The organism is Leptospirales bacterium (assembly GCA_019694655.1).
Taxonomy (GTDB): Bacteria; Spirochaetota; Leptospiria; order Leptospirales; family Leptonemataceae; genus SSF53.
Genome location: JAIBBN010000005.1, coordinates 112695 through 169801, shown reverse-complemented (window position 1 = coordinate 169801; position 57107 = coordinate 112695). Strand labels below are relative to the sequence as shown.

At 59.9% G+C, this 57107-nt stretch carries 53 protein-coding genes and 1 tRNA gene (2 of these 54 cut by a window edge); 33 read left to right on the top strand and 21 right to left on the bottom strand.

Translation table 11 applies throughout. The features are described from left to right. A protein-coding gene (locus K1X75_10355) for a GAF domain-containing protein (GenBank protein ID MBX7058454.1) crosses the window boundary here: on the bottom strand, positions 1–540 show its beginning. It extends 1449 nt beyond the left edge of the window; only the first 540 of its 1989 coding nucleotides appear in the window; it begins with the start codon at positions 538–540; the stop codon falls past the left edge of the window. Positions 541–633: 93 nt separating this feature from the next. Here K1X75_10355 and K1X75_10350 point away from each other — a divergent pair, with 93 nt between their 5' ends. After that, the gene (locus tag K1X75_10350) at positions 634–1329 is read left to right on the top strand and encodes a histidine kinase (protein ID MBX7058453.1); all 696 of its coding nucleotides are present in this window, start codon (positions 634–636) and stop codon (positions 1327–1329) included. Positions 1330–1520: 191 nt separating this feature from the next. Continuing rightward, positions 1521–1901 (top strand): aspartate 1-decarboxylase, encoded by a 381-nt coding sequence (locus tag K1X75_10345; protein ID MBX7058452.1) that lies wholly within the window; start codon positions 1521–1523, stop codon positions 1899–1901. 1 nt (position 1902) lies between these two features. On the opposite strand, the gene K1X75_10340 is transcribed toward K1X75_10345, so the two are convergent. After that, on the bottom strand, positions 1903–2421 hold the full coding sequence (locus K1X75_10340; protein MBX7058451.1) for a WbuC family cupin fold metalloprotein: 519 nt from the start codon (positions 2419–2421) through the stop codon (positions 1903–1905). Positions 2422–2519: 98 nt separating this feature from the next. On the opposite strand from K1X75_10340, the gene K1X75_10335 reads away from it, so the two are divergent. Beyond that, complete coding sequence (locus tag K1X75_10335; GenBank protein ID MBX7058450.1) at positions 2520–3545, top strand: suppressor of fused domain protein; 1026 nt, start codon at positions 2520–2522, stop codon at positions 3543–3545. On the opposite strand, the gene K1X75_10330 is transcribed toward K1X75_10335, so the two are convergent. From K1X75_10330 to K1X75_10305, 6 genes are read right to left on the bottom strand one after another with little or no spacing between them, the layout of a single operon-like run. Further along, positions 3533–4726, bottom strand: coding sequence for a type II restriction endonuclease (locus K1X75_10330; protein MBX7058449.1), 1194 nt, complete (start codon positions 4724–4726; stop codon positions 3533–3535). The two genes, K1X75_10335 and K1X75_10330, sit on opposite strands and share 13 nt — an antisense overlap. Then, positions 4726–5637 (bottom strand): energy transducer TonB, encoded by a 912-nt coding sequence (locus K1X75_10325; protein ID MBX7058448.1) that lies wholly within the window; start codon positions 5635–5637, stop codon positions 4726–4728. Before K1X75_10325 ends, K1X75_10330 begins: the two co-directional genes overlap by 1 nt. Beyond that, positions 5618–6655, bottom strand: a complete 1038-nt coding sequence (gene ruvB / locus K1X75_10320; GenBank protein MBX7058447.1) for a Holliday junction branch migration DNA helicase RuvB — start codon at positions 6653–6655, stop codon at positions 5618–5620. Before ruvB ends, K1X75_10325 begins: the two co-directional genes overlap by 20 nt. Before the next feature lie 3 nt (positions 6656–6658). Then, on the bottom strand, positions 6659–7999 hold the full coding sequence (locus K1X75_10315) for a hypothetical protein (GenBank protein MBX7058446.1): 1341 nt from the start codon (positions 7997–7999) through the stop codon (positions 6659–6661). Between the two features lie 20 nt (positions 8000–8019). Then, positions 8020–8913: a hypothetical protein gene (locus K1X75_10310; GenBank protein ID MBX7058445.1), complete on the bottom strand. Its 894-nt coding sequence runs from the start codon at positions 8911–8913 to the stop codon at positions 8020–8022. An 11-nt stretch (positions 8914–8924) separates the two neighbouring features. Next, positions 8925–9782: a LysM peptidoglycan-binding domain-containing M23 family metallopeptidase gene (locus K1X75_10305; protein MBX7058444.1), complete on the bottom strand. Its 858-nt coding sequence runs from the start codon at positions 9780–9782 to the stop codon at positions 8925–8927. Between the two features lie 142 nt (positions 9783–9924). On the opposite strand from K1X75_10305, the gene K1X75_10300 reads away from it, so the two are divergent. Both K1X75_10300 and K1X75_10295 read left to right on the top strand, forming a co-directional pair. Further along, entirely contained in the window at positions 9925–10506 is a 582-nt protein-coding gene (locus tag K1X75_10300; GenBank protein ID MBX7058443.1) for a rhodanese-like domain-containing protein, read from the top strand. After that, complete coding sequence (locus tag K1X75_10295) at positions 10487–11659, top strand: aminotransferase class V-fold PLP-dependent enzyme (GenBank protein MBX7058442.1); 1173 nt, start codon at positions 10487–10489, stop codon at positions 11657–11659. The genes K1X75_10300 and K1X75_10295 overlap by 20 nt, the downstream gene beginning before the upstream one ends. A gap of 22 nt (positions 11660–11681) precedes the next feature. Here K1X75_10295 and K1X75_10290 read toward each other — a convergent pair whose 3' ends face one another. Beyond that, positions 11682–13292: an ankyrin repeat domain-containing protein gene (locus K1X75_10290; protein MBX7058441.1), complete on the bottom strand. Its 1611-nt coding sequence runs from the start codon at positions 13290–13292 to the stop codon at positions 11682–11684. A 105-nt stretch (positions 13293–13397) separates the two neighbouring features. After that, positions 13398–14243, bottom strand: a complete 846-nt coding sequence (locus K1X75_10285; GenBank protein ID MBX7058440.1) for a M23 family metallopeptidase — start codon at positions 14241–14243, stop codon at positions 13398–13400. Positions 14244–14410: 167 nt separating this feature from the next. Between K1X75_10285 and K1X75_10280 the strand changes: the two genes are divergently transcribed. The 6 genes from K1X75_10280 (at position 14411) to K1X75_10255 (ending at position 19357) form a co-directional block, all read left to right on the top strand. Next, positions 14411–15133: a CPBP family intramembrane metalloprotease gene (locus K1X75_10280; protein MBX7058439.1), complete on the top strand. Its 723-nt coding sequence runs from the start codon at positions 14411–14413 to the stop codon at positions 15131–15133. Then, positions 15130–15846, top strand: a complete 717-nt coding sequence (locus K1X75_10275) for a hypothetical protein (GenBank protein MBX7058438.1) — start codon at positions 15130–15132, stop codon at positions 15844–15846. The genes K1X75_10280 and K1X75_10275 overlap by 4 nt, the downstream gene beginning before the upstream one ends. A 12-nt stretch (positions 15847–15858) precedes the next feature. Next, positions 15859–16311, top strand: a complete 453-nt coding sequence (locus K1X75_10270; GenBank protein ID MBX7058437.1) for an energy transducer TonB — start codon at positions 15859–15861, stop codon at positions 16309–16311. Continuing rightward, positions 16308–17036 carry an RluA family pseudouridine synthase gene (locus K1X75_10265; GenBank protein MBX7058436.1) on the top strand — a complete coding sequence of 243 codons (729 nt, stop codon included), beginning with the start codon at positions 16308–16310 and terminating at the stop codon, positions 17034–17036. Before K1X75_10270 ends, K1X75_10265 begins: the two co-directional genes overlap by 4 nt. Before the next feature lie 91 nt (positions 17037–17127). After that, complete coding sequence (locus K1X75_10260; protein ID MBX7058435.1) at positions 17128–18411, top strand: 1-acyl-sn-glycerol-3-phosphate acyltransferase; 1284 nt, start codon at positions 17128–17130, stop codon at positions 18409–18411. Then, the gene (locus tag K1X75_10255) at positions 18386–19357 is read left to right on the top strand and encodes a haloacid dehalogenase-like hydrolase (GenBank protein ID MBX7058434.1); all 972 of its coding nucleotides are present in this window, start codon (positions 18386–18388) and stop codon (positions 19355–19357) included. Before K1X75_10260 ends, K1X75_10255 begins: the two co-directional genes overlap by 26 nt. Before the next feature lie 75 nt (positions 19358–19432). Here K1X75_10255 and K1X75_10250 read toward each other — a convergent pair whose 3' ends face one another. Both K1X75_10250 and K1X75_10245 read right to left on the bottom strand, forming a co-directional pair. Continuing rightward, complete coding sequence (locus K1X75_10250; protein MBX7058433.1) at positions 19433–20593, bottom strand: acyl-CoA dehydrogenase family protein; 1161 nt, start codon at positions 20591–20593, stop codon at positions 19433–19435. Positions 20594–20778: 185 nt separating this feature from the next. Next, positions 20779–22134 carry a hemolysin family protein gene (locus K1X75_10245; protein ID MBX7058432.1) on the bottom strand — a complete coding sequence of 452 codons (1356 nt, stop codon included), beginning with the start codon at positions 22132–22134 and terminating at the stop codon, positions 20779–20781. Between the two features lie 361 nt (positions 22135–22495). Between K1X75_10245 and map the strand changes: the two genes are divergently transcribed. The 4 genes from map to K1X75_10225 all read left to right on the top strand — a co-directional run bounded on the left by map (position 22496) and on the right by K1X75_10225 (position 24433). Beyond that, positions 22496–23254: a type I methionyl aminopeptidase gene (map, locus tag K1X75_10240; protein ID MBX7058431.1), complete on the top strand. Its 759-nt coding sequence runs from the start codon at positions 22496–22498 to the stop codon at positions 23252–23254. After that, positions 23251–23796: a hypothetical protein gene (locus K1X75_10235; protein ID MBX7058430.1), complete on the top strand. Its 546-nt coding sequence runs from the start codon at positions 23251–23253 to the stop codon at positions 23794–23796. Before map ends, K1X75_10235 begins: the two co-directional genes overlap by 4 nt. 61 nt (positions 23797–23857) lie before the next feature. Further along, positions 23858–23929, top strand: a tRNA-Arg gene (locus K1X75_10230). A gap of 99 nt (positions 23930–24028) precedes the next feature. Continuing rightward, positions 24029–24433 carry a hypothetical protein gene (locus K1X75_10225; protein ID MBX7058429.1) on the top strand — a complete coding sequence of 135 codons (405 nt, stop codon included), beginning with the start codon at positions 24029–24031 and terminating at the stop codon, positions 24431–24433. 105 nt (positions 24434–24538) lie between these two features. Here the strand turns inward: K1X75_10225 and K1X75_10220 are convergent, their stop codons facing one another. The 5 genes from K1X75_10220 to K1X75_10200 all read right to left on the bottom strand — a co-directional run bounded on the left by K1X75_10220 (position 24539) and on the right by K1X75_10200 (position 30363). Further along, positions 24539–25981, bottom strand: a complete 1443-nt coding sequence (locus tag K1X75_10220) for a hypothetical protein (protein MBX7058428.1) — start codon at positions 25979–25981, stop codon at positions 24539–24541. 170 nt (positions 25982–26151) lie between these two features. After that, positions 26152–26487, bottom strand: a complete 336-nt coding sequence (locus tag K1X75_10215) for an STAS domain-containing protein (protein MBX7058427.1) — start codon at positions 26485–26487, stop codon at positions 26152–26154. A gap of 96 nt (positions 26488–26583) precedes the next feature. Beyond that, positions 26584–27729, bottom strand: coding sequence for a tRNA guanosine(34) transglycosylase Tgt (gene tgt / locus K1X75_10210; protein MBX7058426.1), 1146 nt, complete (start codon positions 27727–27729; stop codon positions 26584–26586). A 16-nt stretch (positions 27730–27745) separates the two neighbouring features. Then, positions 27746–28954 (bottom strand): tetratricopeptide repeat protein, encoded by a 1209-nt coding sequence (locus K1X75_10205; protein MBX7058425.1) that lies wholly within the window; start codon positions 28952–28954, stop codon positions 27746–27748. Positions 28955–29064: 110 nt separating this feature from the next. Further along, a complete protein-coding gene (locus tag K1X75_10200; GenBank protein ID MBX7058424.1) occupies positions 29065–30363 on the bottom strand; it encodes a 1-acyl-sn-glycerol-3-phosphate acyltransferase in 1299 nt (432 codons plus the stop codon). A gap of 147 nt (positions 30364–30510) precedes the next feature. Here K1X75_10200 and leuS point away from each other — a divergent pair, with 147 nt between their 5' ends. The 7 genes from leuS (at position 30511) to K1X75_10165 (ending at position 40080) form a co-directional block, all read left to right on the top strand. Further along, positions 30511–33204 carry a leucine--tRNA ligase gene (gene leuS, locus K1X75_10195; protein ID MBX7058423.1) on the top strand — a complete coding sequence of 898 codons (2694 nt, stop codon included), beginning with the start codon at positions 30511–30513 and terminating at the stop codon, positions 33202–33204. Next, on the top strand, positions 33205–34494 hold the full coding sequence (locus tag K1X75_10190; GenBank protein MBX7058422.1) for an adenylate/guanylate cyclase domain-containing protein: 1290 nt from the start codon (positions 33205–33207) through the stop codon (positions 34492–34494). Further along, positions 34491–34904 carry a ribonuclease HI family protein gene (locus tag K1X75_10185; GenBank protein MBX7058421.1) on the top strand — a complete coding sequence of 138 codons (414 nt, stop codon included), beginning with the start codon at positions 34491–34493 and terminating at the stop codon, positions 34902–34904. The genes K1X75_10190 and K1X75_10185 overlap by 4 nt, the downstream gene beginning before the upstream one ends. 2 nt (positions 34905–34906) lie before the next feature. Next, entirely contained in the window at positions 34907–36358 is a 1452-nt protein-coding gene (locus K1X75_10180) for a hypothetical protein (protein ID MBX7058420.1), read from the top strand. Positions 36359–36579: 221 nt separating this feature from the next. Next, complete coding sequence (locus tag K1X75_10175) at positions 36580–37500, top strand: porin OmpL1 (protein MBX7058419.1); 921 nt, start codon at positions 36580–36582, stop codon at positions 37498–37500. Between the two features lie 163 nt (positions 37501–37663). Further along, positions 37664–37951, top strand: a complete 288-nt coding sequence (locus tag K1X75_10170) for a hypothetical protein (protein MBX7058418.1) — start codon at positions 37664–37666, stop codon at positions 37949–37951. A 44-nt stretch (positions 37952–37995) separates the two neighbouring features. Further along, a complete protein-coding gene (locus K1X75_10165) occupies positions 37996–40080 on the top strand; it encodes a hypothetical protein (protein MBX7058417.1) in 2085 nt (694 codons plus the stop codon). 1034 nt (positions 40081–41114) lie between these two features. Here the strand turns inward: K1X75_10165 and K1X75_10160 are convergent. Next, positions 41115–42683, bottom strand: coding sequence for a hypothetical protein (locus K1X75_10160; protein MBX7058416.1), 1569 nt, complete (start codon positions 42681–42683; stop codon positions 41115–41117). Between the two features lie 211 nt (positions 42684–42894). On the opposite strand from K1X75_10160, the gene K1X75_10155 reads away from it, so the two are divergent. Genes K1X75_10155 through K1X75_10140 form a run of 4 tightly spaced genes read left to right on the top strand, consistent with a single transcriptional unit; the run spans position 42895 to position 47497 of the window. Beyond that, on the top strand, positions 42895–44712 hold the full coding sequence (locus K1X75_10155) for a DUF2079 domain-containing protein (GenBank protein ID MBX7058415.1): 1818 nt from the start codon (positions 42895–42897) through the stop codon (positions 44710–44712). Continuing rightward, entirely contained in the window at positions 44709–46832 is a 2124-nt protein-coding gene (locus K1X75_10150) for a winged helix-turn-helix domain-containing protein (protein MBX7058414.1), read from the top strand. The genes K1X75_10155 and K1X75_10150 overlap by 4 nt, the downstream gene beginning before the upstream one ends. Before the next feature lie 48 nt (positions 46833–46880). Next, on the top strand, positions 46881–47228 hold the full coding sequence (locus tag K1X75_10145) for a hypothetical protein (protein ID MBX7058413.1): 348 nt from the start codon (positions 46881–46883) through the stop codon (positions 47226–47228). Next, positions 47225–47497, top strand: coding sequence for a hypothetical protein (locus tag K1X75_10140; GenBank protein ID MBX7058412.1), 273 nt, complete (start codon positions 47225–47227; stop codon positions 47495–47497). Before K1X75_10145 ends, K1X75_10140 begins: the two co-directional genes overlap by 4 nt. A 15-nt stretch (positions 47498–47512) precedes the next feature. Here the strand turns inward: K1X75_10140 and K1X75_10135 are convergent, their stop codons facing one another. Then, the gene (locus K1X75_10135) at positions 47513–47974 is read right to left on the bottom strand and encodes a hypothetical protein (GenBank protein MBX7058411.1); all 462 of its coding nucleotides are present in this window, start codon (positions 47972–47974) and stop codon (positions 47513–47515) included. 39 nt (positions 47975–48013) lie between these two features. Here K1X75_10135 and K1X75_10130 point away from each other — a divergent pair, with 39 nt between their 5' ends. Beyond that, positions 48014–49093 carry an RluA family pseudouridine synthase gene (locus tag K1X75_10130; GenBank protein MBX7058410.1) on the top strand — a complete coding sequence of 360 codons (1080 nt, stop codon included), beginning with the start codon at positions 48014–48016 and terminating at the stop codon, positions 49091–49093. On the opposite strand, the gene K1X75_10125 is transcribed toward K1X75_10130, so the two are convergent. Continuing rightward, entirely contained in the window at positions 49090–49899 is an 810-nt protein-coding gene (locus tag K1X75_10125; GenBank protein ID MBX7058409.1) for a class I SAM-dependent methyltransferase, read from the bottom strand. The two genes, K1X75_10130 and K1X75_10125, sit on opposite strands and share 4 nt — an antisense overlap. Further along, positions 49896–51593, bottom strand: coding sequence for a phosphoenolpyruvate--protein phosphotransferase (ptsP, locus tag K1X75_10120; GenBank protein ID MBX7058408.1), 1698 nt, complete (start codon positions 51591–51593; stop codon positions 49896–49898). Before ptsP ends, K1X75_10125 begins: the two co-directional genes overlap by 4 nt. 95 nt (positions 51594–51688) lie before the next feature. On the opposite strand from ptsP, the gene K1X75_10115 reads away from it, so the two are divergent. The 6 genes from K1X75_10115 to K1X75_10090 all read left to right on the top strand — a co-directional run. Beyond that, positions 51689–53044 (top strand): FliI/YscN family ATPase, encoded by a 1356-nt coding sequence (locus K1X75_10115; GenBank protein MBX7058407.1) that lies wholly within the window; start codon positions 51689–51691, stop codon positions 53042–53044. A gap of 34 nt (positions 53045–53078) precedes the next feature. Then, positions 53079–53660: a flagellar FliJ family protein gene (locus K1X75_10110; GenBank protein ID MBX7058406.1), complete on the top strand. Its 582-nt coding sequence runs from the start codon at positions 53079–53081 to the stop codon at positions 53658–53660. A gap of 222 nt (positions 53661–53882) precedes the next feature. Continuing rightward, positions 53883–54497 (top strand): hypothetical protein, encoded by a 615-nt coding sequence (locus K1X75_10105; GenBank protein MBX7058405.1) that lies wholly within the window; start codon positions 53883–53885, stop codon positions 54495–54497. Between the two features lie 65 nt (positions 54498–54562). Continuing rightward, complete coding sequence (gene aroC / locus K1X75_10100; GenBank protein ID MBX7058404.1) at positions 54563–55774, top strand: chorismate synthase; 1212 nt, start codon at positions 54563–54565, stop codon at positions 55772–55774. Continuing rightward, positions 55774–56028, top strand: a complete 255-nt coding sequence (locus K1X75_10095) for a hypothetical protein (GenBank protein MBX7058403.1) — start codon at positions 55774–55776, stop codon at positions 56026–56028. Before aroC ends, K1X75_10095 begins: the two co-directional genes overlap by 1 nt. Positions 56029–56060: 32 nt before the next feature. Then, positions 56061–57107 carry the 5' portion of a PDZ domain-containing protein gene (locus tag K1X75_10090; GenBank protein ID MBX7058402.1) on the top strand. Its footprint extends 213 nt past the window's final position, so 1047 of the gene's 1260 nt are visible here — the first part of the coding sequence; its start codon is at positions 56061–56063; the stop codon falls past the right edge of the window.

The following is a 57107-nucleotide window of genomic DNA, read 5'->3' as shown; positions in this document are numbered from 1 at the left end:
GGCCGAAGCCAGTTGACGGGCATGATGCAGGATCAAATCGATCAATCGATCGAAATCGCGCTCGGTACTCAGCGCCTGACCGACATCGGTCAGACGACGCATCTCCTGAGAGGAGAGCGCCAGGCGCGATTGCAGCTGCAGCTTTTCATAGCGCGTGCGCAGCGCCGCAAAGCTGTTCTCCACCAGCATGTCGATGGTTTCACGCGGCAGCCCGGGCGGAGCGGCCAGCTGCACATATTCTTCCGGCAGCGGCGCAAAGTCAGCGCGCGAGCGAGGCGCTTGACAGAGCAGGATCAGTTTGAGATCCACCTCCGGTCGGCTGCGAATCCAGTCCCAGAGCTGTTCGGCGCGTTGCTGGAAGGCGCTCTCGCTGAGCACCGCCACCGCCAGAAACATGCCCTGGTCGCTGTCCAGAGCGCCAGCCATGGCATCGTCCAGGGGCAAACAGAGGCGGCCATTGCTGGGCGGAGGCGGATAGGCATCCGCCAGATAGAGCAATGCCTCGCGGGCGGCTGATTTTGGGGCTGTTTCGGTGAGCATAGAGCGAGGATTCTGGCCGATGATTAAAGGTATACAGCTACGCCGCAAGTGAGCAGGCCTTCCTGACGCGCGGCAAGTTTTTTCCGGTGAGCCATGGGACGCAGCTTCTTTGATCTTGAACAGAATATCCGGCTGAAGGTGGAGGCCTCCGACGAGGTGGCCCTGCAGGCGACGCGCGTAAATCAGATCACCGAGCGCTATGTGCTGCAGACCCTGCGCCTGGTGCTGGAGAAGTGCGGGCGCGCCGATTTGATCGATATGGCCTACACCATCATAAAGGAGCTGGCCATCAACGGCGTCAAAGCCAACCAGAAGCGGCTTTTCTTTGAAGAGGTTGGCCTCGATATTCGCTCCCCGGACGACTACGCCCAGGGCTTACACCGCTTCCGCAACGAGTTCTCCGAGGCAATGAACGAGCGCTTTGGACGTCTGGCCGTCGAGCGCGGCGTCTACGTGCTGGTGCTGATCAACTACGATGACAGCGGCATGTGCGTGGAGGTCGTCAACAACACCCCGATTCTACCCTTCGAGGAGCAGCGTTTGCGCGAAAAGATGCGCAAGGGCATGGGCTATAACGATATTGCCGAGTTCTACATGGACAACATGGACAATACCGAGGGCGCCGGTCTTGGCATTGCACTGATTATCATTCTGCTGAAGGGGGCGAACATCGACCCCGCACTCTTCCGTATCTTTACGCTTCCTGACCGTACCGTGGCGCGCCTCGAGCTGCCCTTCAACGATGCTTACGTCTCCAAACGGCAACGACTGGCCGAAGCTGGCGGTTGAACCGCTCTGGCGGAGGATCGCGACCGGAATTCCTGGCTCGACGCCTGGAAAAGCGACGTCGGGCGCCGCCAATTCCGGCGTCGCAGACTTGACAGAAGCTCCGCTTTGCCAGTTATTGTAAACCATCCGGGCCGTTGCGAGTCATAATATCAGGCGGGGCTTTTCCTCGCCGGAGTAGCCGGAGAGGCGCGATGTTCATTTCCCTCTGCAAAGCCAAGATCCATCGAGCTACCATCACGCAAGCAGAGCTGCATTACCCGGGCAGCCTGACGGTGGATGAAGACCTGCTGGAAGCGGCCGGCATCTTGCCCTACGAGCACGTACACGTGGTGAACGTAAACAATGGCGCGCGCCTTGAGACCTATACGATTCGCGGCGAACGCGGCAGCGGCGTGATCTGTTTGAACGGCGCCGCCGCCCGACTGGGACATGCCGGCGATTTGATTATCATCATCACCTACGGCTTTTTCAAGCCGGAAGATGTGCCGCCAAACTACGAGCCGCGCGTGGTTCATGTTGACGCTTCTAACCGCATCCTGCGCGTCAGCGAGGGCGAACGGGTGCCGGTCTGAATCAGCCGGCGGCGCCGTAGGAGAAGCCAGCGTCCGCCAACAGCCTGTTCAAATAGCTTTCACAATCTGCGCTTCCCTCCTCTGGCGCCCACGGCGCAAATTCTTTATCGTCACTGGCGCGGTAGGGTCCGGGCTTTACCTCAAAGCAAACCGCCGTCTCGCTCAGCACAACCAGGCAATGCCAGACGCCGGGTTGAATATCGATGCCAATTGCCGTACACGAAGCGGTCGAACCAAGCTGATGTGCGGCGCTGACTGCTCCCTGATCATCGAAAATAAAAAAAGCCGCCGTTCCAGATAGAATCAGAAAGGATTCCGTTTTCGGCGGACGCAAATGGCGGTGCGGAGTAATGTAGGTTCCGCGCAGCATCACATTGAGAAAACGGTGCGGATTTTCTTCCATCGCCTGATGGAAATTGAAGTTGGTCCGCCGTCGGGGCGCCTGCTGGGCGCGCTGCAGCGTCGCCTGAATCAGACTTTGATTGATTAACAGCACATCTGGGCGGGATTCGGCGGCCATGGCGCCAGTGGGAGGTCGCCCGTCGCACAGTCGAACCATTCTGGCACAGTCGCCCGCAGCGCGCTTTACAGGCCGCGTTGCTCCAGATCTCTGACCGGGTGGCCGAGCCGACCCTATTGCTGGAGGAGCTGAGCCCCTACGGGACGCGAGCAGCGACGCTCGAAGATGATGGGCGCTCCATTTACCTCTATTTGAGTCCGGTCGACGACTATCCGGGACAGACGCGCGCCGTCTGGGTGCGCAATCTATTGCCGGGCCCGGCAGAGACGGACAGCGCCGCCATGCGCGAGGGTCGCGCCCCGTTGCTGCGCAGCGATGCCGTCAATCATCCCGAGGGACGCGATGGACTGCGCGGCGAAGACTGCGATCTGGTCTGGTTCCAGGAGGGCAGCGGCGTTTCGCTCTACTTTCAAGGCGAGCCTCTGGCAATCTTGCCGCCGTGGTCCGGCGCCGACGGTCTCCAGGGCTACGCCCGCGACTGCCTTATTGCCGATGCCGGAACCCTGCCCTTTCCGCCCGGAGACTCATCCTTCTTTGAGCGCCTTGAAGAAAATCTGCGCTTCTGGACGGAGCGCAGCAAGCCCGAGCACTGGGCTGCGTACCGCGATCGATTGCTTGCCAACTACGAAACAGTCTATGGCAAACACCGCGCTTACTACGCTTTACAGGACAGGCGCTATCCGCCGATCGGCATTGCCGAATTTGCGTATCTGGAGGACGGCGCAATCTATGCTACGGTTGGCATGTCCTACCAGCATATGCCGGGAGTAGAGCGGCAGACGCATGATGTAGAACGCTATCTGCGCAGCGAGTTGATTTGCCCGGTGCGTCTGCCCTTCAGCAGTACGCCTGGCCTGGTCGGTCGCATGGCGGTATATCCCTGGATAGGCGATACCTGGATTGGACCGGGTCATACTTTTGAGTCGGGCATGCGCAGCGGCGAGGCTGACTTTGCTTTCACCGATGACTTCGACTTGCTTGCTGTGCGGCGGCCGGCGGAGCTGATTGTTGACGAGCGCTACCTTGTGCACTGGACACTGGGCGTTCCCATTTCCAGCGAATACCTGGCGGCGGCGCGCACCCGCGGACCGGACCATGCCATCCGCAAGTACTATGGACTTTGAAACAAATCTTCGCGCCGGCCGTTGCGATCGAGAGCCAGCTCGACAAACGCTTCCAGAGTCATCAGACGATCGCGGTCTTCTTCTTTGAAAAAGCGGTGGTAAGGCTGCGGCGATACCAGCTGCACTCCCGCCGCAGACATCTGCTCCAGCTGTGCGCTGCTCAGACCCTGTTGCAAGGTACACAGGTGTTTGGTCGCGACGCGCTTGGCTTCCTCCAGCACCTGGCGCCAGCGGTCCTTGCAGGTGGTCTTGGCGGCCAGTACAAGCAAGCGCGCCGCCGGAAATTCCGGATTGTTGTACTGCTCCTGGCCAGGGAAGATGAAGTCCGGCCGATTGGACTGTTCGGTGCTTGCCTCCACGCTGTAGCGCAGATGCCGTCCCTGGAAAATAAAGTGCAGATGATTTTCCAGCGAGCGACCGGCTCTGCTCTTGCGACGATTGTTGATTTCGGATGTGGCCGCCAACAACTCCTCCAGATTGCGAAAGCCGCGCTGCAAATAGGGCGCGTAGGCCGAGCGTTCTACGCACTGAAACAGAGCGTATTCGATGCGCACCAGCCAGAGCAACATTTCGTCGGCGCTATGCCGGGCTTCGCCGTGCAGCCGCTGGTAAACCTGCTGGGCGCGCCGCGATATTTCATTGGTCTCCGGAAAGGCGCCGGCCAGTTGTGCTGCATACTCTTCGCCCCAGGGCCGCAGGCGTTCGTCGAGATCAAAGCGAAAGAGTCTGCCGGTATCCTCTGGCGTAATGCCCAGGAACTGCAGCGCCGCCTCTATCTGCTCATCCTGGTCAAGCAGACGCGCCTGCAGGCCGCGCCTTGGATGGTCCGCCAGCAGCAACAACGCGCCGAGGTAACGTTCTTCCTGGCCGCGAAAAACTGGAGTGATGCGCGTCAGCCGGTATTCCTTCTTACTCTGTCCGTACCATTTGAATGCGCTGGGCGTGCTCAGCTCCGGGCCCCATTCAATGCTGGCCACACGCTCCTGGTTTTCTCCGGCAGCGCCCGGCTGTTCAAAAAAAAGCGGCCAGCTTTCGCGCGGCAGATAGATGCCGTCCTGATGCGATCCAGTCAGTCCAAGGTCATTGGCCGAAAGAAACTTCAGTAGCAAGCTTTCGGATTCCGCAATCAGCCGCAGGAGGTCGGCCAGCGGGGGCGGTGCGTCAAATAACAGCGGCTGCATCAGCGCAAGTTGGGCGGCGGAAAGACAAAGTTGATGCCAAAAATGTCGCCGTAACGCAGCACCTCCGGCGGCGGCGGTCCAAAATTTCTGCCGCGCAGACTGTCGATACAGGCCTGATCCACGCGCACTTGATGCAAACTGGAAAGTACGCGCACATCGGTGACATTACCCTGGGAGTCCATGCGGAACTGCACGGCAACGACCTGCGGTTTGATCGGCTGATTCAATACATATCCGGCGCGATCATAGTAGATGTAGTTCTGCCCCGGCGGCGAAAAATTTTCGCGAATCTGTCGCAGCATATCCTGAAAGTAGCGAAAGCCGGCCAGTTCCTGCCGCGGAATGGAGAGCAGCGAGCTGCCGTCAAAGCGCATCAGGAAATCCTGACGGAAGCGATAGTTTGCCGGGATGCGCAACTCCTGGGGCTGCGGTCCGGGCGCGTTACGACCCGAACCCTGATTGGCGCTGGTCAACGCCGCTTCTGATTCGCCTGGTTCTTGCTGACTGGCGCCGCCGATGGCGCCGCTGCTGCCTCCAGCTTGCGGTTGCGTCAGCTCGTCAAATCGAGAGAGGGTGTGAAAGCCGGCCAGCGCTGTGATTCCGCCTGTTCCTTGCGCGCTGACGTCGGAGAGGGCGCGAATCTGCTGGCTTTCAACCGGCGGACGATAGGCCTGTTCCACCAGCACCGGATAAATTTGATTCTGGCGCTCCTGCTGCAGCTGACGGGCAAGCTCCGGCGTGAAGGCCGACAGAAAGGAAAGGTTCTCTTCGGCGTAGACATGCGCCAGGAAAAGACAGATCAGAAACAATACCGGCGCCGCTGCCGCCGTCAGTCGACGGTCATCGTCGCCGGGATGAAGACGTCGATCGCTGCTGGGACGCCGGAACCAATCAGAAGGGAAGACGTTCATCGCCCTCCGCTGCGGCGTTCTGGGCCGCAATGCCAAGATGCTGATAGGCCATCCTCGTGGCCACGCGACCTTGTGGCGTTTTTTCCATCAATCCCAGGCGCAGCATATAGGGCTCGTGGTCCTCTTCCAGCGTACGTTCCTCCTCGTCGACCAGCGCTGCCAGGGTGCGCAGACCAACCGGCCCGCCGCGATAGCGACCTATCAACAAGGATAGCAGTCGACGGTCCAGTTCGACCAGTCCCAATTCATCAATCCCCAGGGCATCGAGGCGCGCCGCTGCAAACTGAGTATCGATGAGTTCCTGCGCTTCCACTGTAGCATAGTCGCGCAAGCGGCGCAGCAGCCGATTGGCCACCCGCGGAGTCATCCGCGCTCGAGCCGCCAGGGCCAGAGCCGCCCCCTCGCTCAGCTTCATTCGCAGGATGGCGGCGCTGCGCTGAACAATCCGGGCCAGATCCTCCGCAGCGTAGAAGTCGAGGCGCAGTTCCAGCCCAAAGCGCGTCTTGAGCGGCGAGGAAAGCAAGCCGGCGCGCGTTGTGGCGCCAATCAGGGTGAAGGGCTGCAGCTTCAGTTTGACGCTCTGGGCGGCCGCGCCCTCGCCCAGGATAAAGTCGATAGCCCGATCCTCCATTGCCTGGTAGAGGATTTCTTCACAGACCGGACTGAGTCGATGTATCTCATCCAGAAAAAGGATATCGCCCTTCTCCAGCAGCGTCAGCAATCGCGCCAGATCGCCGGGGCGCGTAATCGCCGGCGCCGTGGTGCTTTGCAGACGCCCGCCCATTTCCGCCGCCACTATCGCCGCCAGCGTGGTTTTGCCAAGACCAGGCGGACCGCTGAACAAGGTATGATCCAGAACCTCGCCGCGGGTGCGCGCCGCGATCATGGCCACCGACAGTTTTTCTTTCAGGTCGCTCTGGCCGATGAAATCTGCCAGCCGCGGCGGCCGCAGCGCGCGATCATCTTCGCCGCCCTCGGCGACGACGCTCTTGACCAGGCCCTCGCCGCGCAGCGTCATGACTCAGAATGGCAGGGTCGTCTTCTTGATCTGCTCAAAAACGCGTTCCGGAGAAATATATTCCACGCAGCTGTGATAGCCGCAGGACTGGCAGGCGTTGATACACTCCTCTACGGTGGGCGCCACGTGTCGTTCAAAGGAGTGCGAAAGGCGAATCAGATAAGAGCTGAGCGGCGAGTTCTCCGAAGAGAGACGCTGCAAGGCGCGCTCAAAGAAGCTGCGGCCATCCTTCTGCAAAAATTCTGGCCGTTCCTCGGGCGCTGAGTTGCTGTGCAGACCGGCCGGCCGCACCAGGCCGGGATGATCGCGGTGCGACTTCATGTCGTGCAGTATGACCACCGGCCGTCCAAGCATCGCCGCCAGGACGCTTTCCGGCCCGGCCGCGCAGACAACAAGGGCCGCATTGGCAATGCCCAGCGCACGATCCATGGGTCGTGCAGCATCGATGATTTCCGCTTCTGGACAGCGGCTGCGTAAGTAGGCCAGATCCTGAGCGCGCTTCATGCGCACCTCATCGCTGGCCTCCTGCGGCAGTGTTGGCGCCGGGAATACAGCCTTCAAGCCAAGAGTGGCGCACATGCGCGCCAGTCGCGCCGCATGTCCTGCTGGCCACGCGCCGGTAAGGTCGTGTTCCTCAAAAATCGAAATCCAGATCTGCGCCGAAGGCGCCGCCGCCTGCGGCAATTGCAGACGAAGATCAACAAGTTCTGGAAAAAGATCCAGACCGCGGCGTTGCAATTTCTCCAGGTCTGAGCTCAGGTGCAGGCGATGGGTGCGCAAGAAGGCCGAAAGCAGACGACTGCGCGAACCGCCAATGCGCAAACGAGCGCCGCTGAATGCCGATGCAAGATGCAAGCGAAGATTGCGATCGGGCAGATAGATCGCCTGCGGACGATAAGCGCGGATCTGCGCTCCTGCACGCTCTTCATCAATCGCCTCCACTTCGTCAAACAGAGCAAAGCTTTGCAACAATTCGACGTTCTGCGGATGAACCAGCGCTGCTGTATGACACTGCGCCTGTCGCTGGCGCATCAGGTAAGCAGTGTAGACGATCTCCAGAATTGCGGCAAGATCGACAGCATCAGGCGCGACGGCCAGGAAACGCCAGCTCCGGGAGACCGGCTGCTGATTAGCCGCCGTGGCTTCCACCGCGGTCTGTGTTGCCGCAGGCAAGGCGGCAAGCGGGACGTCCTCCGTCGCAATTCTGGCAGGCGCCAGAGCGCTGTTCTTGCTTGCCGGCGGGCTCATCGCACCTCGCTTGTTGGGCGCAGGGCTTTGGCCGCCGCGCGCCGCACAGAGCGCATTCTGCCGAAGCGCGGCGGGCGTACCGCGACCTGTAAACACTTTTTCCGACGCGGCGTCCGTTAGACCGGCTGTATGAATCGCGGCTGCAGCAACGCTCCATGCGTCTGCAGGCGCTGGCGGAGGTCGGGAATCTCCCGATCAATCAAAATAGCCAGGCCCGCCGCCTCCAGCATTTCGGCATCGCCGCGCGAATCGCCGACGGCCAGATCAGGCGTCGCTCCGGCCTTTTCCAGCAAGCACTCAACCTTGCCCTGCTGGATGGGATAGGGCTCCAGAATTTCTGGACGCAGCTCGCCCGCGCTCTCGTAAAGCCGCATCCCCAGAACATCAGCGGCGCGAAGACCCCAGTCCTCAACCACCGCGCTGATTACCAGCTCCGGCGAAGCAGTGACCACGCGCACCTGCCATTTTTTTTCCAGCAACACTGCAATCAGCGCGCGCAGTTCTTCGATTACGCGCAGACCCTGCGGAATCCTGAGCTCCGGGCCGATGCGCGCCTGATTCAGCTCGCGCATACATTCACTCTCAAAGACATAGCGAGCAATGCGCTGCAATTCCTCGACCGGCATGAAGCTGAAGAAAATACGCGACCAACGATAGGCCGCGGCCATTCCTTCGCTGTGGTAAATCCGATCGTACAATTGCAAACAGAGAGCGGCAAAGGAAAGCAGCGCGTCGGTATCTTCGGCAAAGCTATCGCGGATTAGCGCCCAGGCGCTTTGTGCAGCGGCAACGTCAGCGTGTTCAACCGATGCTGGCGATTGAAATATTTTCCAGAACTCTTCGCGGTCGCCGGCGACGAGACCCTGGAAAAGTATGTAGTACATACAGGCTTCGCCCAGATCATTGTGAATCAAGGTGTTGTCGAAGTCAAAGGCGGCCAGCCCGGGGGGGCCCTGCAGTCGCTGCAGCAGCGCTTCGCGCACCTCGGGGGCCCAGCGGCCAGTCAACATCGACGTCTGAATCAATTGCCCAGTCGCGATTCGCTGGCGGCGCCGCCGGCGTCCGCTGCGCCTTCCACTTCGTTGTCCAACGGCGATTCCTCGCGCAGCACCAGAGCAGGCTGCGTGAACCCAAATTGCAGGAAGTCCTCCGGGTTCATGGCCACGCCCAGGAAACGGACTTCAAAGTGCACGTGCGGACCGGTGGAGCGGCCGGTACTGCCGGAGAGTGCAATCGCCTGCCCGCGCTTGACGCGCTCGCCGACCCTTGCCAGCAAACGGTTGTTGTGCCCATACCAGGTAACCAGATCGTTATCGTGCTGAATGGCAATGGCCTGGCCAAGAGCGCCGTACCAGCCGCTGTCGACGACCACTCCGTCCGCCGCCGCCACGACAACGGTGTTTGGCGCGCAGCCCATGTCCAGACCGGTATGCATGCCGCCGCGACGGTTTCCGTAGCGCGAGGTGTAGTGCGGCTCTTCCACCGGCCACAGAAACTTGCGCCGATCGATTTCGACTTCGCGACGTCCGCGGCCCTCGGAAACCAGGCGGTCATACATTTCCAGGCTCATTGGTGCAAAGACCAGCGGGCCGCTTAGATTCCCGCCGTTGACCTCGCGGATCTCGTCTACGCTGACGCCGTAGCGCCGGGCGATGGCCGAAAGCGCCTCTCCGCCAGGAGCAATCCACTGCCCCAGGCGTCCGCGATAGCTCTGGATCGAGCCGTTATCCACGTAGACCTTCAGCAGATTGGGTTGGCCGAAGCTCTCCGGATCGCTGCCGTCGCGAGCATTGGCCAGAATTGCGCCAGGGGAGAGGTATGGCAGGCCAACAAGGGCGGCTACCAGGATGGCGATTCGAAGTTTGGCGCTGAGGGTCATGTTCCTGTCCGGGGCGGCGGCATTGGCCGGGGCGACGCAACTTTGTAAAAAAAAGTTCGAAACCTGTGAGAAAATAGTCGGTTTCCCCGTCATGAAATCCTGTGACAATCGCTTTTTCTGGCAATCCCCGGGACCAAAGGGCATGAAATTGTTGGGCAGGGCTCGATTCTGGCCGCTCCTTGTAGCGCTTTTTGGCCTGTTGAGCTGCAACAGTCATTCCATGGCCCAGGAGGAGCTTCATCTGCTGTCCCGGCGCTCAGCCGCAGCCGCCGGCGTGGACGAGATATCGCCAGTAGAATTGGCAAGTCTGCTGGCGGCAGCTCCTGATCGGGTGCTGCTGCTCGATGCACGGACGGTGCAGGAACAGAGCGTCTCGCGGCTTGCGGGCGCCATCGCCGTCGATCCCGAGGCCGCGGCGGCATCGATTGCCGAGCTGCGTCGCTTTATTGGGGCGCCGGACACGCTGCGGCGAAGCGTTGTCGTCTACTGTGCAGCGGGCGCCCGGTCCGCTCGCCTCGCCGGCCAAATCAAGGCCTACCTGCCGACCAATGCTAACATCGTTGCCCTGAACCTGCAGGGCGGACTCTTTGCCTGGGCCGCCGCCGGACTTCCGCTGGTCGATGACGCCGGCAAAGCTACGCGACGCGTGCATGGCTACTCGCCGCAATGGTCGCGACTGGCGCTTCCGCCAGCCGAGGTGACCCTTGAACCTGTCATCCACTGAAACGGGCGCCGCCAGGCTGCCCATTCAAGAGGAAAGAATCTACCTGAACCATTGCGGCATAGCCCCGCTTTTTCCGGGCGCCATGCAGGCGGCGCAGCAGTGGGATGAAACGCACATGCGCTACGGCGCGGAGGTCTTTCGTCGTCTGGGCGATCCGATCGCCGCCTTTCATCGCAGCGCAGCGGCGCTGCTTGAGACGGACAGCGCCAATCTTTCCTTTTTGCGCAACACGGCCGAAGGGCTTTCGATGATTGCCAATGGTCTGCGCTTGCAAGGCGGGGATCGAATTCTCAGCTACGTCCACGAATATCCCTCGAATCACTATCCGTGGCGCTTGATTGAATCGCGCGGCGCAAAACTGGATCTGCTACGCGACGTCGATGGCGGCAGCGGACTTGCGGCCGGGTTGCCGCGCGCCTTCGCCATCGAAGATCTGCGTCGGGAGCTGGGCGCTGGCGGCGTGCGCGCTGTGGCCATCAGCCATGTCCAGTTTGCCAGCGGCTTTTGTGCAGACCTGGCCGCCATCGGCGCGCTATGCAAAGAGTACGGCGCGTGGTTGATTGTCGACGCCGCCCAGAGCCTGGGGGCCATTCCTGTGCGTCCCGAAGCCTGGAACATTGATGCTGTGGCCGCCTCCGGTTGGAAATGGCTGATGGGACCTATTGGAACCGGTCTGCTCTATACCAGCGCCAGACTGCGCGCCGAACTCGGTTGCACAATGGCCGGCGCCGATCTAATGGAGCAGGGCGAAGATTACCTGAACCACAGCTGGCGGCCGCACAGCGATGGAAAATTTTTTGAATACAGTACCGGCAGCATGTCGCAGGCGGCGGCCCTGAACGCCGTCCTCGAACAATTGCACCTGCCGACAGGCGTTCAGACTGCAGCGCGGCGCAACCGAGAGCTGCGCCAACGTTTGATCGACAATCTGAATCCAGCCTACTTTAGCCGCGTCGCCTTTGATGCGCCGGAAAGCCCCATTCAATCGTGGCGTGTAGAACGCGCCGAGGAACTGGCGCGATCTGCCGCTGAACGCGGCGTTGTGGTAACGGTGCGCGGCGGCTACCTGCGCACCGCGCCGCACTTCTATATGAACGAAAATGAAATGGATCGCGCTGCCGCGCTGTTGAATGAAGCGGCAGCCGCTCTTTGAGCGGATCGACCGTAGATCCCTATCATCGTCGCCGCGGCCCTGGCAAGGTCGGCGGCAGAAGCAGCGCCCGATGCTGCACCAGAGGAAAACTGCGCTCAAAGAAGAAGGCCCGCGTATTGCTGTAGTCTTCAAGCATCTGGACAATGGCTGACTGGTTGCGTGAGCGAGCCAGATCCTGTGCTGTAAAACCCTGTACTTTGAGCAAAGCGTTGGCATGCAAGTCGATCAGTGTTTGCACGGCGGCCTGGCGACCGTAGTAAGCGGCAAAATGGAGCGCTGACCATCCCTGGTAGAGACTGTCCACGCTGGCCCCGGCTGCTACCGCGGAGCGAATGCCTGTGGTATCGCCGCTGCGAGCGGCGCTCACCAGCTTCAAAATGAGCTGCGGGTCGGGCGACGCCGGCTGCGGCGCAGGCTCGTCGCCGCTCTCTTGCTCTGCGGCCAATGCGCTCAGCTCCGCGCCGCTCAGCGGACGATTGAAAATCAGGACATTGTCGGCGTATCCGTGCAACGTTCCGCCGTAAGAAAAATTGGAAAACTCCAGGCCAAGGCTTCCGCCGTGGAAAGTGGCGCCCGGCTCGTAGCGAAGGAGTTCGCCAAGCATTCGATCATCAAGGACGATATCGCGAATGCGTCGGCCGTCAAAAACCAGGCGCATGCGCTTTGCGACTGGATCGAAGGCGAGACTCAGGTTGTGCCAGATATTGATTCTGGGATCGACGTCGCTCAGTTCGTAGAGCCAGGGGCCGATGCTTCCCTCCTCGCCTTTTTCGTAGCTTGGATCCAGATCGAGCAGCAGGCGCCCGCGCCAGATGCGTATATCGAAAAGCCCGTGGCCCAGCGCAACCAGGTGGCCGCGTCCCTGATCGTGCGAAAGTTGACGGAAATTGAAACTCAAGGAGAAGCCGTTTTTGTAAGGCTCTTCCTCCGTGCGGCGATAAAGAAAGTAGGCCGTGGTGCTGGCATTGTACTTACCATCTAAATAGATGGCGCCGTTGCTGAGGCGCGCTGAATCGCGCAGTACGAAATCGGTCTGCTGGCCGGTGCGATCCTTCAGGTCTTCGAAGGTAAAGTAGGCGATTCGACCGCGCTGCAGATCTACGGCGCCGCTCTGGTCCGGCGCCGGATCGACGAAATCGACGGACGGCGGACGATACGCTCCGCGGTAGGGAATGCCATTGCTTTCCAGGGCGTGGATCATCCAGCGTCGCACATCGGCTACGCCATTGTTGTGCGCTTCCGGCGGCCGCCCCGGATAGCCCATCTGCGAGGTACTGACGACATGTCCATCCTTGATCAACAGGATTGTTCCAAGTGTAACGCCATCTTCGCCATTCTGGATGTTATTGTTTCGATAGAGCGCATAGATCTGACTGTGGATCGTTTGTACGGAATTGTAGTCGATTATGCCAAGCTGTACGCCCTGCACATCCGAGTTTGCGTTCACAAACATCCGGCCCATGTATGAGCCGATATCGCAGCCCAGGGAAAGGATGGCCAGCACCGGCCGTTGCCTGGAAAGCTGCTCAAAGTTTTGATCCGTGACTGCCACGCCTTGAGCGGCAAGCGGTCCGGCAGCTATCAGACAGCCCGCGGCGATGCATGCAGCAGAGAGCAATTTTTGAAGATGCATGACAGGATCCTCGCCTGAGCACGAATTCCGTCAAACCTTTGACTGCGGACCAGGCAGAGCGCAGCGTCCTGCGCATCAACTTTTGATCGGTCTTCGCAAGTCCAGTTAGGGAAGCAGTAATCCGTGCACCAGGCGCGGGCGAGTCTGTACTCCGTTGCGGCGCACTTCAAAATGAAGATGCGGTCCCGTGGCGCGTCCGGTTGCGCCAACCTCGCCGAGCACCGCTCCAGCGCGCAAGCGTTGACCCACTGCAACCCGAATTCGCGACAGGTGTCCGTAATAGCTTTGATAGCCAAATTGATGCTCGAGGACCACCAGCAGCCCGTAGCCGGCCGCCTCGCCAGCGCGTAGCACACGACCCTCGCGACTGGCCAGCACTGGCGTTCCGATTGGCGCGGCGAGATCGACGCCGCCATGAAAGGTGCGTCGATGTGAAAAGGGATCAAGGCGCATGCCGAATCCGCTGGCCAGGCGCGCCCCGCTCAGCGGCGGCAAGAAGCCATCGCCGCGAAAATAGCTCAATTCAGCCGGGTCATACCTCCGCCCGGGAAGAAAATAGCGCTGGGCAACATCGACCAGTTGATCCTCCTGCAAACGATAGCGGCGCGCCAGTTCCTTGCGGTCGCCGCTCAAAAACAAGCCGCGAGCATTTGGAATCAAGAGTTCGTCGCCCGGTCCCACAGCATTGGGATTTACGATATCATTCAAACTGGCCAGCGTATCGGGATCTTGCGATAGTCGCGCCATGACGCGATAGAAGTTGTCGCCTTCGCGCAGACGATAACGACGAAAGCGCAGCGGCCGCTCCAGACGTCCGGAGCGTGAAACAGCGCGCAGGTTGGCGGCAATTTCTTCGCGGAGCAAGCCCAGCTCAGGCTCATCTGCTCTCAGCGTGCGCAATCGATTGCTGGCAGCTCGCTCCGGGAGGCTGCCTGGCCGAGGCTCAGTCATTTCGGCCCTGGTTCGACCCGGCAGGAGCAGCAATATCGCAATCAGGCTGCAGGCAGGGAATCGAACATTCATGGCGTCGGGGACGCAACCAGGTGCGCTGGCATCATCTTCGACCGGCGCGGCTCGAAATTGACTTCTTTTGGCACGGCACAAGGAGGATCTGACCTGTGGCGCGCGGCACAGAAATAGGCAGGTCGCTGCTCTATGTAGCGCTGACCTGGATGTTCAGTCAGCTGGTCTATATGGCGCTGCGCTCGCTTTGGCTCAGCGAGGAGAGCCTGCCCTCCTTCTGGCTGGAACGCCTCTACTACCTGATCAGCATGCCGCTTTGCGGCGCATTGCTGCTACACTCTCTGCATGCCATCGGCGAGCCGGCGTCGCTCAGCCTGAAGGATCTGGGCTCGCGCTTTCCAGATAGGGCCGAATGGCAAAAGTCCGCTCTCTGGCGACAGGCGATGGCGGCGCTGGCTGCTGCCCTGGCATTGAGCGCGTTGATTTTCTTCGAAGCCTACATACGCCGGCATTTTGGCTGGCAGCCATCTACGGCTGCGGCCAATCGCCTGCGAGATCTGGCACAATCCGGCGTCGGTGCGCTGCATTCGATCTTGCTGGCAGGCATTCTGATCACGCCGCTTCTAGAAGAAGTATTCTATCGGCTGCTGCTGCAGCGTTCCCTGCAGGCAAGCATTGGCGCCTGGTCCATCCTGCTGCCGGCTGGATTGTTTGCGCTTGCACATCCCGCCGCCGTGTGGCCGGAACTGCTCGGCGCCGGCCTCTGCTTTGGCTTTTTGTTCTGGCGGTACGGCCCGGCGGCAACAATCTTGGCGCACGCCCTCTACAATGCCTTGGTTCTCATAGGCGAATTCTGGGGCGGCGCGCTCCTTCGATGAATGTTTTTCGCTCAATTCCCGGTCAGATTGCAGTTCTCCTGATGCTCTTCGCCAGCAATGCTCTGCTGGCCCAAAGTTTTCGCGCCTTCGATCTGCCCGGCAGCGCCGAGCAGGCGCAGACCGGCGTCCGCGCCGCATTGCAGAAGATCGATCCGGAAGGTTCACAGGACGAAGCGGAGAGCCTGGGCTTTGCCTGGCGTATCAGCGACCGCTGGAATTCTCCTTTCGCTTACAACATCTTTGCCGGTTCGATTACCGCGCGCAATAGCCGGGGCGTGTTGCGAATCGAAGGTCCAATTGGCAATGTGCTTACGCTCAGTCGAGTCATGGAACTGGAAGGAGTACTGGCCCCAGGCTCTACCGCGGCGGTGCGCGGCGATCCGCAGAAGCCTGGCGAGAAGTCGCATGTAGTGTCGCAAGGTTTGAACTTTGTGGCGCCCTGGCTGGGGACGCTTTACAATTCCTATGATTCGCCGCTGCTAACTCGCGGCCAGACCTGGTTGCGATTTTTTGGCTATTTTTTTCTCGACGCATTTCTGGTTGCGGCCGGGGGCACGAGGCTTTTTTCAGAGCGCTTCGATTCGCGCGCGAACGGCGGGGCCATCGCCGTCGCCCTGCTCTTCCCGCGCGTAGTCCACGGAATCTCCAGCGCCAATCTAGTTCGCGGAAACAATCGGCTCTACGAATTGGGCTACACCTTCTATCTGGAGTGAAGCAAGGATTGCATGACACTGCGTCGGGCTTTGGTCATCAGCCTCCTGGTGCATCTTGGAGCGACGGCGGCGGCCTTCTGGACGCAAGATCGTCGCAGTATTCCGCTGCTGCCAGGCGAAAGCTTTCGCTTGCAGCTGAGCTCTACCGTCGCCGGCGTACAGTCGACACATTCCTCCCAGGCATCCAGCCGCAGCTCCGGGGCGCATAGCCGGGAGCTGAGCGATCAATTGCTCAACATTGAATATCCGGAAGTGGCCCGTCGCATGGGTCTGGAAGGCGAGGCCCTGGTGGAACTGCAAATTGATGAAGCCGGCAGCGTCGCCAACGTTCAGCTGCTGCAGAGCAGCGGTGCGCCAATGCTGGATCGGGCGGCGCTGGCCGGCGTCCGACAATGGCGCTTCTCAAGCGGACATGCCGAGACGCTGCGCACCCCGATTCGTTTTCGGCTAACAGGTCCGCCGTGAAGCAACGCACCCCTGAGGGCATTTCCCGATCCGCGCCGCTGCTGCACATCTACTACGAAGACAATCACCTGCTGGTCTGTGAAAAAGAAGCCGGCATACTGTGCCAGGCGGATGGCAGCCAGGCTATTGACCTGCTTTCGCTGGTTCGTGAGTACATCCGAATCAGTCGTTCAAAGCCGGGTCAGGTTTATGTGGGCCTCGTCCATCGTCTGGATCGTAATGTGAGCGGCGCCATGGTCTTTGCTCTGACCTCTAAGGCCGCCGCTCGTCTTTCGGAGCAGTTTCGCAACCGCACGCCGAGCAAGGAATATGTTGCGCTGGTTCATGGCAGTCCCTTGCCTCCGTCCGGAATACTTGACGACTATCTAGTAAAAGATGAGGAGCGCCGGATGGCCCAGGCCGCCCGGCCCGGGCAGGCGGACGCCCGGCAGGCTCGTCTGCGTTACCGAACTTTACGGCGCTTCAAGGACTCCCAGGGCCGTTTTCAATCTCTTCTGCTGGTTACATTGGAGACCGGTCGATTCCATCAGATACGCTTTCAGCTTGGCAGCCGCGGCTGGCCCATCCTGGGCGACCGAAAGTATGGTCTGGCGCCGACGACGCCTGCGGCTGCTGCGCTGCTCCTGCACTGTCGACGGCTGCGTTTTGAACACCCTGTGCAACGGCGACCGCTCCATTTCATAAGCCGCCTGCCTGCGCACTGGCGGCCTCTCACCGCGCATTGAAATCGGCGGCCCAGGAAAGGAGCTGGCAGGCGAATTTTTCTTGCTCTGGAAACGCCGCGGCTGGTCTGCTCTGTTCCCTGCGGGGGAAATCATGCAGCCATTTGTAGCGCCTCAATTCAATTTGCCGCTGGCCTGGACCGTCGACCTGATGCTGCCGGTGCTGCTGAAAAGCGTGCAGAATATCGAAGAAGTCGTGGTCAAGCCGGAAGACCGCTCCATGCTGCGCAGCCTGCGCGACGAACGCGTCTTGTTTTTTTCGAATCACCCCTCCACTGCCGAGCCGCCGATTGCCTACTACGTCGGCAACCTGATGGGGGCGCGCTTCAAGTACATGGCTTCACGCCAGGTGTTTGACTGGAACTGGGGATTGGTCGGCCGCGTCATTGCCAATCTGGGCGCCTTCAGCATCATCGCCGGCATCAACGACCGCGAATCTTTCAAAGCTGCGCGTCATGCGCTCGCCGAAAAAGCAGGCAAGCTGGTGCTCTTTCCAGAGGGCGAACCAACCAGCGGCGAAAACGACAGTCTGATGCCTTTTCAGCCTGGCGTGGCCCAGCTCAGTTTCTGGGCTATGGACGATGCGCGCAAGGTTGATCCGTCCGCAGACATTGTGATTCTTCCCGGATTTATCAAATACGTAATCAAATCCTCGGATGTTGAAGTTCGCGAACATCTCTCGGAGCAGGCTGGCAAAATCGAGCGCAAACTTGGCATCAACCCTGGCGACAAGAATCTATTGCGCCGCTTCTTGACGATTGGCCGTCGGATGCTGGAGGAGGCTGAAGCGGAGTACAAGATACAGCCCGGCAACAAGCACGACTTCGACTTCCGTATCGGTCGGGTTCGCCATGCAATTCTGGACGGCGTGGCTGATCGTCTGGGAGCGCCAAACTACGATCGCAAAGCGGATGCGATCATGAAGCTGCGCCATCTCTTTGCGATCATCGAAATGATAATGATCGGCTACCCCGATCCAAAATTGCCTCGTCTCAGCGAAGAGGAGCGCGCCTGGGCGCACCGCGAACTGGTGAAGGCCTTTGACTTCATTGTGATCAAGAAGGAATACCTGGTCTCCCGCCCAACAGCGGAACGCTTCTACGAGTGGCTGGCGCGCTATGAGTCTTCCGTCTACGAAAAGACGCCGCGAGCGCTGGGCGGCGAGCCCTCGCCGCTTCCGCGTGTAGCGCATGTTCATCTGGCCAAGCCCTTCCGTATCAGCGAGTACTGGTCGGCAGAGGACAAGTCGAAGCGCAAATCGGGAGTGGAAAAGATGATGCGTCGAATTCAGGGCGATATCCAGGGAATGCTGGACCAATCGCTGGAACTCTCCCAGCCGCTGGTGAAGCCCTATGATGTGGGACCGGACGCCATCTGATCGCGCCGCCGCAACGAACCTGGTAATGCCCGGCCGCGCCAGCAATGCGCTCCGCGCTCGCCGCGCTTCGCTCATCCTGGCTGTACTGGCCTGCGCTCTGTCTTGCGCTGCAGCGCCGGCGGATGCGGACATACCCGGTTTTTCTCAGGAAACAAACGCACGCCTGCGCCAGTTTTTTGAGCAAACTCGTTTCGCAGTCGGACGCAAAGTCGCCGTCTTTGATGGCGACGGCACCACCCTCGGTCAGGTCCCACACTACCTCGCTGACGAATGCCTGTTCCAGCTGGCGCTACGGCATCCCGAGCGAAAGCCGCAACTGATCCGGCAAATGCAGGGTCTGTCTAACGTTTCCATGCCTTACGTAAAATTGCGCGTCCGCTATCTGGCTGGATTGTCGCGCGATGAAGTCCGATCGATGGGCGAAGAATGCTTTCGGCGGCAATACGCTGACAAGATCTATCCGCCGATGCGCGCACTGCTGCAGCGATTGCAAGCCAATGGCTTTGAAACCTGGATCATTACCGCCAGCCCCGAGGCGCTGTACCAATCATTCCTCAGCCGGGAGTATGCCATGCCCATCACCCAGGTGGTTGGCGTGCGCTCCGTTGTGGAAGACGGCGTCCTCAGCGAACAGATCATTGAACCCACGCCGCAGGATCACGGCAAGCGCCAGGCAATTGAAAGCTTTGTCCAGGAGCAGCCGCTCTTTGCCGCCGGCAATTCAAGAGGCGATAAGGAGATGATCGAATACAGTCGCGGCATGCGGATGATCATCAATCCCGACGAATTCACGGCGCCGGATCAAACTGAAAGCATTGCCAGCTATGCACGACGCAATGACTGGCTGATTGAGAAGATTGTTGATCAAAACCCTGCCGGCATTCCCTTTGTGAGCGCGGAGCGCTTTGGGACGCGCGTCAATCAGAGTCATCCCGCGGCAAACTGAGCGCAAAAAAAAGCCGCACCGGCATGATTGCCAGCGCGGCTTTCCGCTCTCAAGCTTCGTCCGACGCTCTGGTGTTCAGCGTCCGGAGGCCGCTTCCTTGATCAAACCAGCGGCGATTTCATTGCGCTGGATCTGGCTGGTTCCTTCGTAGATCTGAAGTATTTTGGCGTCGCGGAAGTACTTCTCAGCCGGATACTCTTTGGTATAGCCATAGCCGCCAAAAATCTGAACCGCGTTGGTGGCAATCTCCATGGCCGAATCTGCTGCAAAGCATTTGGCCATCGCCGAAAACTTAGCCGTGTCTTTAGCCCCCATCATGCAGAGCTTGGCTGCTTTGTAGGTCAAGAGGCGCGACGCTTCGATCTTCATCGCCATATCAGCCAGCATATGCTGGATTGCCTGAAAGGACGCGATTTTCACGCCAAACTGCTCGCGCTCGCGGGCATACTGAATGGCGCAATCGAAGGCGCCCTGGGCTGTGCCCACGGCAGAGGCGGCCACCGCCGGACGCGAAAGGTTTAGCGTCTTGAGGGCGTGGAGAAAGCCAACGTTCTCCGAGCCGCCGACCAGGTTGCTGGCCGGCACTTCGCAGTCTTCGAAAATCAACTGGCGCGTTTCCGAACAGCGAATGCCCAGCTTGTCTTCCTTCTTGCCAAAGCTGAAACCCGGGGTTCCCTTCTCCACGACGATGCAGGAAACGCCGCGCGGACCGCGGTCTTTGTTGGTCAGTGCAAACACCGTGTAGAGATCGGCCTGGCCGGCGCCGGAAATCCATTGCTTGGTGCCATTCAAGATATACTTGTCGCCCTTCTTGACGGCGGTGGTGCGCAGCGCCGGCACATCGGAGCCAGCGTTGGGCTCAGTCAAACCGAAGGCCGCAAGCTTTTCACCGCTGGCCAGCGGGCTGAGCCAGTTCTTCTTTTGTTCCGGCGTTCCGCCGACCTCGATCGGCAATGCGCCCAGCTTGGTAGCCAGCAAGGCCGTGCCTATACCAAGACAGCCGTAAGCAACTTCTTCAGCCACGATGATGCTGGCCATCAGTCCCATGCCCAGGCCGCCGTACTCCTCTTCGAAGAGCGCGCCAAAGATTCCTGCCTCGCGGAACTTGGCGAAAACCTTGTGCGGGTATTCATTCTTTTCGTCCAACTCCATGCGTGTTGGAACTACTTCGTTTTTCACAACTTCACGAACCAGGTCGCGGAGTTGAATTTCCTCTTCCGTAAGCGATAGAACCAGAGGTTCATTTCCCGATACTGCAGTCATAGTTGCGCCTCGTTGCGCGTCATTCCGGCGCGGCCGGTGTATCAAAATTGCACACGCGCTTTTTGCAGCGTCCGCGAAGAAAGGCTTCTGGACAAGAAAAATCCGGGCATTCGCCTTCGGCGGCCGGGCCGCAAGCCGCTGAGCTCCGAGATGCGACCTCAGGCTTGCGCCGGCGAATGACCGCCCTGGTCTTCCGATTCGATGTCCGCTTCTGGCGGCTTGCGCTGAACGCGAAATTGAGTCAATTGCTGCCGTACTCGTCGGGTCAATTCGATAGTAAATCCATCAAGGGCGAGGCGTTCGCCAATGGCCGGGAATCGGCCAAGCCGTTCAATGACGAAGCCGGCAACGGTATTGTAGCCATCGGCTTCGGGAATAGAATTCTCGCCAAAGTGCTCATTGAAGTCAATGATCGAGCAAGATCCGTTGACGCGAAATCGACCCTCGCCATCTTCGCGAATATCTTTCTCTTCCGGATCCGGCGTCTGATCGTCAATTTCGCCTACAATCTCTTCGAGAATGTCTTCCAGAGAGATCAGGCCGGCGGTGCCGCCATACTCGTCGACGACAATAGCAATGTGGAAATGCTGCCGCCGCATGTCGTCCAGCACCTTGTCGATTTTCATCGATTCCGGAATGAAGTTGGCCGGTCGCAACAGTTCGCGCATTCGGGCATCGGCGCGTCGAAAGCGGGCGCGCATTAGATCGCGCACATGCAGTATCCCCACAATGTGGTCGAGGTTGCTATCGTAGACCGGAATGCGACTGAATGGAGAATCGACAATTTTCTCCAGCTCTTCCGGCGCAGCGTCGACGCGAATTGCGCGGATCTCCACGCGCGGCGTCATGACCTCCCGGGCGCTGGTATCATTGAGTTCAAAGACATTGCGCATCAGCACATGTTCGTTGCTTTCAATGGCGCCGGCGCGGACTCCTTCCTCCAGCATGACGCGAATCTCATCTTCAACAAATCTGGTTTCACTGAAACTGGTGCGATCCTTGAACAGCCGCAGCACCAGATTGCTGGACAGCGTCAGAAGACCGGTGAATGCAAAAAAGATTCGCGATAGAACATGCAAAGGGCGAGCGACCGCCAGGGAAAACTGTTCGGCATAGCGATGCGCCAGACTCTTCGGAATCAGCTCGCCGAAAACCAGCGTAAAATAGGAAAGAATCAGGACCAGCGCAACCAGCGCCGCGTCCTCCACAAATTCCCGACCCCAGGGCAATTGCAGACTGGCAAGCCACGGCGAGAGATGCGTCAGAAAACGGGCGCCGCCATAGACGGAGGCCAGGGTGCCCGCCAGACTTACGCCGATTTGCACCGTGGCAAAAAAACTGTCCGGGTTCTTCTTGATTTCTACCAGCAGCGCAGCGCGGCGGCTGCCAGACTCAATCAGCGATTGCAATCGACTGCGCTTCACGGAAATGACGGCAATTTCCGAACCAGAAAAAAAGCCATTGAGGCCTATCAACAGGCCGAGGATCAGAAGGTCGGTTCCAAGTCCGTCCATCGCTTAGCCGTCCAGCGCCCCGGCCAGGGACAAAGAATCGACCGGCAACCGGAGGGCGCAAAAGGAACGATGCGGATCAAAACGTTGCGGAGGCTTCACAGAGAGCGGCAATCTTGGAACAGGGGCCTCAGCAAGGGCTGACGCCTGCTGGCGCCAACCGCAACTGCGGCGCGCTGTATTTGAATGTTCCAGGCTCTCCATGGCCAGTACTTTTTTTGCTCAGCCCCGACTGCCGCACCCGGCAAATCGCTGCCGCCCGGCAACTGGCCGTCCGCGGACCCCGAAAAAGAAAATGAGCAGACGGGAGAGGCCATAACCACGACCGGGAAAGGAAGCGCCTGAATTCTGGGGGCGCGGCAGCATGATCCACATCAAGAACAACCAGGAAATCCAGAAGATGCGCGAGGCTGGCAAGTTGGCGGCTGAAGTACTTGCTGAAACCGGACTGCGCGTTGCGGCGGGGGTCAGCACCCTCGAGCTCAACGATTTTGCCCACCGCTTCACGATCAAGCGCGGCGCAGAGAGCGCTCCCCTGAACTACCGCGGCTTTCCGAAGTCCATTTGCTCTTCCATCAATGATGTCGTCTGCCATGGCATCCCCAGCAAGAAGGACGTGCTCAAGGATGGCGACATAATCAACCTGGATATAACCGTCCGCTTGAAGGGTTATCATGGCGATACCTCGCGCATGTTCAAGGTAGGCCAGATCAGCGCCGATGCCGAACGACTGCTCCAGGATACAGAGCGCGCGATGTGGATTGGAATCGAGCAGATCCGGCCGGAGGCCCGGGTGTGCGACATCGGCGAAGCCATCGACGGCTTTCTGAGTCCCCTTGGCTACGGCATAGTCCGCGATCTGACGGGACATGGCATCGGTCGCAGCTTCCATGAGGAGCCTTCCATTCCGCATTACCGGCAGCGCGCTATCCGCGATCGTCTGCGCGCCGGAATGATCTTTACCGTGGAACCGATGGTCAATCGCGGCGGCTACCAGGTCGAATTCGACGAGGGCGACGGCTGGACCGTACGCACCAAAGACGGCTCGCTCTCGGCGCAGTACGAGCATACCTGTCTGGTAACCGACGGCGGCTACGAAATCCTGACCAGGCTTGGCGAATGAGGCGGCGAAGTCTTTCAGTCCTGCTGCCGATCGCCCTGCTCCTGCTGCTGACGGGTTGTCCCGGACGTATTCGGGTAGCCGAAGGAGATCTGCGACGCGTCGAATTGCGCGAGCATGGCGTGGAGGTGGTCTTTCCCGCTGACTGGACGCGAGAGGAGGGCGAATTCTTTCACCTCTCAGCCTTCTCGCCTGATGAGGCCGGCGTTCGCTTTGAGTACCGCGGCTTGCAGCAACGACCCAGAGATAAGGACGGCAAGCGCCGGTATGCTCTGGGTTGGTACCAGGCAATCGCTCTGAGCTACCACGGCTGGAAATATATCTCGCAGGGCGTCGACCAGAGCGATAGCGAGGGCTCCTTTCGCTTCGAGGGCCTCTACCTGGCCGACGGCCGGCGCCTGCGTAAGATGGGCGTATTGCGCTTTCGAGGCAATCGCGTGCACGCCCTCTATTACACGGCGCCGGAAGACGAATTTGAGCGCTACCGCCCGCTCTTTGATATCATGGATCGCCTACATCGCTACTTGCCTGCCGAGTCGCCCTGATCTGGCCAAAATCCGGTTGCCGCAGCATTGGGCAATTTGACTCTGACGAGCGTTTGTTCAAGCGCCTATAGCTCAATGGATAGAGCGCAGGTCTCCGGAACCTGAAATCGGGGTTCGAGTCCCTGTAGGCGCAAATTCTACCTTAGGCCAGGGAGCCCGGAGGAAGACGCCGGCGGCGTCGATTGGAATTGTGCTAGAACAGTTCTGATGGCGCTCAGCGGATGCAACTGCAATGATCCTGGAAATGCTGGGCTATATCGTCGTCGCGTTAGGCGCCATCGTCGCTGGCTGGGGGCTCTTCCATCAGCTGATCGTCGGCGGCGCAGTGACTGCGTTTCGAAATATTAGCGAGAATGAGGCGCGCCTGTTTATTATGGGCTGGGTCGCCCATGGCGCCTTTATCTCATTGGCCGGCATCTTGCCGGTGATTCTGGTTCTGTTCTACGGCGCCCTGGCTGCGCCCGTGCAAACTACGCTGCTACTTTGCGCGGTAGCCACCTTGTTTCTATCGCTGCATGTTTTCTTGAGCGGCTTCAGTACGCACTTCAAGCCAATCCGAATCGGCGCTGTCCTGAATCTGGTCTATGGGCTCTTTCTGCTGGCCTTTGTGCTTGTTGCCAATCCGCTGCTGGATTGATGGGCGCGGCCCGATAGAAAAGCGCCAACGGCCTGTCCGAAATCCAATAAAAAAGCCCGACCGCAAATCGCCGGTCGGGCTTGCACAGCAGCGAGAAGCAAAGGCTTACTGCATATTCTCCGAAGGCTGTGTCTGGTTGTCCTGCATGCCGCCGGCATCGGATGGGTTATCGTTTGCTGGCTGCATCGGCTGGTCAGGCTGCCCCGCATTTTCGTTTCCAGCGGGCGTAGTTTGCTCTTCGGCCGGTTTCTGCGGGGTAATCGGTCCGCGCTTGGGCGGAATAGCCAGGACCTGGCCCGGATATATCAGGTTCGGATTTTCGCCTATGGTAGCCCGGTTGGCCTCATAGATCCGCCGCCACAGCCGGCTGTTGCCATAGACGGAGCGGCGACGGGCAATGCAGGAAAGGCAATCCGCCGGGCGGCGGCGCTGCACCGTATACTGCCGTTGATCGCCAGTGACCACCGGTTGCGGCTCCGTTGTAACGTTGCTCTGGCGCGAACGCCCGGAGAGCAAGGCGGTCTGCTCGAATACGATTTCACTCAGGCGGATGGCCTCGTCAGAGTCGCGAATGGATTCCTCGTATTTGCGATCGCTGTTGTTCTGGCGCGCTGAATTCAGCGCCTCGCCTGCGGCCGCAACCTGCTCATTGATTGTCTGCAATTGTTGACCGGCTTCGGCGTCGCCGCGGTTGCGCGGCGTATTGATCAGGTTGTAGTCGCGCTGCGCTCCGGATACGGCGCGTTCCGCTTCTTGCAGACGACGGCCGGCATAGTTTTCGGCGGCGGCCAGCGCCAGCGCCTGCGCCATCTGCTCGGCTTCTTTGAGCGAAGCGGCGCCGGCCTTTAGCTCATCGCTATTGATCTGCGCTTCAGCTTCGGCCAGTTTGGCCTGTGCAGCGCTGAGTCCGGCGGCATTGCTTTCCGCGGCGCCCCAGGCGGAGGCCCGTTCCAGCGTTTGACGAACGCCAGACAACGAATCGAGCATGTCCTGTTTTTGCGCCAGAGAGGCGCTGCGTGCGCGATCAGCTGCGGCCTGTGCATCCTGAAATTTGCGCGCAGCCTGGCTGAGTTGTTCCAGGGTTGCCGGATCGCCTGCTGGCGCGGCCGCTGCGGCCTGGCTGAGTCGGTCGCCATCCTGAAAGAGCGATTGCGCCGCCGAGAAGTCGTTTGGCGCCAGCGATTCTGCATAAGCCCGATCGGCCGCGGCAATGCTCTGCTCCGCTGCGCTGCGCGTTTCGCGGGCGTGGATTGGAGCAGCGATGCCGCGCGCAGCCAGCGACTGTGCTGCAGACTCAGCAGCCTTCTCACGCGCCGCTTTGTAGTCGTCGTCAGACAACTTTTGATGGGCCTCGAGCAGCGCCGCACGGGCCGCATTGTATTGCTCGGCGGCATGGCGGGGCGCCTGGTCTGCAATCGCAGCATCCAGCTGTGTGCGCGCCTCTGTAAGCTCCTGGACCGGGACCGAGCTGCCACAATGGACAAGCGCAAGGGTCACTCCAGCGGCAAGGCTCAGAACAAGGGCTGAGCGGTGCAGTTTGCCTCTCATGAAACTATCCTCCAGATGCAAATCAAGTACGATGACAATCGCAAAGATGAAACAGGTCTCGCAGGCAGCGGCCCGCAATCAGGCCATGATTGCCCTGGCCGCCTCTCCGGCGCCACTGAAAAAAGAAGGGACCTTCCGCAGCCGCCGTCCTGCGGCCGCGTACAGTAGTTTTACTTGAAGGCGGCGACGGCGTCGCCTTCGGAATCGTAGATTTCGAAAAAGGACGTCAATTTGGTGAGTTCGAATACTTTACGAACAGAACCGGAAACATTGATGATCTTCAGGCCGCCCTGATACTTCTTCAAATTGGAAAGACTGGAGATCAAGGCTCCAATGCCCGACGAATCGATGTACGAAACGCGGTCCAGATTGATGATGACGTTGTACTTTTGCTCTTCAATCAGCTTGTTAATCAGCTCTTTGATTTCTGGAGCATTGTACAGGTCGATCTCGCCGTTAACGTCCAGAATAGCGATATCGTTTACTTCGCGTCTCGAAATTTCCATACCTGAGCAATGAGCCTTCGCTCCCCCCGCATCCGCAAGGAAGTTTTTAAGAGAAAAGAAGGCGCGGCTCTGAAGCGGCCATGTCAAGATAAAAAATCAAGGGGCCTCCGGGATTTTTTCCCAACGGCTCTTGAAGGCCGACCAATCGCCCTGGCGGATCGCCCGGCGGGCGGCATGCATAAAATCGGCATAAAAGTGCAGGTTGTGTAAAGTCGCCATCATTGGACCAAGCATCTCTCCGGCTTGAAACAGATGTCGCAGATAGGCCCTGCTGTAGTTGCGGCAGACCCGACAGTTGCATGCCCCATCCAGGGGCGCCTGATCCTCGGCAAAGCGTTGGTTGCGGATGTTGATTCGACCCTGCCAGGTAAAAAGCTGACCATTCCGGGCGTTACGCGTCGGCAGGACGCAATCGAACATGTCAAATCCGCAATCGATAGCCGCTGCCAGATCGGGCAAAGCCCCCACCCCCATCAAGTAGCGAGGCCGCAGCGGGTCAAGCCGTGGCGCCAGTTGCGCCAGCATGGCGTGCAACTCCTCGCGACTCTCGCCAACCGAAAGGCCGCCAATGGCGATTCCATCCCAGTCGCCGGACTGAATCTGATCCAGCGATTCATGACGCAGCTTCCGATCGAGGCCGCCCTGGGCGATGCCAAAGAGATGATGGCGGCCGAACTGCCAGCGCCCGGCCTCAATCAAGCGACTCCGTTCGGCCAGGGTGCGCGCCGCCCATTGATGGGTGCGCTGCAGCGATTGCTGCAAGCGTTCGGCGCTGGCCTCGGCCGGCGGACAATCGTCCAGCGCCATCATGATATTGCTGCCAAAAGCCAGCTGCAACTGCAGCGTTGATTCGGGACTGAAGAAATGGGCGCTGCCGTCAATGTGGCTGCGAAATTCAACGCCCTCGGACGAGAGCCGGACTCGCTCCGAAAGCGAATAAACCTGAAAGCCGCCGCTATCCGTCAAGAGTGCGCCATCGTTCCAGCCAATAAAACGGTGCAGTCCTCCCAGCTTTTCAATCAGCTGGCTTCCGGGTCGCAAGTAGAGATGGTAGCTGTTACCCAGGATTAAGCGATAGCCAATCTCCCGCAGGTCTTCGATCCAGGCGCCCTTGATAGCGCCGCGTGTTCCGACCGGCATGAAAACTGGCGTCGATATCTGGAGCTGCCCCAGCCGCAGTTGCCCGCAGCGTGCAAAAGCCTGGGAAGGGATCGATTGCTCAGCCGAGTAGATCGGACCCATCTGACCAGAGCCAGAATCAGTGCGCGGACGGCAACTGATCGAGGAGGCGCAGCACCTCGGGATCGGCATCCACGCCAGCGTATTGCCGGTACAGCGGCGCAATAGCGCGGGTCAAGCCGCGCAGCCGCGCCAGACGCTCCTGCTCGGAGGCGCCCAGTGCGCTGCGTCTGGAGAGCTGCAGCTCTTCCTCGCCGTAAAAAAGCAAGGCGATGGCGTACAGATCGCGGTTACGGACGTTGCCATTGATCAGCTGCTGCAAATTTTCAGCCACGACGCGCTGCGATTCATCGCGCCTGCTGCGCTCCTGGGCGTTGGATTGCCGCTCATAGTAGCGCATGCGGTAGTAATGGGCGATGGCCAGATCAATGCGCGGCTCTGGCTGGTTGCGCAAGCCAAGCGCTGCAGCGGCAACTTCGGCGACGCGATCCAGCAGACGAACGGCCTGCTCTTCCTGCGCCGACTCCAGGCGGCGCACCCGGTAGGCTTCCAGCAGGGCGCGAGCGTAGCTTTTATAGAAGGAATACTCCTCGTAAACGTAGCGGAAATTGACTCGATTCTGCCAGGCTCGCTCGTAGTAGCTCAGGGCGCGCAGCGGCGCATCCTCCTGGCGACGGCGCAAGGCTGGCGAATAAAACAGGTCGCCAAGGGCGGCGCTGGCCTCTGGCAGCGAGGCGTCCGCCGAGAGGGCTTCATTGTAACTCAGTACGGCGCGCTCCGTGTCGCCGCGATTGCGATAGTGGTCGCCGCGTTTCTTCAAACCATAGGCGCGCTCCAGATTCTCCGTTTCCAGGGTCCGCGCTACAAAGTGCCCCTCGCGCACACGCAACAAAATACCCTGCCCGGTTAACACCCAGCCGTAGAAGGGATTGTTCAGGATCTGCGTGACCTCGATCTCGCCGACGATCAGCCCATTCCGATAACGCTGGTGGTGTGGATCTTTATCGATTACGTAAAGCTTCTGGCCTATCTTCAGGCCGCGACGGTTCTGTACCTTGACGGTTACTTGATCGAGCCTGGTGTCGAGGCCAGGAAACGCGGTCTGGGCGCCCTGCACCTGAGCCTCGGGGGCCTTGGTCTTGCTCTGGATTTCGCCCACCAGAATCATACGCTCCGGCTGTTGCGTCTGGTAGTTGCGGAAGGCGAAGACCAGCTCCGTGCGATCGGCCGAAACGGCCGCCGGGAGGGCGCAAAGCACAGCGGGAAGGATCCAGAGGCGCAGTCTCATCAGCAAGGTGCGCGGCCTGGGCGCGCATTCTGATTTTCGGCGGGAAAGGCGGCAGCGCCGAGGAATAATTGCCGCACAGCCGGCGCCCGCCGGCGGCCCGACAGCGCCTGTTAAAGATGGCCGTCGGTCTCGCCGACATCATTGGGCGCAACGATTGGTTCACTCAGAGCCTGAGCGCGCTCCAGCATTCCTTCCATCTGTGCGCGAATCTTGCCGTTCAGCGCTTCCACCGCTGCGTTCTTATCGGCGCGATAGGCTTCGTAGTGTTCGCCCAGGGACATGGGCTGAGCCAGGCTCAACCTGGCGGTGCGCGGCAGCGGATGTGGCTCGCCGCCCAGGGCGCGCGGCGTCTTGCCCAGCGCCAGCGATTCGAAGCGCTGCAGCCACTCGTAGAATCGCTCCGGCGTAGGCCGACTGATCAGATACTCGGGCTTGATGACGATGAAGTCGTAGGCTTTGACACACTCGCGATTGGCCTCCTGCAAAGCCGCGTGACTGAGCTGGGGCAAGTCCGGCGCCTCATAGCCGACCTCCAGCAACTCAATGATGCTGGTCAGATGACGAAGCTTATGGATAGCATCCGCTTCTTTGTCGTAGTGCTTCAAGTTCATGGAGCGCGCCACGTTATCCAGAATGCGATGCCGCAGACGGCCAACGCGATAGGTGAAATCGGTTTCCGGACGCACTTCAATGTGATAGCGCTTCTCAAAGTCCTCCAGCAGCAAGCGACCGACCATCAGAAAGCGGCGCAGCAGGTTGCGTCCGCCAGGATCGGCGCCCAGTTTTTGCTCAATGGCCGCAATGGAGTGCTCCAGGTGCTTTAGAATTTCCGGACGCGGCGTTTGAATGACGTACTTGATGAATCCCGGCAGAATGGTGATGTCCGCGTTCGGTTCGTTTTTACGCGCGTCAGCCAGTGCGGCAAAGCTCAGCTTCAGGAAGCCGGCCTGGAAGGGCATCAGGCTGTCGTTCTCGCCGCACATCGGCTCGCCTTCCGGAAAGATGACCAGCTTGCCGCCGGCGGCGGCCAGAATCTGGCGCGTCATACGCATTGATTCGCGATCGGGAACGCCAGGCAGAACGCTGTATGCGCCAATGCCGGAGAACAGTTTGCCAACAGCGCCAAATAGAAAATCGAAAGCGCGGCGCGTGGCCATGTAGCGAAAACGGCTGCCCATCACATTGGCCACATGGTAGGCGATCAGGGGCTCGGCCTGACTGGGGTGATTGGTGAAAAAGAGGAGACGCCGATCGCGGAGCGAACGCAAGAGCCGCCGGTCTTCCGGCTCGATTGCTATCTCGCGAATGTTCTGGTACTGCTGCAGCGCCATGGGCAGCGCGGCGTCCACAAACCAGGCCGCTGCCAGATTGAAATCCGGCGGAATGAAGAACTGCTTGATCGATGCCACGGCGGCATGCTCCAGAGCGCCGCGCCATCCGGCAATGGATTCCTGACGCCGTCGGAGCGATTCGTCGCCAGTGCGATCGGCCGCGCCTGAAGCCGTTCAGGTTTGAAAGCTCTTGCCGCCCTGCCCAGGCGCGCCAGTCTGCGCAACATGAGCTATCCTTTCGCTGAAATCGAGCGCAAGTGGCAGGCTGTCTGGGAACAGCAGCGCATTTTCCGCACCGGCGAGGATCGCAGCCGTCCCAAATACTACGTTCTTGATATGTTCCCCTACCCCTCCGGCGCCGGCCTGCATGTTGGCCACCCCGAGGGCTATACCGCCACCGACATCATCGCCCGCTACAAGCGCATGCGCGGCTATAACGTACTCCATCCGATGGGCTGGGATGCCTTTGGCCTGCCGGCCGAGCGTTACGCCATGCAGACCGGCATCCATCCGGCACAAACCACGAAGGAAAATATTGATAACTTTCGCCGACAGCTGAAGGCGCTGGGATTCAGCTACGACTGGGAGCGCGAGCTCAGCACAACGGACAAGGAGTACTATCGCTGGACGCAATGGATCTTCCTGAAGCTCTTCCACAGCTGGTATGATCCCGAACAGAACAAGGCGCGGCCGATCAGTGACTTGCAGATTCCAGCGGAGCACGCCGGCGATGCCAGCGCTCGTCGCGCTTACACGGATTCGCACCGGCTTGCCTATGTAGCCGAGATGCCGGTCAACTGGTGCGCCGAACTGGGCACTGTTCTGGCCAACGAGGAGGTTGAGGAATGGACCTCCAAAGGTTACAGCGTGGAACGCCGACCGATGCGGCAGTGGATGCTGCGCATTACTGCTTACGCTGAACGATTGCTGTCCGGCCTTGAAGGCCTGGATTGGCCGGCCGGGACGCTGGAACTGCAACGCAACTGGATTGGACGCTCGGAGGGAGCGGAGATTGACTTTGCAGTGGCGCGCAAGGGCAAGGGCATGCGCCTGAAACGTCGCGAGGACGGCGCGGCCTTGCGCGTCTATACAACCAGACCGGATACGATCTTTGGCGTCACCTACATGGTGCTGGCGCCCGAGCACCCCATGCTCAAGGAGCTGACCACGGCGCAGCAGCGCAAGATGGTCGAACACTACGTCCATGAGACGGCCCGCAAATCGGAACGGGATCGCCAGGCGCAGGGCGAGAAAGCGCAAAAGAGCGGAGTCTTTACCGGCGGCTATGTCATTCATCCGCTGACCGGCGAAGGCATTCCGGTCTGGACGGCGGACTACGTGCTGATGGGCTATGGGACCGGCGCAATCATGGCCGTACCAGCCCACGATGAACGCGACTTTGCCTTTGCCCGCAAGTTTGATTTGCCGCTGCGACGCGTCGTCGCCCCCGCCAGCGAGAAAGTAAAGAAAAGCGAACGAAATCCAGGCTCGGAGGACGCTGTGCCGGACTTCGAAGCTTTGCAGCAATCGGCGCGCGAGGGCGCCGTGATGAAAGAGGCCTTCACCGCTCAAGGCCAGGGGGTGCACAGCGGACTGCTCGACGGCCATCCTACCGCCGAAGCCATCGCGCGCATGGCCGAGCATCTCGACGCGCTCAACCTCGGACTGCGCCGCGTCAACTACCGCCTGCGCGACTGGCTATTTTCGCGTCAGCGCTACTGGGGGGAGCCGATTCCGATCAGCTTCGATGACGATGGCGCCTTTGTGGCCGAAGCGGAAAAGGACCTTCCGCTGGAACTGCCGGACTCAGACCAGTTTCAGCCGGCGGCCAGCGGAGAATCGCCGCTGGCAAATCTTTCGGACTGGGTGCAATTCAAACGGGGCGGCAAGGCGCTGCGCCGCGAAACCAACACCATGCCGCAATGGGCTGGCAGCTGTTGGTACTACTTACGATTTATCGACCCGCGCAACAAGAAGACGCTTGTTGATCCGGATAAGGAGCGCTACTGGATGGGCGACGGCGGCGTCGACCTCTACGTCGGCGGATCGGAGCATGCCGTACTTCACTTGCTCTATGCGCGCTTCTGGCAGCAGGCGCTCTACGATCTGGGCTATGTCAGCAGTCCGGAGCCCTTCCGCAAGCTGATCCATCAGGGCCTGATCCTTGGCGAAGACGGCGAAAAAATGTCCAAGTCGCGGGGCAACGTGGTCAATCCCGACGAAGTGGTGCAACGCTATGGCGCCGACGCTTTTCGTATGTTCGAGATGTTTCTGGGCCCGCTGGATCAGGTAAAACCCTGGGCCTCGCGCGGCATTGAAGGCGTCTTCCGCTTTTTGATGCGCGTCTGGCGCATGTTTACCTATCCGGCCGGCATGGACGACGATTCCGCGCCGCAAGCGCTCTCCGAAGCGCGCATCGATCCAGAGCTGCTGGAGCCAGCGCCCGCCGAACGTCTGCGTCAGACAGAACGCATCGTGCACCAGACAATCCGCAAGGTCACGGAGGACATCGAGCGCTTTGCTTTCAACACAGCAATCTCTCAGCTGATGATCTTCACCAACGAATTTCTAAGCGAGAAGCGGCTGGGAGGCGACAACGCGCGATCCTTCATCAAACTGCTTTCGCCCTTTGCTCCGCATCTGGCCGATGAACTCTGGGCGCTGCTGGGCGAGAAGAGCGTGCTGGCCCATCAGGACTGGCCGGGCTTTGATCTCGAGCGTGCGGCAGAGGATGAACTCGAAATCGTATTCCAGGTCAACGGCAAGGTGCGCGCCCGCGCGAAGGCCCCTGTCGACGAAGCCGAGGAACAGCTGCAGGGACGCGCGTTGAATGACGAGAGCGTCAAACGCGCCATGGATGGCAAGAGTCCCAAGCGGATCATAGTTGTAAAAAACAAACTGGTCAATATCGTAGTATAGATGAAACCTGCTGAGCTTTGGCGATCCATCCAGCGTTGGTCTGGCGCATTGATTGCCCCGCCGCCGCCGGAGCTACAAAGCATTCTGCAGGCGGAAACGGAGCGCAACCTGGCGCAGATTGCCGTCGTGCGCTTCGTCGGCGGCAGCGTCTGGCTGCTGATGGCCATTGTGGCTGGCATCGCGCTGGAACAGCCCGATTGGCTGCGCCCGCTTCCAACAGTGGCGCTCTATGCCGCGCTGGCCGTTGTTCTGCTTTTTGGCGCACAGCGCTGGCCGGTCGTCAAACGTGCGCGTCTCTGGGCGCTGCCGGCGGTGGATTTCCCGCTGATCTTTCTTTCGATGGATGCCTCCCTGGCGGACGCTCCGCATCCTACCGCCGGCGCCATGATCGTTGCGCTGGCCTTTGTGCTATTTATTGTGCCAGCCCCGGCTGGCGCGCGCGCATTCTTTACCGGGATCGCTGCATTGGAGGGCTTTGTTCTTTCGGCCATCTTGCTGCACCATGCCGGCGTAAAGTTTCCGGCGTGGACGCCAACGCTGGCGGCGGTCTTTGCCGTCGCCTGGCTGGCAGGCGCGCTGGTCGGCCGGCGGGCGCTGATCATTGCCCGCGAATACTCGGACGAACGCAGCAAGCGCGAACGCATGGGACGCTACTTTTCTCCGGAGGTAGCGCAGCAAATCCTGGAGCAGCCGGAGGCGGCGGCCCAGGGTCAGCTGCAGCAGGTCACGGCGCTATTTGCTGATTTGCGCGGCTTTACTGCAATGAGCGAGAAAATGAGCCCGGAAGACGTGGTATCGCTGCTCAATGGCTATCTGGAGCGCATGGTTGCCGTCATTTTTGCACATGGCGGCACGCTGGATAAATTTCTGGGCGATGGCATTCTGGCCTACTTTGGAGCGCCGCTGATACGCGAAGACCACGCCCTGCGCGCCGCGAGGTGCGCCATGGATATGCACCAGGCGCTGGAGCAATTGAATAAAGAGCGTGCGGCCAGCGGCCTGGCGGCGCTGCAGATTGGCATTGGACTCAACAGCGGAGCGGCGCTGGTCGGCGACATTGGTCCGGCCACGCGTCGCGAATTCACGGTCGTAGGCGATACGATCAACCTGGCCTCGCGCATCGAGGCTTTGACCAAGGAACTGGGACGGTCTCCGCTTGCGGCGCGCAGTGTTGTCGATGCCGCCGGCGAGAGCAGCGGTCTTTCCTGGCAGAGCGCCGGCGAGATTTCGGTGCGCGGCAAGGAGACGCCCGTGGAGCTGCTGCAGCTTCATTGGGACGCATCGAAATGAAGCGGCTGACTCTCTACTGCGATGGCGCATCGCGCGGCAATCCTGGCCCGGCGGCCATTGGCGCGGCGCTCTTTGCCGAGGATGGCGCCGAACTGGCTACGGTCAGCCGCTGCCTGGGCGTCGCGACTAACAATGAAGCGGAATATAAGGCGCTGATTGAGGGCGCGCAGGCCGCCTCAGCTCTTGTTGATCCTGCGCAGGTAGAACTTTTGGTGCGCATGGATTCGCAACTGGTGGTCCGGCAGATTATTGGTCAGTACAAAGTAAAGCACGCTGGCCTGCGCGAACTCCACAAAGCCGCTCGCTCCATCCTGAATGAATTTGCGAAATTGCACATGGAACACATCCCTCGCGAACAGAACAAACGAGCCGATCAGCTGGCCAACCTTGCCCTCGACGCAGGCAACTGACGATGAAGCTGCGCGTCGGCGCTGCTGTGAGCGACGGCTGGCGCGTACTGGCGACTTCGCTGTTTCTGTTTGCTACACTGGCCTTGCCCGTACTCTACTTGCAGAACTGCAGCCCGCGGTATCGGGCGCCTGGCGCCATCAGCGGAGACGAGCCGCATTATCTGCTGATGGCCCAATCGCTGGCGCGGGACTTTGATCTTGATTTAGCAAACAACTACGCGAGCAAGTCTCAAGCTGGAAGATACTACGCCGGCATTGAACTGGATCATCACACATATTTCGTAGATCGAAAGCAACGGCTGCGTATTGCCTGGGATGAGGCCTACGAAATCAAATCCAACGACGATCCTCCGGACTGGCGCCGATTGCGTATTGAGCGACGCGCAGACTACCGCGGTCCGCCCACGGATGGTCTGGCGGAGGCGCCGCTGCATTCGCCTGGCTATCCGCTGCTGCTTGCCGCAACTTTTGGTCCGCTGCTTCGCCTGGCCTGGAGCGGCACAGAGACCATCATCCTGCTTGTCCAGCTGGCGCTATTCAGCTGGGGCGTAGCGCGCCTGCCCCTGCAGCGACTGGCTGCGCCCGTATGGCGGCTTTTGATCCTTCTGTCCAGCCTGGCCGCATACTATATTTTTACTTTCTATACAGAATCGCTGTCAGCCATCGCCATTACCTTTGCGATTGGCGCAATGCTGCGCAGGCAACGCTGGCTTCTGGCAGTCAGCATCGCCGCGCTTTGCCTGACTAAAGACAGTTCCTGGCCGCTGGCTGCGGCGCTCTGGCTGGCGGCCCTGGCCGCGGAAGACGGCGGCGCAGGCCATTACCTGCTGCGCGGGCTACGACGGCTGCGCAGCTTGCTGCCATACATAGCGCTCAGCTCTGCGCCCGTAGCGCTCCTGGCATTGTGGAATAGCTGGACCTTCGGCGAATGGAAAACGCAAAGCAGTTTGAATTGGAGCTCCCATCCCGCGGCTCAGGCTCTGGAACTGCTTGTTGGGGCTCGCCATGGAGCGCTGATTTTCAGTCCGGTCGTTCTGGCGGCTCTGCTCCTGCTCTGGCAAAGTCCAGGGCGCAATGCCGGCCAGCTGACAATGCAGTTGCGGCCCAATGTCGATCGCCATGCCTACCTGGCGCCGCTTATGGGCCTGGCCTTCTTGCTGCAGTGGCTGCTTGCCTCCCTGATCAGCCATGGCATCGGCGGCGATAGCGCCGGATATCGGACGCTCTGTCCTCAGCTACTGGCGCTGATGCTGGCTTTGATCTTGCGGCTGGACCAGAGTTTCGTTGGCGATCGGCGCAGGCCAGCGATCGTCCAGGCACGATTGGCGCTACTTGCGTTGGCGATGCTCCTCTCTGCCGGAAACAGCCTGGATCTGATGACGCATCGCTTTGAACCGCCCCCAGGGACAGCCTGGATGATTCGGTTGATTTCAGCGCTTGCTCAGTGGCGATAGTTGCATCGCACAAAAGAATGGTGCGCAGCGTCAGGCATTCAGCTTTTTTCCGCCAAAGCCGGGTTCACTTTTTTTCATTGACCTTGCCCTGGCCAGGGCGCCACTTACGCCGAATCGTTGGGTCTCGCTGGCAGCAATGACTGGCGCACTTCGATGGAACGGCAAGGCCGTTCAGCAGACAAAAATACAAACGCATTCGAAGCATGGAGGAAAGCTCTTTTATGAAAAAGCTTAAACTTGTAGCGCTGGGGGTTGCGCTCGCAATCTCAACCTCAAGCGTTTATGCCGAGGGTTCCTACCTCGGTTTTGCAGCTGGCCTGCAATTCGATCTGGGCTCGCTGGCCGGAACGATCACCAAAGACGGTCTGGATTCCAGCAAGTTCTACGCCGAAAATGGCCTGTCCTGCGGCGCCAACACTTCCTGTAACAACAGCCCTGCGCAGCAAAAGGCAATCATTCCGGAAAATACGCTGATTGGCCTGGAGCGCGCTACTGCTGGCGCCATTCGCGCCAATACCAGCGGACCAATGCATGGCCTCGACCTGGGCCTGTTCTATGAGCAGGAAGGCGATGGCATGTTCTTCCGCATTGGACTGTCGCACGTAACCAAGATCCTGGGCGGGGAGACCGAATCAACCCTGCTGCAGGGATCGCCAATCGCCTACACCTGGTATAAGATCCACTGGAACTACTATGCCTGGCACATCCCAGCTTACTTTGGACTCAAAGCAGGCGTTGGCGAAAGCGGCGCAGTATATGCTGGCGTGGGAATTAACTATTCGTGGGGTGGATGGGAAGTTGGCGGCTTCAACAATGGCGACGCCGTTGCTCTCTTGACCTCGCAAGGTGCAACCACCACGGTTTCTCCGAGCCCCAGTCCGGCTCGTGGATCCCAGCCGATCTTTGCTGAATCGGTCAAATTCCGTGTCCGTTCCATTTCCCCGAACTTCGTAATTGGCGTTGAGCACAAGCTGGCCAGCGGCGACAAACTCTTCATCGAGTTTGAAACGATTGTGGGCGGCGGCTACGGCACCGTTGGAGCGAAGTCGACCGGCGGCGCTCTGGCTCTTGCCCCCTTCCCGGTATATCCGATCAGCCTGAGCGGAACGCACTACAAGTTCGGCTACAAGCTGGCGCTGTAAGATCGAGACTTTGGTTTTCAGCAAGAAAGGCCGCTCGTCTGAGCGGCCTTTTTTTTGGCCTTACCTTATCTCCGGAGCGCTTGCGATGCTATGCCTCTGTCCGACCGACACCGTGAAAGCGCAGTATCCCCGTTCTGGCGGCAGTCCAGGCAGCGTGGATAAGATGTCGCCATGTCCCGGTCCCTCGGCGATCTGCCGCGGCTATAGCCGCAGCGCGGACCTATCGTTCCAGAACTATCCAATCAAGATCTATCAGCAGGCCTGGCGCTACTTCTTTCCCCAACTGATCTCCACAATACAGCGAGTCGACGAGGGTGAAGGACCCCGCTGGCGCAGCGCCTGGCGTGAGGTCAATGGGTCGGCGGACGAAGACGCGATCTTTCGTTCGCCGGATCTCTGGACATCGCGCTATCTCCGAGAACGCGCTGCAGCTTCGCAAGCTGCGCCCTGAAGCCAAAGACTGGAAGCGAAACGGCCTGGATGCTGGAATATACTATGTACAGGATAACTAAGTACGGTTTGGGTGCGGCGCCATTTGCAGCAACCCTTCTGTTTTGCAGCCTCGCTTCCCTGAGCGCGCAGGGCGTGGAAACGATTCGACTGCCCGATGGAGTAACCTACTCCTCCGTTGGCGCCCGGGCCGCATATTACCGGGATTCGGCGGGAAGGCTGGATCTGGAGAAGATTCGCACATTGCCGGAGTCCGAGTGGCAAGCGCCAGCCGATCGGCGACTGAATTTTGGCTATTCCACCGACGCTATCTGGATCCGGTTTCAAGTACAGAACACAGCCCGGCGACCTTTGCTGCTGGAGATCAGCTCGCCGCTGCTGGACCATGTAGAGGTCTACCGTCAAAGCGAGGCCGGAGATTTTTCGCGTTTCGAAAGCGGCCGATCGACGCCCTTCCGGCAGCGAGAATTTAACAATGAAAGGCTGCTGTTTTCGCTGCGCGACGATAGCGGAGCGCAGCAACTTTTCGTACGAGTGCGCTCGGACAGCAGCCTGAACTGCGAAATGCGGGTCTGGTCCCGCGAATCCTACTTTGAACAGTCGACAGTCAACCGTATGATTGTGGCCATGATCTATGGGGCTATATTGTTAATGGCCTTCTATAATCTGTCGCTCTTTTTCTCCATTCGAGATCACAACTATCTGCTCTATTCTCTCTTTCAGATCGCTGCGGTGTTTTTCTTTATTTGCTTCGAGGGCGATGCACACCGTTTCCTTTTTCCCGATCATCCCGAGATTCCCAAACACCTGACGGGAATGCTGCCGGGATTGGTCTGTATGCTTGCCGCCCACTTCTCCCAGCGCTTCTTGCAGGTTAGAGAGAACTTCCCGACTGGATACTGGCTCTTACAAGCCGTACGCATTCTTTCGGCGTTCCCATTCAGCGAGCCGTGGCTTGGGCCGCTGGCGATCCGCGCGGCCGTCGCCATGGCGCTGATCGCGCCAATCGTAATCTTTGCCAGCGCCGTCGTTTGCGCCTGGCGCGGCTATCGACCGGCGCGCTTCTTCTTGCTTGCCTGGAGCCTGTTTTTGTTATCCAGCGCTGTGCTGGGGCTGGCTGTTTCGGGCATCCTTCCCCGCTCCTTTCTGGTCGAACAGGGCGTCGCCATCTCTTCGGTCATCGAAGCGTTGCTGCTATCTTTGGCCCTTGGCGATCGGATCCAGATGGAGCAGAAGCTTGCTTTTCAGAACCAGGCAGAGCTGGCGCATTCCTATGCGCGCTTTGTCCCAAGTCAGTTCATGTTGCTGCTCGACAAGCGACGCATTACGGAGGTTCGACTGGGCGACGCTGTCGGCCGGGAAATGAGCGTGCTCTTTTCCGACATCCGCTCCTTCACTTCGCTATCGGAGGCAATGACGCCAGAGGAAAATTTCCGCTTTTTGAACGCAATTCTTGGCCATACTGGCCCTGCGATTCGCAAGCACCGCGGCTTCATCGACAAGTACATGGGCGACGCCATTATGGCGCTCTTTCCGGAGAGTCCGGAGGATGCAGTGCGCGCCGCCATTACGATGAAACAGGACCTTCGTGCATACAACGCGCGCCGCGCCAGCAGCGGCTACCAGCCGCTCAAGATTGGCATCGGGATCAACACCGGACAACTGATGCTGGGAACGATTGGGGAGCCGGAACGGATGGAGGGCACCGTGATTTCGGATACCGTCAATCTGGCGTCGCGCGTCGAGGGCCTGACAAAATTTTACGATGCAACCCTGCTTCTAACTGAGAATACTCTGTTTCGTATGGAAGATCCCACTCGCTATCGCTATCGGATTGTGGATCGCGTTCGCGTTAAAGGCAAACAAGAGCCGGTATCGGTCTTTGAGATTTTCGATGGCGATGATGAGGATTCCGTCGCTGCCAAATCCAGAACGCTCTCCGAATTTGAGCACGGACTGCAGGCTTACATGAATCGCGACTTTGCCGGCGCATCGGAGCTATTTGGCAGAGTGCTTGCCGTCAACCCCGGCGACGGCGCCGCCCGGTTGTATCGACAGCGATCGGAGCGCAATGCTCTGCAGGGAGTTGGCGCAGATTGGGAAGGCATAGCGACTATGGACGAGAAATAGCAGCCAGGCAGCGAGATACGTGGAGGCTTCAAAATATTGTAATTAGCTCCAAACAATCTGCATTTCAGGCCTCAAGAAAGTTCTGCGCGCGGCTGCATCGCTTCCGGCTTCTGCATTTCCCCTTGCGCAATCAGCCGCATCCTCCACAACCAAAATAGGCGATCTGGATCAGGCAATGGGGAACAGGTCAGCAGGAGTAACATGCCCGTGAAGCGACCTTATCGATTGATTTTTCTGCTCATGCTACCGGCGTTCATGTCACAGGCGCCATGGCCACGCGGACAACCGCTGCACCCGGACTTCGAACTCAACTACGCGCCCCGGATTCATCCAGCATTGTACCAGGGCCCTTATGGACGCTGGGTATCCATAATGACCATCGGTGAAAGAATCAAATCCAAATGGATGATCACTCAGCAAATGCCGCAGTGGACATGGGGAGTGATCAAGATGCGCGGCGCCCACTATTCAGTTGTAATGTTAGACAACATTTCAATTGAGATCAGGAAGATAGTGACGACAATTGATGCTCCGAAGCCGCACATACTTGCACTCGGAACTGCTTACGGCAGACGGACGAGTTCTTAACTTGGGTGACGCACAAATTGGACCGGAACTGAGCGGTTCGAATTGCTGGTCCTGCGATCCGCGAAATATTCCTTCGGATTTTCGTTTTGATGAGCCCATACTTGACTTTATTTTCAACGGGAAGGAATAGAAGCACGCGAGTCAGAATCGAACTGCCGAGTATGAAATAGTATTCGTTGAATTGCAGACATAGGTGTCTTTTTCCACGGGCTCTTTCTCGGCGCGACAATGAACGTGTCCTTTGAAGGACTTTGTGACTCAGCAACATTCGAATATGTTTTTAAAGTTTGGCCGAACTTACCGTGCTGCGAGTTTCGGCATGGCTACAAGTATGGCTGACAAAGCGGCGAATCGCGGTTCCCCTAAATTGGAAGGTCATATTTCGCTAACCTCCATATTTGACGAACCGGCGACGGCAAACCGGCGCATTAACATGATCCCCCCGCTCAGGGAACCCGATACAGCACCGCCCGGCTCTGGCCGGTGGGCAGCGGGCGCTCGCCCAGGCGCATAAAGCTTGCTTCAAATAGCTCAGCGTAATTGGCGCGCGCCAGCATTGGCGCGGATTCCATGACGGCAATTGTCTTTCCCGACAGTTTACCTCTGGCCATCTCCACAAAGGATCTGGCGTCTGCTTCGGTTTGAACGACCATTGTCCGCTGAGTGAAATAGTTGAGTCCTACATATTGTGCAAAGGTTGTATCGGTAAAGAGCCATACATCAGCGGGCGCCCTTGCGAACTCGCTCTGTACTTTTTGCAACTGGCGACCGGCGGCGTGGTAGAATTCTAATCCCAGCAGCGTGGCGACCGTCGAAAAGAGAAATAGCGCGGTGAGCGCTGTCAGTCGGAGTCGTCGCTTGAGGCCGCTGGCCGCACTGCGCTGCCACATTGCGTATGCGCGATCGGCGATGATCAGGCCCGGCAGAATACCCGCTGCCAGATAGCGCGGACCCCAGGTGACTACCCCATCATTGGGCGCAAAGCAGGGAACCAGCACAATGCCCAGCACGATGCTGTGATAAAGCAGCCGCAGGTTTTCCGTAAGCTGGCCGCGAATCGACGGCCACGCGAAGCTTACAAAGGCGCCAAGCAGCGCCGGCATATAGCCAAAATAGCCAAGCTTGGGCAGCGGACGCAGCCAGGCAAAGACCAGTGTGGTCCAGATCTGTACGCGCCAATTGTTTGCCGATTCGAAGAACTTTACATTGGCCAGGTAGCGCACGCCGCGCGGATCGCCATAGTCGAAAAAATGGAAAAGAATCAATGCCCCGGCCGCCGCGCCCAGGCCTGCTGCCAGGGAAATCGACTTGAAGAGTGAATGCCTGGCGGCGGTCGGCATCTTGACGCGCAGTTGCTGGCGCAGCCATCCTAGAAAAAGGAGACCGCACAGCGCCGCGCCGAAGAATAGCATTTCCAGCCGAAGCCAGGCGGCCAGCCCAAGCGCCAGGCCGCCGCCAGAATAGCGCATCAGATTTTGCAACGACTGAGTCGTTTCCTGCGGCTGCCCTTCCCGCTCCTGGCCAAGGGCCAGACTGAATCCGATAAAACTGATCAAACAAGCGACGGAGTTCTCTCCCGGTTCCAGCGCCAGCAACAACAATGGCGTGCAGCACACGGCAAAGAGTAGCGTCAGCTTGCTGCACCTCCAGAAGTAGCGCAGTACGATGAACATCGCGAGGATCGTACACAGATTAAACAGCGGAAGTGAAGCCGGACCGAAAATTGCATCCAGCAATGCGGCCAGCGCCGCGTAGGCTATCGGAAAGGGGCCCAGTTTTCTGGAACCCAACTCCACCAGATACACGCCACGAAACGGATAGAAACGGTAGTTCGGATCCAGATCCGCCGATGGATAGAGCAGTCCCTCCCGGCCCTGTTGCAGCGCACGCGCCTGGATCAGCTTGGTAAGTCCATCGCCAGTGAAGGTCCGGGAAGGCGACACCCTGGCGTAGCCCAGTAGCAAGAAAAGCAACACCAGAATCCAGGGGACGGCCTTTCGAAAACCTTGCTGCATAAGAAAATGGCCGGCGCAATTGCCCGCGGGTCAAATCTTTTCAAATGAGAGCCGTCCGCTGACGGAAAATGATTTGCTACAACGTCCGGCGACTGCCAGAGCAGAGCGTCAGCATTCGGCCGCACGGCCCAACCGGATCGACTCCTTGCAGCCTCGTCGCCTGATCATCGCCTTTGCTGCGGCACTCTATTTCCTGCTAAGTTGGAGATCCTTGGCCCGGCTTGCGGCGGACGCCGCCCTGCCCCTGGGCCGCGACCTTGGCTACTACTTACAAATGCTGGAGGGTCTACGCCTCGGTCGCGGCAGCGCCTCGCGGATCCTTGGGACCAGCAGCGTTTTTGAAACTCATTTCTCGCCCATTTACTATGTAGTTGTATATTTTTACGATTTGCTGCGCGCCTTTCTTGCGCCGCTTACGGCCGGATTGCTATTGGGCGGTCTTAGTCTGCTGGCGGCGCTGTTGATGCTTAGCAATATCGGCAGCAAACGCGGACCGCTGCGCGGTCCCTGGCTGGCGGCGTCGCTCTTGCTGACGTTCTGCAATCCGCTATCGCTCCAGCTTTTTGTTCATGGTCCACGGGATATGCTGCTGGCGCTGCCGGCGCTGGCCGGGATGCTCTGGGCTTACGAAGCGCGTCGCCCGGCGCTCTTTGTACTGGCCAGCGCCATCTGCCTTGCCTGCCGCGAGGACCTGTTGCTATTATTCCCCGGCTTTGCCCTGGCGGAACTGGCTGCGGCCCGACGCCGGCCGCGCTGGATTCTGCTTTTTCTGGCCGTCTTTGGCGCCGGAGCTCTGGCCATCACGCTGACCTCGCTGCTCACTGTGGAGCGTCCCGCGCTGACCGGACTGGAACGCTATCGTTACCTGGGTGATGGCTGGTCGCAGATTTTGCTTTCTCCGCTTCTTAATCCACACGCTTTTTTGGGCGGACTGTGGCGGCCAGTCAACGGACGCTTCGTGTTCCAGCTGGCCCTGTCCTTTGCCTTTTTGCCATTGCTGCGACCGCGGCTTTTGCTGGTCGCCGCCCCCTACGCTGTGCTCCTGATGCTGAATGGGGATGAAATAGTAGTCGTACAAACTATACATGGATACTATGCAGCGGCGTTGCTGCCGCCCCTGCTTCTGGCGGCGTTGCAGGCGCTTGGCGATTTACAGCATCGGGCATCGAACGCCGGGCCTTTGGCCTGGTTGGCGCCTGGCGCACTCTTGCTATTCTACCTGTGGGGCGGACCCTTATGGCGCGTACTTACTGCGCCCGATGGGGCAACCACGTTGCGCCAGGATATCGAGAAGCTGCGCCACATTGCCGCAAATGATCCTCGGCCGCTTTATGCGCCATGGGCGATTCTGCCCTACACTGGCGATTTGCTGCAGAGCGCGACCCTGCGTCTGGACCAGCCGGCCTCCGGACTGGCCGTGATTCCCGCCGATCTGTCGCGACCGGACCTCCTGCCGGAGGGCGCTACCCTGCACGCCTACCGGCTCTGGCTACTTGAAAGGAATATAGATTCCAGGCAGGTAGCGCGAAGCGGCGCGCTGGCCCTGATTGACCTGGATCGGCGTGCAGCGCCCGGGCATCTGCCGCTGTATCAAGCAGGCGCCATTGAAATCAATGCGCGCTACACCATTGCTGAAAATCAAATCGATCCAGTCGAGATTCGCGATCAGGGACGGATGGCGCGCATCGTTGGCGGCGGCCACGGTCCTGGTTTTCCGCCAGCGCGCCGCGAAATGGTTTCCGGCTTGAACAACCTGCAGGGATTGAATCTGAAAACAATTTCAGTTCTGGTTCGCCGTCAATCTTCCGAGCGTTGTCCTCCAGCCGTCCAACCTCAACTCATAGCACTATATGCAGATGGCTCCAGGCAGACAAAAAATCTCGTCGCCGACAGCGACCGCTACCAATGGCAGACGATGAATCTGGACGCGCGACGACCGCTGGCTTTTGCCGCACTTACGACCCGCGCTTGTGGTCTCTGGTTGCTGGACCGCTGGCGCCTGGAAGAAAGTTCGACAGGAGCGCAATGAGCAGTTTGGCCGCTTCAACCTTCAAACGCCTTGCGCTCTGCGCCGGAGGACGTTTGAAGCGCCCTGCCTTTCTGGCCAGCATCCTGGCAGCGAGCTTTCCCCTGTTCATCTACTGGGATGTCGCTCTGGGGCTCGGCACATTTGCCGGAGATTCAACCAATCAGGAGTTTCCGTTTCGCGTCTACTTAGGCAAGATGCTGCTGGAGGGCAGCTTTCCGCTTTATGCCCCGCAATTGAATTTTGGCCATCCCTTTCTGCCCGAATTTTTCTCCACGGCGCTTTATCCTCCAAACTATCTTCTTTCGCTGCTGGCCGCCGCAGGCGGGCTGCGCTACTGGCAGTGGGATACGCTGCTGCACATGTGCCTGGGCAGCTACTTGATGTTTCGATTTCTGCGCGGCAGCGGTCGCAGTCTTTCCGCGGCGCTACTGGGTGCGGCCTGCTTTGCGGGCAGCGCGCTTGTGCTTGTGCATTCCGGACACAACTCCTATTCGCGATCCCTGGCCTGGAGCGGCGCGCTGCTCCTTGGCGCCCGCCGGCTGGCGCTCCGCCAGCGCCCGGCAAACGCCCTGCTCTTCTCCTTTTCGGCAACGATGGCCTGGACCGCAGGCTCGCCGCCGGTCGCCTTCATGGCCTTGCTTGCTGCCAGCGCATACTTTGCTTTTCTCAGCTTTAGCCGCCGACGAATCAAGCGCTGGCTTGAGCCGCGGAGAAGCGCGGTTGCGCTGGCGATCGTATTGTTTGTCTTTGTGGCCCCGTCGCTGCTGCTTTTTTTAATCAGCTCGCCGCAGGCCGCTGAAGCGGCGCGATCCCAGTGGGAAAACAGCCTGCGCTTTGGATTTCACAGCAAGTGGCGCTCCTTCTTGCATCTATTCTACGGCGCCTGGTTTGACTACTGGCCCGACCCTGGCCACTGGGAGTTCAATGTCTATTGTGGCCTGCTGCCTGCGCTTCTTGCGCTTTATGCCATTTTTTGCAAGTCAATCAGCCGAGAACGGTTCTTCTGGCTATCCATTGCGGCGCTTGCTCTGCTATTTGCGCAGGCGGAAAATCCGGTCTACCGTTTCGCATTTCATTGGTTGCCCGGCTTTGGCATCTTTCGCGCACCCGGTCGCTATCTGTACTGGCTTCTGCTTGCGCTTTGCGTACTTTCCGCGGCCGCCTGGGATCGCCTGCCGGAGCGCACGGCGGCTGGCAGTATGCGGCGCCGTCCGCCCTGGCTCTTGCTGATACTTCTGGCCTTCCTGGTTTTATTAATATACGTTACACTACCATTTTACAAGAATCTAGATCGAATGGCCTGGGCTCTCCACTCCTGGCTGCGCCTGAGCCCCGAGCTCTTGGTCCTTGCCTGCTCCACGGGCATCATGTTGCATCGAAAATGGGGGCGACCGAATTGGCGAACTGCGCTTGCTGCGCTGACTCTGGCGTTGGCTGCGCCAGCTTACTTCAATAAAGTCACAACGCCGTTGGCGCAGGCCGAGGCTGCGCTGGAGGCGGCATCGCGACGCTGTGCAAACACGCCGCCCGGCAGTCGCTGTGCCAGCGCCAATCTGGAAGCGGCCGGCGCTGATAACTTTGCTTTACTTGGCGATACTTTACAATCCAGCGGGTCCATGCCGCTGGAGTCGGAACGGCAGTTGCATTTCAAACAGGCGCTCTACAGCGGTCTGCACACGCGGCAGCTGCGGCGGGCGGCGGCCTTCGATGGCGCGCCGCTGGCCTTTGTAACCGGCCGCGCCCAGCGCGTGCAAAGCCCGGAGCATGTTCTGCCACTACTGCGCCTGGCTGACAATGACTGTGCGCTGGTCGTGGAAGCTCCGGACGTCCACCGTGATAGCGCCGCGATGGAGGGCTGCTGGCGCCTCGCGCCGCCCGAATTTCTGGGACCAAATCGGATTCGTATTCAAATCCCTGAAGCAATGCAAACTTTGCGCGCTGCACGCCAGCGCTTTGATTTTCTGTATCTGTCACGATCATGGAGTCGCGGCCTATCGGTCAAAGTCGATGGCCGTGAGGTCCAGGCATTGCGCGCCAACTATCTCTTTGTCGCTGTGCGATTGCCGCCCGATGCCGGCCTCATTGATTTCGAAGAGCATTTTCATATGGCCTGGCCATAAGCTTCAGCGTCCGCTAAGGTTTGAACAGCTGATTCCGAAGTTCAGAACATGACTGCCCGCCGTCCATTTCAGGTCCCGATCATCTTGCTCCTTGCCCTGAGCGCTCCGCTCCTATCCCAGGAAAATCCGCTGGCGCCGGGGCTTTCGCCCGAGGAACGACGCGAGATCTTGCGGCGTCAGGAAAGCCTGTGGCAGGTGGAAGGCGACGGCTCTACGCCGTCCAGCGCTGCAGCGGACCTTCGCAATACCGAGGCCGCATTGCAAAAGCTAGCGGAGGCGCTGCCAGTCATGAGCGCGCAAATTGTCAGCGGTCCGGCGCAGCGGCTTACTCTTGCCGAATTGCAGCTGGAAATTCCGGCCAACGCCTTTGCTACCGGCGAAAGCATCGAGGTATGAGCCACGCCTATCCGGCCAACGGTCTGGTTCGAATCAATGCTCTGCGCAGCAAACAGCTGAAAATCTTCGCACTCCAGGGACAGGGCGAAGCTCAGCCTATTTTGCTTGGCGCCCTGCGCGCTATCACGACCCCAAACCGCCAGGCGCATAGTTCGATTGCTACAAGTTCCTGTCCGCTGGTTGGGACCATTCAAATGAAGCCTGTACCTGCCGCCTTGCTTGAAGACCGCAGCGCCTTCTTGCGCGCCATCGACATGCCCGACGTCTGAACGCCGCTGGCGCCATCAGGCGCTGGCGCTGTAGAGCGTATCGTCGAGCATCAGCAATTGCACTTGTTCGCCGGCGGCGCGAGCGCCTTCGAAGCATGCCGGCCGGGCATCCGCCAGCAAATCGGTTAAGCAGACAATGCTGTGCACCGGATGCGATGGATCGCTGAATTGTTCGCGTTCCAATCGTATGCCATCTTCATGTATCCAGGCCGTAGCCAGGCGTCCGCAAGCGCTCTGCAGTTCCGCCGCCAGCGAATAGACAAAACCGCCCAGAGCGCAAGCATAGATGCGCACTTCCTCCGTCGGCGCCAGTGCAATTGCCTTGCGCATCAGATGCAGGTGCGGCTCTGCGCAGCGCTTGCTTCTACCAGTGCGCTCGTCGTACTCCACCAGCAGTTGCAGTATTTTTTGAAATTCCGCCGCGCCCTGTCCAAGCTCCAGCCATTTGCGCCCATTCCCTTCTTTCGTCGTGGCCATCAGTCATCCTCCCGAACGCTGGCGTAGGGCCGGAGGGACTTGTTCCGCGCTTTACCGGCGCGGCCGGCGGCGCAATCTGGACCGGTGGAGAGCGAAGGCGGAGCGCCCGCCGGTCAGCAGGAAGAGCGTGAGCTTCTCGCACAGGATGAAGATCGCGGCGCTCGCCTGGATCAATGGCTGGCCGTGCGCCTGCCGCGCCTGACGCGCAACCAGTGGCAGGAACGCATTCGGCAGGGCGCAGTGCTCTACAACGGACGCCAGACGCGCGTCGCCCAGCGCTTGCAGCCGGGCGATGTGGTCCGTTACAGCTTTCGGGCTAAAGCCGAACCGCAGGTGCGCACCGATTTCAGCATCCTCTACGAGGATGGCGATTTGATGCTGGTCGACAAGCCAGCCAACCTCCCCGTGCATCCCTCCGGGATCTACCGCCAGAACACGCTCTACAGCCTGCTGAAGGACCAAATCGGAGAGGAGTTCCACGGACACTTTGTACAACGTATCGATCGAGAAACCAGCGGGCTGGTGCTGCTGGCCAAGCGCCCGGAGGCGGCGCGGCGCTTGCAGTTGCAACTGCAGGGCGATGGGATGCGCAAGGAGTATCTGGCCATAGTCTTTGGAGATTTTCCCGATGAACTTGACGCCAGCGGCTGGCTGCATCCCGATCCGGCCGGCCCGGTACAAAAGAAGCGCGCCTTCAGCCATCAGCGACGTCTGGCCGAAGCGGCGCTGCAGGCGGCCACGATCGAACGGGAGCAATGGCGAGCGGTGCAACGCGTGCGCACTCATTTTCGTCGCCTGGCAAAACATGCGGGAATGAGTCTGCTTGCGGCGCAATTGTTCACCGGTCGTATGCATCAAATTCGAGCCACGCTGCAATCGCTGGACTTCCCGATGGTTGGCGATAGCCTCTACGGACCTGATCCCGGAATTTACTTGCGACGTATTGAGGATCGCATCACCGAGCGCGACCGCCAGCTGCTGCTGCTGGAGCGCAGCGCCCTGCACGCCTGGCGCCTGAGCTTCCAGCATCCATCGAGCGGAGAACCGCTGCAATTTCAAGCGCCGCTGCCGGCGGATCTGGCGGCGCTTTTCCCCGATTGGCAGCCCGATGCGCTCTAGCACTCGCTGGCGGCGCGACGCAGACAGAGCCAGGCGCCGCCCGAAGCGGGGCTCAGGGGCGCATTCGTGCTGTCTTGAAAAATCTGCTCGATGACAAAGCCGGCGCCACGCGCAGCCTCGGCAAAGGCCTGCGGTTCAAACAATCGCATCCAGTGTCGGTCTTGCTCCAGCAGCGCTCCCCCTGTGCTGCGATAGCTATGAATGAGTTCGAGATAAGGCCGGCCGTCTCGTTCATGGTAGATCAGCTCGCGGCGCCGCTGTTGCGCCTGGTTGTCGCGTACAATAGAAGTCCATTCGGTGCTTGTGCGCCCCAGACGACGATAGGGCCCCGCCAACCAGATTTCCAGAATGGCCGGCGCGCCGGCCGGCAGGCTGAAGGCCAGTTCGCGCAGGGCCAATTGCCAGGCCTGCTCCTCGGCCAGATAATTCCAGACGCCAAAAAGCGAAAAGGCGCCGGAAAACGGCGCAGCCATCGCACGCATTGTGCTCCAGGCCTCCGGCGCCGCCAGATCGCCCTGCAGATAGCTCGGCCCGGGATGATCCTGCCTGGCAATCTGTAGCATTTCCGCACTGAGATCGACGGCCAGCACTTTCCAGCCCTGAGCGCTCAGCGTTGCGGCGTGTACTCCCGGTCCACAGCCAAGCTCGAGTATGGTTCCAGCCCCGGGCGCCGGAAGCTGAGCCTGTAGACATTGCAGATCGCGCTCCAGCTGCGCTGCGCGACGCTCAAGTTGAAAGTAGTCTTGAGCCAGATGGCGGTAGAGCGCCGGCAAGGCCTTCGTCGATTGTCCGCGGCTCTCTCTCACAGACCGAGGTGCTCGCAGAGTTCGGCAGCGTCGCGCGCCGCCAGCGCCTGCTCGGCCAGGCTCTTGCAGTAGCGTAGCGAGACGTCGCGTACGCCGGCGCAAAGATCGCGCAGCGAGGCAGGCGCCACGCTCAGATCGCGCAGTCCAAGACCCAGCAGGATCTCGCGCGCGCCGCGGCGCGCAGCCAGTTCGCCGCAAAGCGAGACCGGTTTTGTTGCGCGGCGCAGCGCCTCGTGAATCATTCGGAATACCGCCGGCTGATAGAAGAGCTCAAGGTCTGTAGCCTGCTCGCGAGCCAGGGCCATGGTGTAGCGGCCCAGATCATTGGAGCCAATGCTGAAAAAATCGCTCACCTCTGAAAAGACATCGGCCATCAAGGCCGCCGCCGGCGTTTCCAGCATCATGCCCAGTTCGATGCGCGGCGCTTCAATGCCCCGCTTTTGCAAACTTTGCTGCGCTTCCTGCAGCGCCTCGCGCACCGCCTGCATTTCGTCAACGCGCGCTACCAGCGGCGCCATGATGCGCACGCTGCCATCGGCGCGGCCCACGACCGCCGCCGCTTCCAGTATGGAACGCAATTGCCGCAGGAGCAGTTCGCGATTGGCCAGTAAGAAACGAACGCCGCGCAAATCGCGTTCATCGGTATAGAGCGGGAAGCGCTTATCTTCGCTGACATCCATCAAGCGCAGCGTAACCGGTCCGCCGCTCAGTCGCTGTAGCAGGTCCCGGTAGCGTTCCGTTTGACGTTCGTCTTCGTGCAGCAAGGAAGAGTCGCCCAGGTAAAGGAATTCGGTGCGAAACAAACCAACGCCGCTGGCGCCGCCAAGGCTGGCATCCGTCTCCTGATCATCGCTCAAATTCAAGAATAATCGAATCGACTCGCCATCCTGCGTTTGCACCGGCGACTGGACATGCTCTTGCGCTCGACGGACCTGCCGCGCCTGGAAGGCTCGCCACTCCGTCAGGCGTTGTTCGCCGGGATGGATGACCAGCTCGCCGCGCTCGCCATCGACCAGGGCGTCCCAACCGGCGCTGCACTGGTCCATCAAACCCTCGACATTGACCAGCGCTGGTAGACCGCGGCTGCGCGCCAGAATGGCCATGTGCCCTGCAACGCCGCCGCCCTCGGTCACAATCGCTGCACAATTGCGCAGCTCCAGCATCATTGCCGGGCTGACTTCGTGAGCCGCAACTACGGCGCCGGCCGGCATCTGCTGCAAGGCCGCCAGACGCAAGTCGCCCCCCGGGACGCCCATCAAATTGCCCAGCAGTCGCAGCCCGGCGTCGTTGACGTCCGCGGAGCGCTCGCGAATGATTTCGTTGTTACTTTTCTCGAGGAAGCCCTTGATGTTTTCAATTTCAACGGCCAGCGCCCACTCGGCGTTGATCGCCCGGCTGCGGATGCGGTCCTCGGTGGCGCTGATCAACATTGGATCTTCAAACATCAGGGCCTGTGCTTCGAAGATGGCCTGGAGTTCGGGGCTGATGCGGGTGTGCGCCAGGATCGCTTCCAGCTGGCTGCGGCTCTGGCGCATGGCCAGATGCAGCCGTTCAATTTCCGCTTCCACCGCATCGCGATCAATGCTCTGGTGCGGCAGGCTCAGCAAGGGGTCGTGCAGCGGGTAGAGCGCTCCGCGAGCGATGCCGCCCGAGGCCTGGGCGCCGCGCAGGACAATTTCGACCGCTCCGGGCATGGCGAAGGGTCGCCGCAGTGCGCCAGGGCAGGCAACTGAGTTTCGAAAAAGGCTTGTACGATGGGCCAAAATGAGCTTAACTGACAGGCGACATAATGGCCAGTCTGGACAAACCCCTCGATTTGCTGGATAAGTACCAGAACCTGCTGGAGGGCATGGACCCCCTGCGCCCCATGGGGCGCGTCGCGCAGGTGACCGGCCTGTCTATTATCTCCGATGGCCCGCCAGAGGTCAGCATTGGCGACATCTGCCGCGTGGAAACCGCTGAAAAGGGCCGCTACTTGAGTTGCGAGGTAGTTGGCTTTCGCAACCACCAGCTGGTGCTGATGCCCCTTGGATCGCCTGCGGGCATTGCGCCGCGCGCCCACGTCCTGGCCACCGGCCGACGCTTGATGGTTCAGGTATCGGACAGAATGCTGGGACGGGTCTTTGACGGCCTCGGTCGCCCGCTCGATACGCGCTCGCCGCTGCTTTCCAAAGAAGAGCGCGATGCCGATCAAGATCCGCCGCCGCCGATTTCACGGGAGATGATTCGCCGCCCGGTGGAGACCGGCATCCGCGCCATTGATGGAATGCTGACCATCGGCGCCGGACAGCGCATTGGCATTTTTGCCGGCACCGGCGTGGGCAAGTCGACGCTGCTGGGCATGATTGCTCGCTACACTCGCGCTGATATCAATGTGATCTGTCTGGTGGGAGAACGCGGTCGCGAGGTGAAGGAATTCCTGGAGAACGACCTGGGCGATGACGGCCTGAAGCGATCGGTCGTATTTGTCGCCACCAGCGATCGCGCCGCCATGGAAAAGGTCTATGCCGCCGGCTTTGCCGCTTCAACCGCCGAATTCTTCCGCGACCAGGGCCTGCAGGTTAATCTGTACATGGACAGTCTGACGCGCTACTGTATGGCCTTGCGCGAGGTCGGTATTGCCGCCGGCGATCAGCTGGGTCCGGGCGGCTATCCGCCCGGCGTTTGGTACCGACTGAGCCGCCTGGTGGAGCGCGCCGGGGCCAGCGAGAAAGGGAGCATTACCGGATTCTATACAGTGCTGGTCGAAGCCGACGACATGACCGAACCGGTCGCCGACAATGCGCGCGGTATTCTGGATGGACACATTGCCCTGACCCGTCGCCTTGCACAGCGCGGTCACTATCCCTCGATCGAAATTACCGAATCAATCTCGCGGGTCATGGATAAAGTAATCGCGCCCGATCATCTGGGCTGGGCTACGCGCTTGCGCACTTTGCTGGCTGCCCACAAAGAAAATGAAGAACTGATCAACCTTGGGGCCTACGCCCGCGGCTCCAATGCCGATGTCGATGCGGCCATCGAGAAGATGCCGCGCATTCAGGCCTTCTTACGTCAGGCAATTCAGGAATCCTCGCATATGGATCAGACCGTGGCCCGCTTGCGCGACCTGGTCACGGCGCAGGAGGAGGACAACTTCTATTAAGCGTTTTCGATTTCCGCTGGAGGGTCTGCTCCGAGTGCGCCGCCGCAAGGAAGAGGAAGCGCTCGGTCAACTGGCGCGGGTCATGCTGCGCGTCAACGTACAGCAATCGGCGCGCGACCAGGCCGCTCGCCTGGTCCGCGAAGAAATGGACCGCTTCGAAGGCGAATACCAGGAACGCTTTGATATTGATTTGTTCAAGATCTATGACCGTTACATTGAACGTCTGGAAAACGAAGAGCGCGTCGCTGTGCGAAAACTGGATGAAATTCGGCCGGAATTGGAGGCCGAAATGCAGAAGGTCATGGAGGCGCGCAAGCAGCGTCGCATTGTCGAGCTGCTCAAAGAACGACAGTATGCCCAGTACAAGCAGGACTTGCGCCGGATGGAAAAACGGGAACTGGATGAAGCGAATCGATTGCGCAACAGAAGCCCGCTGATTGCGGAGGACGGAAATGAAAGTAGAATCAGGAGAAAACCAAAACCTGCGGCAGCGCCTGAGCCGCTGGGCGAAGGGATTGATCCCAAAGACCTCGTCGAACCAGAACAACCCCAGCCGCCCCGAGACTACGTTCAAGAGTATCTTCGCCAGCGAGGCCTCGACCGCCCCGGCGCATGATCAGCCAGCCTTCAGCGCCGAACCCGGCGCTCTGCGGCGCGGCGCGGCCGGCATCGATGCGCTCGGGAGAGCGCGTAATGACCTTAAGGAAATGGGCGATGTGATCGACGATTTGAATCAGCGCATCAGCTCGCTGGAAAAGATCGCCGAAAAGTGGCGCGAGCGTTCGACGGAGTTTGATCGGCGGGCCTGAGCGCCTGAGCTGGAATCAGGAGTACAACGATGGGCGGACTGTCCGACAAAGTTAAGATCGTATACCTGACGGCGGTGATCCTCTTCTCGATGGGCGTCTTCGCTTATCTGCTGGATACCTGGGGAATCATCAACCTGGAGGAATACCTGCCCGGGATGAGCGAAACGGCGGATCAAGTTTCCTTCGAAGAGGATAGCGTATCTGAGCTCGATCGCCAGCAGCTGGATAAGGAACGGGCGCGCATCGAAGAGGAGCGTATTAAACTGGAGGAAGAGCGTCTGGCCCTCCAGGAGAAGCAGGCCGAACTGGACCGCAAGCAGCAAGAGCTGCAGGAGCGCGTGCGCGGCGTGGAAGCGCAGCAGAAGGCGCTTCAAGAGGATGCTGTCGCGCAACAGGACCGCAAGCGAATGATCGCACAGATGGCCGATCGCATGGGCAATATGCCGCCGCCGCAGGCCGTTGCAATTGTCGCCGGTTGGAGCAATACGGATCTGGTGGATGTTTTCCTGGAAATGGAGCGCAGCGCCGCCGATGCCGGCCGCACCTCGCTTGTTCCCTACCTGCTCACGCTCTTGCCCAAAGAACGCGCGGCGATGATCACGACCTTGATGATGGATGAGCGCGCCCGGAGTTTGCCCGAGTAATTCCCGGGCGGACGCCGGCGCCAAATTCATTGACCCGCCATTCCGCGGGGGCGAATCGGTTCAGGGTGTCCTCGCAGAGCGGCGTTCTCTTTCGGATCAGCACCTTTGGCGAATCGCATGGTCCCGGCGTGGGCGTAGTGCTGGACGGCTGCCCGGCAGGCATTCTTCTTGATCTGGATCGCATCCAGCATCAGCTGGAGCGGCGACGCCCCGGCCAGAATCTGCTGGTAACGCCGCGCAAGGAACTGGACCAGATCGAAATACTCAGCGGTCTTTATCAGGGAAGAACCCTGGGCACCCCGATCGCAATGATGGTTCGTAACACGGACAACAAGTCCGTCGACTATGACCGCTGGGCTGATCTCTATCGGCCTTCGCACGCCGACTATACCTACCACATAAAGTACGGCTACCGCACTCCTCATGGCGGCGGGCGGGCTTCTGTTCGCGAGACAATCGGGCGAGTCGCCGCCGGCGCCATCGCCGAACAAATCCTGGAAACCGAGCTGGGCCTTACGACCGTTGCCTGGGTCGATTCCGTGGCCAGCATTGAGGCCGGCCTGATGGATAAGCCGCCAGCCTCGCGCGCCGAGGTGGACCGGTCGCTGGTGCGCTGTCCGCACGCCGAGCGCAGCGAGCAGATGATCGCCCTGATCGAGGCGATGAAGAAAGAGGGCGATTCGGCGGGCGGTACGCTGGGTGTTGTGGTCTACAACGCCCCTCCCGGATTGGGAGAGCCGGTTTTTGACAAGCTGGAAGCGGAGCTGGCCCGCGCCTGCCTGAGCATACCGGCCTGCAAAGGTTTTGAATCCGGCAGCGGCTTTGCCGGAACCAGAATGCGCGGCTCCGAACACAACGATGCCTTTTTTAATCTTGAAGCAGCGCCGCCGAGTCCCGGCCAGGCTCCGCCGGCCTACGACTCGATCCCACGACTGGCCACGCGCAGCAATCGCTCGGGCGGCATTCAGGGCGGAATTTCCAACGGCATGCCCATTACGATGCGACTGGCCTTCAAGCCCGTAGCCACAATCAAGAAGCCTCAAGAAACAGTCAGCGAAAGCGGCGCTGCAGCGGAGCTGCGCGCAGGCGGTCGGCACGATCCCTGTGTGCTTCCACGTGCAGTCCCGATCGTCGAAGCCGCCGTCAGTCTTACGCTGATGGATATGTATTTGCGGCAAGCGGCGCGCAATCCGAGCTGGCGAGTGCGCTTTTCGCGCGCCGCCGCCGGCGATCCGGCCCTTTTTCCGGCGAATTCCCCGCCCCACGGAGGCGACTGATGAACCGAAGCCAAACCATCCGGATCATTGTACTTCTTGGGCTGCTGGGCAGCGCGGAGTGCAATCCGTCCGCCAGCGCCAGTTGTCGGGCCGGCTGCTCCGATGACGAGACAAACTGCTATCTGGCGCTGGGCCTCTACAGCAAGACGCCGGGCGGACAGAATGCCGATAGCCTGGCGCTGGGTTACCTTTCCTGTCGATCAGCGTTTTATGTTTGCACGGATACCTGCGACCAGGCGACAACGCGTCTGTAATCTTTGCCGCAAGCGGCGATGCAGGCGGGTGTATGATGCTGCGTACTCTAAGAGCAATTGCCATCCTTACGCTGACGCTCTTTGTCCTCTGTAAGCAGTCTGGACCAGCGCCGCTTGATGCAGCCCGCGCTCTTGCTCAGACCGAAGAAGCGATACGGCAGCACTACTTTTTCCCGGAAGGACAGGGCTGGACCTTTGCCAGCCTCTATACTGCAGCGGCTCGCGCCGTGGACGGAACGCGCGGCGAAAGCATCGCTGATCGCGAAGCATTGCTGCACCTCTTGCAGTCCCTGCCTGCCGATCGCCAGCGCGAGGCTACGTTGCATGCGCTGGAAGCAATGATGGCTGCGCTGCCCAAGGGATACAATCTCTGCACTCGACCGGAAAACCGAGCCCTGGAAACGGATCCGGCGCGCCGCGCCGGGGTTGGACTGGTGCTGCACATGAACGCTCCAGGCAAGATTCGCATTGTGGACGTCCTTGAGGGATCGCCGGCCTATCGCGAATCGGTCGAGGTTGGCGCTTACTTGCAATCCATTGAAGGGCAAAGCATTGAGGGTCTGAGCGTCAGCGATGCCGCCGGTCGTATCCGCGGCGAACCCGGAGAACGTGTCCGCATCGACCTGAGCAGCGGCAAGAGCTATAACCTCGAGCGAGGCGAGGTCCATTTTCGAAACATACTGAACAGCAGCTGGAAACTGGCCAGCGGCGGAGCGGCCGAGTACGTCATGTTGCGCGCCGCCAGCGGCGACGCGCCCGAGCAATTGCGCAGCCTTTTTGCGCGTATTGGCCAGCGCGAGGCAATCATCCTCGACCTGCGACGCATGTTCAACGGAGACTACGATCGCGTCTTTGCCATAGCCAATCTATTTGCGAATTCTGGCCCTCTTGGCGCCCTGCGCTACCGCTCCCAGGAAGAGGCCGAATACGTGTCGGATGTGGATCGTATTTACAGCGGTCCGCTCTATGTGCTGCTTGGCGATGAATCGTCGCCATATGCTGAAGTAATGGCTGCGGCGCTGGCCCCGGCGCCAAACGTCGAAATCCTTGGCCACAATGCCCGCGGCGAAGCCTTTCTA

Excerpts from the sequence above, each read along its gene's own strand:
- K1X75_10350 (MBX7058453.1), top strand. The coding sequence starts at position 634 with ATGGGACGCAGCTTCTTTGATCTTGAACAGAATATCCGGCTGAAGGTG.
- K1X75_10345 (MBX7058452.1), top strand. The coding sequence starts at position 1,521 with ATGTTCATTTCCCTCTGCAAAGCCAAGATCCATCGAGCTACCATCACG.
- K1X75_10340 (MBX7058451.1), bottom strand. The coding sequence starts at position 2,421 with ATGGCCGCCGAATCCCGCCCAGATGTGCTGTTAATCAATCAAAGTCTG.
- K1X75_10330 (MBX7058449.1), bottom strand. The coding sequence starts at position 4,726 with ATGCAGCCGCTGTTATTTGACGCACCGCCCCCGCTGGCCGACCTCCTG.
- K1X75_10325 (MBX7058448.1), bottom strand. The coding sequence starts at position 5,637 with ATGAACGTCTTCCCTTCTGATTGGTTCCGGCGTCCCAGCAGCGATCGA.
- ruvB (MBX7058447.1), bottom strand. The coding sequence starts at position 6,655 with ATGACGCTGCGCGGCGAGGGCCTGGTCAAGAGCGTCGTCGCCGAGGGC.
- K1X75_10310 (MBX7058445.1), bottom strand. The coding sequence starts at position 8,913 with ATGTTGACTGGCCGCTGGGCCCCCGAGGTGCGCGAAGCGCTGCTGCAG.
- K1X75_10305 (MBX7058444.1), bottom strand. The coding sequence starts at position 9,782 with ATGACCCTCAGCGCCAAACTTCGAATCGCCATCCTGGTAGCCGCCCTT.
- K1X75_10300 (MBX7058443.1), top strand. The coding sequence starts at position 9,925 with ATGAAATTGTTGGGCAGGGCTCGATTCTGGCCGCTCCTTGTAGCGCTT.
- K1X75_10290 (MBX7058441.1), bottom strand. The coding sequence starts at position 13,292 with ATGCATCTTCAAAAATTGCTCTCTGCTGCATGCATCGCCGCGGGCTGT.
- K1X75_10285 (MBX7058440.1), bottom strand. The coding sequence starts at position 14,243 with ATGACTGAGCCTCGGCCAGGCAGCCTCCCGGAGCGAGCTGCCAGCAAT.
- K1X75_10275 (MBX7058438.1), top strand. The coding sequence starts at position 15,130 with ATGAATGTTTTTCGCTCAATTCCCGGTCAGATTGCAGTTCTCCTGATG.
- K1X75_10270 (MBX7058437.1), top strand. The coding sequence starts at position 15,859 with ATGACACTGCGTCGGGCTTTGGTCATCAGCCTCCTGGTGCATCTTGGA.
- K1X75_10260 (MBX7058435.1), top strand. The coding sequence starts at position 17,128 with ATGCAGCCATTTGTAGCGCCTCAATTCAATTTGCCGCTGGCCTGGACC.
- K1X75_10255 (MBX7058434.1), top strand. The coding sequence starts at position 18,386 with ATGATGTGGGACCGGACGCCATCTGATCGCGCCGCCGCAACGAACCTG.
- K1X75_10245 (MBX7058432.1), bottom strand. The coding sequence starts at position 22,134 with ATGGACGGACTTGGAACCGACCTTCTGATCCTCGGCCTGTTGATAGGC.
- map (MBX7058431.1), top strand. The coding sequence starts at position 22,496 with ATGATCCACATCAAGAACAACCAGGAAATCCAGAAGATGCGCGAGGCT.
- K1X75_10235 (MBX7058430.1), top strand. The coding sequence starts at position 23,251 with ATGAGGCGGCGAAGTCTTTCAGTCCTGCTGCCGATCGCCCTGCTCCTG.
- K1X75_10225 (MBX7058429.1), top strand. The coding sequence starts at position 24,029 with ATGATCCTGGAAATGCTGGGCTATATCGTCGTCGCGTTAGGCGCCATC.
- K1X75_10220 (MBX7058428.1), bottom strand. The coding sequence starts at position 25,981 with ATGAGAGGCAAACTGCACCGCTCAGCCCTTGTTCTGAGCCTTGCCGCT.
- K1X75_10215 (MBX7058427.1), bottom strand. The coding sequence starts at position 26,487 with ATGGAAATTTCGAGACGCGAAGTAAACGATATCGCTATTCTGGACGTT.
- tgt (MBX7058426.1), bottom strand. The coding sequence starts at position 27,729 with ATGGGTCCGATCTACTCGGCTGAGCAATCGATCCCTTCCCAGGCTTTT.
- K1X75_10205 (MBX7058425.1), bottom strand. The coding sequence starts at position 28,954 with ATGAGACTGCGCCTCTGGATCCTTCCCGCTGTGCTTTGCGCCCTCCCG.
- leuS (MBX7058423.1), top strand. The coding sequence starts at position 30,511 with ATGAGCTATCCTTTCGCTGAAATCGAGCGCAAGTGGCAGGCTGTCTGG.
- K1X75_10190 (MBX7058422.1), top strand. The coding sequence starts at position 33,205 with ATGAAACCTGCTGAGCTTTGGCGATCCATCCAGCGTTGGTCTGGCGCA.
- K1X75_10185 (MBX7058421.1), top strand. The coding sequence starts at position 34,491 with ATGAAGCGGCTGACTCTCTACTGCGATGGCGCATCGCGCGGCAATCCT.
- K1X75_10180 (MBX7058420.1), top strand. The coding sequence starts at position 34,907 with ATGAAGCTGCGCGTCGGCGCTGCTGTGAGCGACGGCTGGCGCGTACTG.
- K1X75_10175 (MBX7058419.1), top strand. The coding sequence starts at position 36,580 with ATGAAAAAGCTTAAACTTGTAGCGCTGGGGGTTGCGCTCGCAATCTCA.
- K1X75_10170 (MBX7058418.1), top strand. The coding sequence starts at position 37,664 with ATGTCGCCATGTCCCGGTCCCTCGGCGATCTGCCGCGGCTATAGCCGC.
- K1X75_10165 (MBX7058417.1), top strand. The coding sequence starts at position 37,996 with ATGTACAGGATAACTAAGTACGGTTTGGGTGCGGCGCCATTTGCAGCA.
- K1X75_10160 (MBX7058416.1), bottom strand. The coding sequence starts at position 42,683 with ATGCAGCAAGGTTTTCGAAAGGCCGTCCCCTGGATTCTGGTGTTGCTT.
- K1X75_10150 (MBX7058414.1), top strand. The coding sequence starts at position 44,709 with ATGAGCAGTTTGGCCGCTTCAACCTTCAAACGCCTTGCGCTCTGCGCC.
- K1X75_10145 (MBX7058413.1), top strand. The coding sequence starts at position 46,881 with ATGACTGCCCGCCGTCCATTTCAGGTCCCGATCATCTTGCTCCTTGCC.
- K1X75_10140 (MBX7058412.1), top strand. The coding sequence starts at position 47,225 with ATGAGCCACGCCTATCCGGCCAACGGTCTGGTTCGAATCAATGCTCTG.
- K1X75_10135 (MBX7058411.1), bottom strand. The coding sequence starts at position 47,974 with ATGGCCACGACGAAAGAAGGGAATGGGCGCAAATGGCTGGAGCTTGGA.
- ptsP (MBX7058408.1), bottom strand. The coding sequence starts at position 51,593 with ATGCCCGGAGCGGTCGAAATTGTCCTGCGCGGCGCCCAGGCCTCGGGC.
- K1X75_10115 (MBX7058407.1), top strand. The coding sequence starts at position 51,689 with ATGGCCAGTCTGGACAAACCCCTCGATTTGCTGGATAAGTACCAGAAC.
- K1X75_10105 (MBX7058405.1), top strand. The coding sequence starts at position 53,883 with ATGGGCGGACTGTCCGACAAAGTTAAGATCGTATACCTGACGGCGGTG.
- K1X75_10095 (MBX7058403.1), top strand. The coding sequence starts at position 55,774 with ATGAACCGAAGCCAAACCATCCGGATCATTGTACTTCTTGGGCTGCTG.